The organism is Albimonas pacifica (assembly GCF_900113695.1).
GTDB classification, from domain to species: domain Bacteria; phylum Pseudomonadota; class Alphaproteobacteria; order Rhodobacterales; family Rhodobacteraceae; genus Albimonas; species Albimonas pacifica.
The window spans coordinates 562,895-604,377 of sequence record NZ_FOQH01000003.1 but is presented as its reverse complement, the minus strand read 5'-3'; the positions used below and the strand labels follow the sequence as shown (position 1 = coordinate 604,377).

31 protein-coding genes and 1 tRNA gene are annotated in these 41,483 nt (G+C 71.3%); 6 read left to right on the top strand and 26 right to left on the bottom strand.

Going from position 1 to position 41,483, the window contains the following annotated elements; genetic code table 11:
- From tuf to thrS, 19 genes are all read right to left on the bottom strand, one after another.
- On the bottom strand, nucleotides 1-1,160 hold a 1,160-nt coding region (gene tuf / locus BM064_RS08340), incomplete at its 3' end, for an elongation factor Tu (protein ID WP_092859272.1).
- Between the two features lie 74 nt (nucleotides 1,161-1,234).
- Nucleotides 1,235-3,376 carry an elongation factor G gene (gene fusA / locus BM064_RS08335; RefSeq protein WP_092859271.1) on the bottom strand — a complete coding sequence of 714 codons (2,142 nt, stop codon included), beginning with the start codon at nucleotides 3,374-3,376 and terminating at the stop codon, nucleotides 1,235-1,237.
- Nucleotides 3,377-3,454: 78 nt separating this feature from the next.
- Nucleotides 3,455-3,925 carry a 30S ribosomal protein S7 gene (gene rpsG / locus BM064_RS08330; RefSeq protein WP_092859270.1) on the bottom strand — a complete coding sequence of 157 codons (471 nt, stop codon included), beginning with the start codon at nucleotides 3,923-3,925 and terminating at the stop codon, nucleotides 3,455-3,457.
- 11 nt (nucleotides 3,926-3,936) lie between these two features.
- Nucleotides 3,937-4,308 carry a 30S ribosomal protein S12 gene (gene rpsL, locus BM064_RS08325; RefSeq protein WP_092859269.1) on the bottom strand — a complete coding sequence of 124 codons (372 nt, stop codon included), beginning with the start codon at nucleotides 4,306-4,308 and terminating at the stop codon, nucleotides 3,937-3,939.
- Nucleotides 4,309-4,667: 359 nt separating this feature from the next.
- Nucleotides 4,668-5,045 (bottom strand): hypothetical protein, encoded by a 378-nt coding sequence (locus BM064_RS08320; protein ID WP_092859268.1) that lies wholly within the window; start codon nucleotides 5,043-5,045, stop codon nucleotides 4,668-4,670.
- A gap of 252 nt (nucleotides 5,046-5,297) precedes the next feature.
- Nucleotides 5,298-9,566, bottom strand: coding sequence for a DNA-directed RNA polymerase subunit beta' (rpoC, locus tag BM064_RS08315; RefSeq protein WP_092859267.1), 4,269 nt, complete (start codon nucleotides 9,564-9,566; stop codon nucleotides 5,298-5,300).
- An 89-nt stretch (nucleotides 9,567-9,655) separates the two neighbouring features.
- Entirely contained in the window at nucleotides 9,656-13,756 is a 4,101-nt protein-coding gene (gene rpoB / locus BM064_RS08310) for a DNA-directed RNA polymerase subunit beta (protein WP_092859266.1), read from the bottom strand.
- A 368-nt stretch (nucleotides 13,757-14,124) separates the two neighbouring features.
- Nucleotides 14,125-14,502 (bottom strand): 50S ribosomal protein L7/L12, encoded by a 378-nt coding sequence (rplL, locus tag BM064_RS08305; protein WP_092859265.1) that lies wholly within the window; start codon nucleotides 14,500-14,502, stop codon nucleotides 14,125-14,127.
- Nucleotides 14,503-14,586: 84 nt separating this feature from the next.
- Nucleotides 14,587-15,102: a 50S ribosomal protein L10 gene (rplJ, locus tag BM064_RS08300; RefSeq protein ID WP_092859264.1), complete on the bottom strand. Its 516-nt coding sequence runs from the start codon at nucleotides 15,100-15,102 to the stop codon at nucleotides 14,587-14,589.
- Nucleotides 15,103-15,412: 310 nt separating this feature from the next.
- On the bottom strand, nucleotides 15,413-16,111 hold the full coding sequence (gene rplA, locus BM064_RS08295) for a 50S ribosomal protein L1 (protein WP_092859263.1): 699 nt from the start codon (nucleotides 16,109-16,111) through the stop codon (nucleotides 15,413-15,415).
- Nucleotides 16,112-16,115: 4 nt separating this feature from the next.
- Entirely contained in the window at nucleotides 16,116-16,544 is a 429-nt protein-coding gene (gene rplK, locus BM064_RS08290) for a 50S ribosomal protein L11 (RefSeq protein WP_092859262.1), read from the bottom strand.
- Nucleotides 16,545-16,645: 101 nt separating this feature from the next.
- The gene (gene nusG, locus BM064_RS08285; RefSeq protein ID WP_092859261.1) at nucleotides 16,646-17,179 is read right to left on the bottom strand and encodes a transcription termination/antitermination protein NusG; all 534 of its coding nucleotides are present in this window, start codon (nucleotides 17,177-17,179) and stop codon (nucleotides 16,646-16,648) included.
- 263 nt (nucleotides 17,180-17,442) lie between these two features.
- Complete coding sequence (gene secE / locus BM064_RS08280) at nucleotides 17,443-17,649, bottom strand: preprotein translocase subunit SecE (RefSeq protein WP_177236183.1); 207 nt, start codon at nucleotides 17,647-17,649, stop codon at nucleotides 17,443-17,445.
- A gap of 91 nt (nucleotides 17,650-17,740) precedes the next feature.
- Nucleotides 17,741-17,816, bottom strand: a tRNA-Trp gene (locus tag BM064_RS08275).
- A 138-nt stretch (nucleotides 17,817-17,954) separates the two neighbouring features.
- Nucleotides 17,955-18,668: a hypothetical protein gene (locus tag BM064_RS08270; RefSeq protein ID WP_092859259.1), complete on the bottom strand. Its 714-nt coding sequence runs from the start codon at nucleotides 18,666-18,668 to the stop codon at nucleotides 17,955-17,957.
- Nucleotides 18,669-19,045: 377 nt separating this feature from the next.
- Nucleotides 19,046-19,975, bottom strand: coding sequence for an ornithine carbamoyltransferase (gene argF, locus BM064_RS08265; RefSeq protein ID WP_092859258.1), 930 nt, complete (start codon nucleotides 19,973-19,975; stop codon nucleotides 19,046-19,048).
- Entirely contained in the window at nucleotides 19,972-21,165 is a 1,194-nt protein-coding gene (locus BM064_RS08260; RefSeq protein ID WP_092859257.1) for an aspartate aminotransferase family protein, read from the bottom strand. Before BM064_RS08260 ends, argF begins: the two co-directional genes overlap by 4 nt.
- Nucleotides 21,166-21,766: 601 nt before the next feature.
- Entirely contained in the window at nucleotides 21,767-22,141 is a 375-nt protein-coding gene (locus BM064_RS08250; protein WP_092859255.1) for a hypothetical protein, read from the bottom strand.
- Between the two features lie 508 nt (nucleotides 22,142-22,649).
- Entirely contained in the window at nucleotides 22,650-24,656 is a 2,007-nt protein-coding gene (thrS, locus tag BM064_RS08245; protein WP_092859254.1) for a threonine--tRNA ligase, read from the bottom strand.
- Nucleotides 24,657-24,941: 285 nt separating this feature from the next.
- Between thrS and BM064_RS08240 the strand changes: the two genes are divergently transcribed.
- Nucleotides 24,942-25,457: a GNAT family N-acetyltransferase gene (locus BM064_RS08240; RefSeq protein WP_092859253.1), complete on the top strand. Its 516-nt coding sequence runs from the start codon at nucleotides 24,942-24,944 to the stop codon at nucleotides 25,455-25,457.
- 84 nt (nucleotides 25,458-25,541) lie between these two features.
- Here BM064_RS08240 and BM064_RS08235 read toward each other — a convergent pair whose 3' ends face one another.
- A complete protein-coding gene (locus tag BM064_RS08235; RefSeq protein WP_092859252.1) occupies nucleotides 25,542-26,171 on the bottom strand; it encodes a CatB-related O-acetyltransferase in 630 nt (209 codons plus the stop codon).
- Between the two features lie 127 nt (nucleotides 26,172-26,298).
- Nucleotides 26,299-27,540 (bottom strand): glycosyltransferase family 4 protein, encoded by a 1,242-nt coding sequence (locus tag BM064_RS08230; protein ID WP_092859251.1) that lies wholly within the window; start codon nucleotides 27,538-27,540, stop codon nucleotides 26,299-26,301.
- On the opposite strand from BM064_RS08230, the gene BM064_RS08225 reads away from it, so the two are divergent.
- The 5 genes from BM064_RS08225 to BM064_RS08200 all read left to right on the top strand — a co-directional run bounded on the left by BM064_RS08225 (nucleotide 27,539) and on the right by BM064_RS08200 (nucleotide 34,929).
- Nucleotides 27,539-28,324 (top strand): alpha/beta hydrolase, encoded by a 786-nt coding sequence (locus BM064_RS08225; protein WP_092859250.1) that lies wholly within the window; start codon nucleotides 27,539-27,541, stop codon nucleotides 28,322-28,324. The genes BM064_RS08230 and BM064_RS08225 overlap by 2 nt on opposite strands.
- 498 nt (nucleotides 28,325-28,822) lie before the next feature.
- Nucleotides 28,823-30,544: an ABC transporter ATP-binding protein gene (locus tag BM064_RS08220; protein ID WP_177236186.1), complete on the top strand. Its 1,722-nt coding sequence runs from the start codon at nucleotides 28,823-28,825 to the stop codon at nucleotides 30,542-30,544.
- Nucleotides 30,541-32,478: an ABC transporter substrate-binding protein gene (locus tag BM064_RS08215; RefSeq protein ID WP_092859319.1), complete on the top strand. Its 1,938-nt coding sequence runs from the start codon at nucleotides 30,541-30,543 to the stop codon at nucleotides 32,476-32,478. The genes BM064_RS08220 and BM064_RS08215 overlap by 4 nt, the downstream gene beginning before the upstream one ends.
- 229 nt (nucleotides 32,479-32,707) lie before the next feature.
- Complete coding sequence (locus BM064_RS08205) at nucleotides 32,708-33,730, top strand: ABC transporter permease (RefSeq protein ID WP_092859247.1); 1,023 nt, start codon at nucleotides 32,708-32,710, stop codon at nucleotides 33,728-33,730.
- Between the two features lie 41 nt (nucleotides 33,731-33,771).
- Nucleotides 33,772-34,929 (top strand): ABC transporter permease, encoded by a 1,158-nt coding sequence (locus tag BM064_RS08200; protein ID WP_092859318.1) that lies wholly within the window; start codon nucleotides 33,772-33,774, stop codon nucleotides 34,927-34,929.
- Between the two features lie 10 nt (nucleotides 34,930-34,939).
- Here BM064_RS08200 and BM064_RS08195 read toward each other — a convergent pair whose 3' ends face one another.
- The 5 genes from BM064_RS08195 to BM064_RS08175 form a co-directional block, all read right to left on the bottom strand.
- On the bottom strand, nucleotides 34,940-36,067 hold the full coding sequence (locus BM064_RS08195) for a glycosyltransferase family protein (protein WP_092859246.1): 1,128 nt from the start codon (nucleotides 36,065-36,067) through the stop codon (nucleotides 34,940-34,942).
- Nucleotides 36,064-36,648 carry a histidine phosphatase family protein gene (locus BM064_RS08190; RefSeq protein ID WP_092859245.1) on the bottom strand — a complete coding sequence of 195 codons (585 nt, stop codon included), beginning with the start codon at nucleotides 36,646-36,648 and terminating at the stop codon, nucleotides 36,064-36,066. Before BM064_RS08190 ends, BM064_RS08195 begins: the two co-directional genes overlap by 4 nt.
- 236 nt (nucleotides 36,649-36,884) lie before the next feature.
- Nucleotides 36,885-37,994 carry a glycosyltransferase gene (locus BM064_RS08185; protein ID WP_092859244.1) on the bottom strand — a complete coding sequence of 370 codons (1,110 nt, stop codon included), beginning with the start codon at nucleotides 37,992-37,994 and terminating at the stop codon, nucleotides 36,885-36,887.
- A complete protein-coding gene (locus tag BM064_RS08180) occupies nucleotides 37,991-39,277 on the bottom strand; it encodes a glycosyltransferase (protein ID WP_092859243.1) in 1,287 nt (428 codons plus the stop codon). Before BM064_RS08180 ends, BM064_RS08185 begins: the two co-directional genes overlap by 4 nt.
- Before the next feature lie 527 nt (nucleotides 39,278-39,804).
- Nucleotides 39,805-41,085, bottom strand: coding sequence for a glycosyltransferase family protein (locus tag BM064_RS08175; RefSeq protein WP_245779092.1), 1,281 nt, complete (start codon nucleotides 41,083-41,085; stop codon nucleotides 39,805-39,807).
- Nucleotides 41,086-41,483: the final 398 nt, after the last annotated feature.

Here is a 41,483-nt window from a genome sequence, read left to right as displayed (position 1 = left end):
GAGACGACGCCCGCGCCCACGGTGCGGCCGCCTTCACGGATGGCGAAGCGGAGCTTCTCTTCCATCGCGATCGGGGCGATCAGCTGCACGGTGAACTTCAGGTTGTCGCCCGGCATCACCATCTCGGTGCCCTCGGGCAGCGCCACGGTCCCGGTCACGTCGGTGGTCCGGAAGTAGAACTGCGGGCGGTAGTTGGTGAAGAACGGGGTGTGACGGCCGCCCTCTTCCTTGGTGAGGATGTAGGCCTCGGCCTCGAAGTCCGTGTGCGGGGTGACCGAACCGGGCTTGCACAGCACCTGGCCGCGCTCGACGTCGTCGCGACCCACGCCGCGCAGCAGCGCGCCGATGTTGTCGCCCGCCTCTCCGCGGTCCAGCAGCTTGCGGAACATCTCGACGCCGGTGACGGTGGTCTTCTTCGTCGGACGGATGCCGACGATCTCGATCTCCTCGCCCACGGTCACGATGCCGCGCTCGACGCGGCCGGTCACCACGGTGCCGCGGCCCGAGATCGAGAACACGTCCTCGATCGGCATCAGGAACGGCTGGTCGATGGGACGCTCGGGCGTGGGGATGAACTCGTCCACCGCCGCCATCAGCTCGCGGATCTTGGTCTCGCCGATGGCCTCGTCGCGGCCTTCCATCGCGGCCAGCGCCGAGCCCGCCACGATCGGAATGTCGTCGCCGGGGAAGTCGTAGGAGGTGAGGAGCTCACGGACTTCCATCTCGACGAGCTCCAGCAGCTCCTCGTCGTCGACCTGGTCGACCTTGTTGAGGAACACCACCAGCGCGGGCACGCCGACCTGGCGCGCGAGCAGGATGTGCTCGCGGGTCTGGGGCATGGGGCCGTCGGCGGCGTTGACCACCAGGATCGCGCCGTCCATCTGGGCGGCGCCGGTGATCATGTTCTTCACGTAGTCGGCGTGGCCGGGGCAGTCGACGTGGGCGTAGTGGCGCGCCTCGGTCTCGTACTCGACGTGGGCGGTCGAGATGGTGATGCCGCGGGCCTTCTCTTCGGGGGCGCCGTCGATCTGGTCGTAGGCGCGGAACTCGCCGAAGTACTTGGTGATCGCAGCCGTCAGCGTCGTCTTGCCATGGTCGACGTGACCGATGGTGCCGATGTTGACGTGCGGCTTGTTGCGCTCGAACTTGGCCTTGGCCATGGAACTTCTCCGTAATCGTCAGGCCAGCGCGGACGCCCCGTTGGGCGCCCGGCGGCGATTTAGCGTGTCGCGGATCAGGCGTACTTCGCCTGGATCTCCTGGCTGATGTTCGACGGCACCGGCTCGTAGTGGTCGAACTGCATGGTGAACTGCGCGCGGCCCGAGGACATGGAGCGCAGGTTGTTGATGTAGCCGAACATGTTGGCCAGCGGCACGAAGGCGTGGATCGCCACCGCGTTGCCGCGGCTGTCCTGCCCGGTCACCTGGCCCCGACGCGAGGTCAGGTCGCCGATGATGCCGCCGGTGTACTCTTCCGGCGTCACGACCTCGACCTTCATCACCGGCTCGAGCAGCTTCGCGCCGGCCTTGCGCAGGCCCTCGCGCATCGCGGCGCGGGCCGCGATCTCGAACGCCAGCACCGAGGAGTCGACGTCGTGGAAGGCGCCGTCGATCAGCTCGACCTTGAAGTCGATCACGGGGAACCCGGCCAGCGGACCGGAGTCCATCACCGACTTGATGCCCTTCTCGACGCCCGGCACGTACTCCTTGGGGATCGAGCCGCCGACGATCTTGGACTCGAACGAGTAGCCCTCGCCCGGCTCGGTCGGTTTGATCACCATCTTCACGCGCGCGAACTGGCCCGAACCGCCGGACTGCTTCTTGTGCGTGTAGTCGATCTCGGCGTCGTGCGAGATCGTCTCGCGGTAGGCCACCTGCGGGGCGCCGATGTTCGCCTCGACCTTGAACTCCCGCTTCAGGCGGTCGACCAGGATGTCGAGGTGAAGCTCGCCCATGCCCTTCATGATGGTCTGGCCGGACTCGATGTCCGTCGAGACCTGGAAGGAGGGATCCTCGGCCGCGAGACGCTGCAGACCCTGAGACATCTTCTCCTGGTCGGCCTTGGTCTTGGGCTCGATGGCCAGCTCGATCACCGGATCGGGGAAGGTCATCGTCTCCATGACCACCGGCTTGGAGGGGTCGCAGAGCGTGTCGCCGGTGGTGGTCTCCTTGAGACCGGCCAGCGCGATGATGTCGCCCGAACCCGCCCAGTCGATCTCCTCGCGGTTGTTCGAGTGCATCATCATCATGCGGCCGATGCGCTCTTTCCGACCCTTGGTCGAGTTGAGCACGGAGTCGCCCTTGGAGATGATGCCCGAGTAGACGCGGGTGAAGGTCAGCGAGCCCACGAACGGATCGTTCATGATCTTGAAGGCGAGGCCGCAGAACGGGGCGGAGTCGTCCGCCTTGCGCTCGATGTTGCGGGTCTCGGTCTCGTCGTCCGGCGCGAAGCCCATGTAGGGCGGCACGTCGAGCGGGCCCGGCAGGAAGTCGATCACGGCGTTCAGCATCGGCTGCACGCCCTTGTTCTTGAAGGCCGAGCCGCACAGGACGGGCACGAAGGCCATCTCGAGCGTACCCTTGCGGATCAGGCGACGCAGGGTCGGCTGATCGGGCTCCTCGCCCTCCAGGTACTTCTCCATGACCTCGTCGTCCATGTCGACGGCGAGCTCGATCATCTCGGCGCGCATTTCCTCGGCCTTGTCCTTCAGCTCGTCACGGATCTCCGTGACGACCCAGGACGCGCCGAGGTCCTCGCCCTTCCACACCCACTCCTTCATGGTGATCAGGTCGATGTGACCCTCGAGCTCGGTCTCCGAGCCGATCGGGCACTGGATCGGCAGCGGCTGGGCGCCGGTGCGGTCCTTGATCATGTGGACGCAGTTGAAGAAGTCGGCGCCGATCTTGTCCATCTTGTTGACGAACACGATCCGCGGGACCTTGTAGCGGTCGGCCTGGCGCCAGACGGTTTCGGTCTGGGGCTCGACGCCGGCGTTGGCGTCCAGCACGCACACCGCGCCGTCGAGCACGGCCAGCGAGCGCTCCACCTCGATGGTGAAGTCGACGTGGCCGGGCGTGTCGATGATGTTGAACCGGAAGCGGGCCTCGTCCGGCGTGTCGCCGTAGATGCCGGTCGGGTTCTTGCCGTCCTCGGTCCGGAACCAGAAGGTGGTCGTCGCGGCGGACGTGATGGTGATGCCGCGCTCCTGCTCCTGCTCCATCCAGTCCATCGTCGCGGCGCCGTCGTGGACTTCGCCGATCTTGTGGGACTTGCCGGTGTAGTAGAGGATGCGCTCGGTCGTCGTCGTCTTGCCGGCGTCGATGTGCGCCATGATCCCGAAGTTACGGTAGCGCTCGAGCGAATATTCGCGGGCCATCGGTCTCGTCCTTGGGTCCGAGGAGGTGCGTAGGTGGGCGAGCGCCCCCGACCGGTGTCGGAGGCGCTCAGCAGTCTGTTACCAGCGGTAGTGGCTGAACGCCTTGTTGGCGTCGGCCATCTTGTGGGTGTCTTCCCGCTTCTTCACCGCGGTGCCGCGGCCCTGGCAGGCGTCCATCAGCTCGGCGGCCAGGCGCTCTTCCATCGTGTTCTCATTGCGCTTGCGCGACGAGTCGATGAGCCAGCGGATCGCCAGCGCCTCGCGGCGCTCGGGGCGAACCTCGACGGGGACCTGGTAGGTCGCGCCGCCGACGCGGCGGGAGCGGACCTCGACCGAGGGCTTCACGTTGTCCAGCGCCTCGTGGAAGGCCTCGACCGGCTCGCGGCGGAGGCGGGTCTCAACCCGCTCCAGCGCGCCGTAGACGATGCCCTCCGCGACGGACTTCTTGCCGTCGTACATGAGGTTGTTCATGAACTTCGTGAGGATCTTGTCGCCATACTTGGCGTCGGGCAGGATCTCACGCTTCTCCGCGCGGTGACGTCGCGACATCTCTTATTTCCTCACTTAGGCCGCTTGGCGCCGTATTTGGAGCGGCGCTGCTTGCGGTCCTTCACGCCCTGCGTGTCGAGCACGCCGCGCAGGATGTGGTAGCGCACGCCGGGAAGGTCCTTCACACGACCGCCGCGGATCAGCACCACAGAGTGCTCCTGGAGGTTGTGCCCCTCGCCGGGGATGTAGGAGATCACCTCGAACCCGTTGGTCAGACGAACCTTGGCGACCTTGCGGAGCGCGGAGTTCGGCTTCTTCGGGGTGGTGGTGTAGACGCGCGTGCAGACGCCCCGCTTCTGCGGGCAGGCCTGCAGGTGCATCGCCTTCTGGCGTTTGACTTTCGGCTGCCGGGGGTTCCGGATCAGCTGCTGAATGGTCGGCATCAGGCCCAGACCCTTTCGCTGCTTCCCTCGTACGCGCCGCGGCCCCCATGGCTCGACGACGCAAAATCTCATTTCTCGCGTGCCGCGGGAGACCCGCGAAAGCGCGAAACGCCGCGACGCCCCGTGTCCGGGCCGCCTGCGGCTTCGTGCAGAGGATCGGGGTCCCCGAAAGGGCCCGGATCATGACCGCCAGTGGTCGGCTTCCCTCCGGATCGCGGCGACTCGCCGTGCCGGAAGTGCGCGGAACCTACGCAGGGTCCCCGACGGTGTCAACAGGGGCCGGCGATCCCCTTTCCGGGGCGGCGCCGGCGCGGTCCGCAGGCCGGGACCCCTGCCCTGCGGAACGCCGCCCGACCCGCTCAGTCCTCGTCGGACTCGTCGGATGTTCCATACAGTTCGCGCACCGCCTCCGCCAGCGCCTCGTCGACCTGGCCCAGGGCCTCGGAGAGCCGGTGCACGAGCTCGGGCCGCCCGCGGCCGAAGTGGGCCACCCGGGCCAGCGCGTGGAGCGCCGCGACAGCCGCCGCGGCCTCCCTCTCGACCACGCCGCCCGCGTCCGGGGCTGCGGCGGCGCCGCCGCCGGTCAGGGGGCCGCCCACGGCGGACGGGTCGGCCTTGTGCTGCGGTCCGGGCGTGGCCGGCCCGGCTCGCATGGCCTGCATCGCTTCGGCCCGCTCCTCGGAGCGTGGGGCGAAGCCGTCGCCGCCGCGGGCGGCGTCGTCAGAGGTGTTGGTCATGTGGCGCTCGCGCTCTCGAGAGGTCACGAAGGGGGTGATCGCCGCGAAATAACGTTTTCCGAGAGACCGACCTTGATCCATCTCAAGTCGAAACGGGTATTTGATCGCATATCAAAACGATTTTCCATGCGATAAGTGAACCGTATTTCTTGAACGCGACCGAAACGCCGCCGCGCACGAAAAAGCCCGCCCCGGAACGCCGGGGCGGGCTTTCATCTATACGGCGGCCTCAGCGGAGGCGCCGGGCGAGACTCACGCCAGATCGTCCGAATCGTCCGGTCCGGCGTCGATGATGTCCATCGAGGCGCCGCCGGCGCCCGTCTCGACCGCCATCTCGGCGCCCATCTCGACCGCGGCGGCGGCGGCTTCCGCCTCCTTGGCCGCGATGATCTTGGCGTCGCGATCGGCGGCGACCTTCTTCACCCGCGCGGTGGCCCCGCCGGTGCCGGCCGGGATCAGGCGGCCGACGATGACGTTCTCCTTCAGGCCGACCAGCTTGTCGCGCTTGCCCTGCACCGCGGCCTCGGTCAGCACCCGGGTCGTCTCCTGGAAGGAGGCGGCCGAGATGAAGGACCGGGTCGAGAGCGAGGCCTTGGTGATGCCCAGCAGGACCGGCTCGCCGGTGGCCGGCTTGCGGCCCGCGGCCTCGGCCTTGGCGTTGACCTCGTCGAACTCGACGCGGTCCACCTGCTCGCCCGCGAGGAACGTCGTCTCGCCGCCGTCGAGGATCTCGATCTTCTGCAGCATCTGGCGAACGATCACCTCGATGTGCTTGTCGTTGATCTTCACGCCCTGCAGTCGGTAGACGTCCTGCACCTCGTTGACCAGGTAGTCGGCCAGCGCCTCGATGCCCATGATCCGAAGGATGTCATGGGGCGCGGGGTGACCGTCCAGCAGGTACTCGCCCTTCTGGATGAAGTCGCCTTCCTGGACGCCGATGTGCTTGCCCTTGGGCACGAGGTACTCGACGGGGTCGAGGCTCTCGTCCGCCGGCTCGATGGTGATCCGCCGCTTGTTCTTGTAGTCGCGGCCGAACTTAACCGTGCCGTCGATCTCGGCGATGATCGCGTGATCCTTCGGACGCCGGGCCTCGAACAGCTCCGCCACCCGCGGCAGACCGCCGGTGATGTCCTTGGTCTTCGCGCCCTCGCGCGGGATGCGCGCCAGCACGTCGCCCACCCGGATGTCCTGGCCGTCCTCGATCGAGAGGATCGCGTCCACCGACATCGGGTAGTGCGCCGGGTTGCCGTTCTCCAGCCGCACCGGCTCGCCGGTGTCGGGGTTCAGCACCAGGATCTCGGGCTTCAGCTCGTTCCCCTTGGGGGCCGAGCGCCAGTCGATCACGATGCGCTGGGAGATGCCGGTCGCATCGTCCGTCACCTCGCGCACCGAGATGCCGAGGTTGAGGTCGACGAACCGCGCGCGGCCCGCCTTCTCGGCGATGATCGGCAGGGTGTAGGGATCCCACTCGGCCAGCTTCTGGCCGCGCGCGATCTGATCCCCTTCCGCCACCAGCAGACGGGCGCCGTAGGGCAGCTTGAAGGTCGCCCGCTCGATCGGCGCCGCGCCGCGCTTGTCCATGACCGCGAGGGTCATGTTGCGGCCCAGCACGACGATGTTGCCGTCCTGGTCGGTGATCAGGTTGCGGTTGCGGAACTCCAGCTCGCCCTCGTGGGACGACTCCATGAAGGAGTTGTCGGCCACGTTCGCCGCGCCGCCGATGTGGAAGGTCCGCATCGTCAGCTGGGTGCCGGGCTCGCCGATCGACTGGGCGGCGATGATGCCCACCGCCTCGCCTTCGTTCACCTGCGTGCCGCGGGCCAGGTCGCGGCCGTAGCACTGCACGCAGACGCCGTCCTGCAGCTCGCAGGTCAGGGGCGAGCGGATGTGCACCGTCTGCACGCCGGCCGCCTCGATGGCGTCGGCATGGTGCTCCTCGATCATCGTGCCCGCGGGGTGCACGACCTCGCCCGAGATCGGCTCGATCACGTCCTCCACCGGCACGCGGCCCAGGATGCGCTCGGCGAGGCTGGCGATGGTCTCGCCGCCGTCGACGACCGCCGAGGCCTGGATGCCCTTGTCGGTGCCGCAGTCGAACTCGCGCACGATGCAGTCCTGCGCCACGTCGACGAGACGACGGGTCAGGTAGCCCGAGTTCGCGGTCTTCAGCGCGGTGTCGGCCAGGCCCTTGCGGGCGCCGTGGGTCGAGTTGAAGTACTCGAGCACGGTCAGGCCTTCCTTGAAGTTCGAGGTGATCGGCGTCTCGATGATCTCGCCCGAGGGCTTGGCCATCAGGCCGCGCATGGCCGCCAGCTGACGCATCTGGGTCGGCGAGCCGCGGGCGCCCGAGTGGGACATCATGTAGATCGAGTTGGGCTCGAGCTCCATGCCGGCGTCGTCCTTACGAACCGCCTGGATCTCGGCCATCATCTCGGCCGCCACGCGGTCGGTGCACTTGGCCCAGGTGTCGACCACCTTGTTGTACTTCTCGCCCTGGGTGATCAGGCCGTCGAGGTACTGCTGCTCGAACTCCTTCACCAGCTCGCGCGTCTCGTTGACGATCGGCCACTTGGTGTCGGGGATCACCATGTCGTCCTTGCCGAACGAGATGCCGGCCTTGAACGCCTCGGTGAAGCCCAGGCCCATGATCCGGTCGCAGAAGATCACCGACTCCTTCTGACCGCAGTGGCGGTAGACGGTGTCGATGACCTCGCCGACCTCCTTCTTGCGCAGAAGGCGGTTCACGAGATCGAACGGGGTCTTGGCGTTCATCGGCAGGAGCTGGCCCAGCCGCAGGCGGCCCGGGGTCGTCTCGAACCGCTTCACCTCGGGCTCGCCCGTCTCCGGGTTGATCTGGCGCACGCGGGCCTGGATCTTGGTGTGCATCTGCACGATCCCGGCGGCGAGCGCATGCTCCACCTCGTCGATCGAGCCGAAGACCATGCCCTCGCCGGGCAGGCCGTCGCGCGCGATCGAGATGTAGTAGAGGCCGAGGATCATGTCCTGCGAGGGGACGATGATCGGCTTGCCGTTGGCGGGCGACAGAACGTTGTTCGTCGACATCATCAGCACGCGCGCCTCAAGCTGGGCTTCCAGCGAGAGGGGAACGTGCACGGCCATCTGGTCGCCGTCGAAGTCCGCGTTGAAGGCCGAGCAGACCAGCGGGTGAAGCTGGATCGCCTTGCCCTCGATCAACACCGGCTCGAAGGCCTGGATGCCGAGACGGTGCAGGGTCGGGGCGCGGTTCAGCAGAACCGGGTGCTCGCGGATCACCTCGTCGAGGATGTCCCAGACCTCGGGACGCTCCTTCTCGACCAGCTTCTTGGCCTGCTTGACGGTCGAGCTGAGGCCCTTGGCGTCGAGGCGCGCGTAGATGAAGGGCTTGAACAGCTCCAGCGCCATCTTCTTGGGAAGACCGCACTGGTGGAGCTTAAGCTCAGGCCCGGTCACGATCACCGACCGGCCGGAGAAGTCGACGCGCTTGCCGAGCAGGTTCTGACGGAACCGGCCCTGCTTGCCCTTGAGCATGTCGGCGAGCGACTTCAGCGGGCGCTTGTTGGCGCCGGTGATCACGCGGCCGCGGCGGCCGTTGTCGAACAGCGCGTCGACGGCCTCCTGCAGCATCCGCTTCTCGTTGCGGATGATGATGTCCGGCGCGCGCAGCTCGATCAGCCGCTTCAGACGGTTGTTGCGGTTGATGACCCGGCGGTAGAGGTCGTTGAGGTCCGAGGTCGCGAAGCGGCCGCCGTCCAGCGGCACCAGCGGGCGCAGCTCGGGCGGGATCACCGGGACGACCGTCATGATCATCCACTCGGGGCGGTTGCCGGACTCGATGAAGTTCTCGACCAGCTTCAGCCGCTTGATGATCTTCTTGGGCTTCAGCTCGCCGGTGGCCTCGGCGAGGTCCACGCGCAGCTGCTCGGCCTCGCGCTCGAGGTCGATCTCGGCCAGCATCTCGCGGATGGCCTCGGCGCCGATGCCGGCGCGGAAGGCGTCCTCGCCGTACTGGTCCTGCGCGTCGAGGTAATCCTCCTCCGACATCAGCTGGCCGTGCTTCAGGTCCGTCAGGCCCGGCTCGATGACGACGTAGTTCTCGAAGTAGAGGATCCGCTCGAGGTCGCGCAGCGTCATGTCCAGCATCAGGCCGATGCGGGACGGCAGCGACTTGAGGAACCAGATGTGGGCGACGGGCGAGGCGAGCTCGATGTGGCCCATCCGCTCGCGGCGCACCTTCTGGAGCGTCACTTCCACGCCGCACTTCTCGCAGGTGATCCCGCGATACTTCATGCGCTTGTACTTGCCGCACAGGCACTCGTAGTCCTTGATCGGACCGAAGATGCGCGCGCAGAACAGACCGTCCCGCTCCGGCTTGAACGTGCGGTAGTTGATGGTCTCAGGCTTCTTGATCTCGCCGAAGGACCAGCTGAGGATCCGCTCGGGCGAGGCCAGGGTGATCTTGATCTCGTCGAAGGTGCGGGGGGCCTGCACCGGCGCGAAGACGTTGGAGACTTCCTGGTTCATAAGTCAGCTCCCATAGAGCTTGAATTCAAGTAGCGGCCCGGTCGGCGCGGCAGGGGTCGCCCCCGCCGCGCCGGTCATCCGGATCGCGCTTACTCGGAGCCTTCGCTGTCGAGCAGCTCCATGTTCAGGCCAAGCGAGCGGATCTCCTTGACCAGAACGTTGAAGCTCTCGGGCACGCCGGCCTCGAAGTCGTCCTCGCCCTTGACGATCGACTCGTAGACCTTGGTGCGCCCGGCCACGTCGTCCGACTTGACCGTCAGCATCTCCTGCAGCGTGTAGGCCGCGCCGTAGGCCTCCAGCGCCCAGACCTCCATCTCGCCGAACCGCTGGCCGCCGAACTGGGCCTTGCCGCCCAGGGGCTGCTGCGTGACGAGGCTGTACGGGCCCGTGGAGCGCGCGTGGATCTTGTCGTCCACCAGGTGGTGCAGCTTCAGCAGGTACTTCACGCCCACGGTCACCGGACGCGCGAACGCCTCGCCGGTGCGGCCGTCGTAGAGGGTCGACTGACCCGAGACGTGGAAGCCCGCCCGCTCCAGCGCGTCGTTGACGTCCGGCTCCTTGGCGCCGTCGAAGACCGGGGTGCCGATGGGAACGCCGCGACGGACGTTCTCGGCGGCCTCCAGGATCTCGTCCTGCGTCATGTGCGACGTCTCGGCGTCGTAGACCTCGTCCGAGTAGGCGTGACGCATCCGCGCCTCGACCTCGGCGAACTCGCCCGAGCGCTTGTAGTTGTCCAGCGCCTCGCCGATCTGGGCGCCGAGGCCGCGCGCGGCCCAGCCCATATGCGTCTCGAGGATCTGGCCCACGTTCATGCGCGAGGGCACGCCCAGCGGGTTGAGCACGAAGTCGACCGGCGTGCCGTCCTCGAGGAAGGGCATGTCCTCCTCAGGCACGACGCGGGAGATGACGCCCTTGTTGCCGTGACGGCCGGCCATCTTGTCGCCCGGCTGCAGCTTGCGCTTCACCGCGACGAACACCTTGACCATCTTCATCACGCCCGGCGGCAGGTCGTCGCCCCGGCGCACCTTCTCGACCTTGTCGTCGAAGCGGCGCTCGAGGTTCTTCTTCTGCGCGTCGAACTGCTTGTTGAGGGCTTCCATCTCGGAGGCGTAGGCCTCCTCGGCGAGCGCCAGCTGCCACCACTGGCCACGCGACAGCGTGCCCAGCAGCTCCTCGGTGATCTCCGAGCCGGCCTTGACGCCCTTGGGGCCCTTCACCGCGGTCTTGCCGAGGATCAGGTCCTTGAGGCGCGCGTAGATGTTGCGCTCCAGGATCGCCGTCTCGTCCTCGCGGTCGCGGGCCAGACGCTCGATCTCTTCACGCTCGATCTGCAGGGCGCGCTCGTCCTTCTCGACGCCGTGCCGGTTGAACACGCGCACCTCGACGACGGTGCCGTGGTCGCCCGGCGGCAGGCGCAGCGAGGTGTCGCGCACGTCCGAGGCCTTCTCGCCGAAGATGGCGCGGAGGAGCTTCTCCTCCGGCGTCATCGGGCTTTCGCCCTTCGGCGTGATCTTGCCGACGAGAATGTCCGCCGGCCCGACCTCGGCCCCGATGTAGACGATGCCCGCCTCGTCGAGGTTGCGCAGGGCCTCCTCGCCGACGTTGGGGATGTCGCGCGTGATCTCTTCCGGCCCGAGCTTGGTGTCCCGCGCCATCACCTCGAATTCCTCGATGTGGATCGAGGTGAACACGTCGTCCTTCACGATGCGCTCGGAGATGAGGATCGAGTCCTCGTAGTTGTAGCCGTTCCACGGCATGAACGCGACGAGCACGTTCTTGCCGAGCGCCAGCTCGCCCAGGTCCGTCGAGGGGCCGTCGGCCACCACGTCGCCGGCCGCAACCCGGTCGCCCACCTTCACCAGCGGACGCTGGTTGATGCAGGTGTTCTGGTTGGAGCGCTGGAACTTGCGCAGACGGTAGATGTCCACGCCCGGATCGCCCGGGTCCATGTCGTCGGTCACGCGCACGACGATGCGGACCGCATCGACCTGGTCGATGATGCCGCCGCGCCGCGCGGTGATCGCCGCGCCGGAGTCGCGCGCCACGATCTCCTCGATGCCGGTGCCGACGTAAGGCGCCTCGGCCTTGACCAGCGGCACCGCCTGGCGCTGCATGTTCGAGCCCATCAGCGCGCGGTTCGCGTCGTCGTTCTCGAGGAACGGGATCAGCGAGGCCGCGACCGAGACCAGCTGCTTGGGCGAGACGTCGATCAGGTCGATGTTCTCGCGCTGCGACAGCATGAACTCGCCGCCCTTGCGGGTGGAGACCAGGTCGTTCACGAACTTGCCGTCCTCGGTCAGGTTCGCGTTCGCCTGGGCGACGGTGTAGCGCATCTCTTCGGTGGCGGAGAGGTAGACGACCTCGTCGGTCACCTGCTCGTCCACCACCTTGCGGTAGGGCGTCTCGATGAAGCCGTAGCGGTTCACGCGGGCGAAGGAGGCCAGCGAGTTGATCAGGCCGATGTTCGGCCCTTCCGGCGTCTCGATCGGGCACATGCGGCCGTAGTGCGTCGGGTGCACGTCGCGCACCTCGAAGCCGGCGCGCTCACGGGTCAGACCGCCCGGCCCGAGGGCCGAGAGACGCCGCTTGTGGGTCACTTCCGACAGCGGGTTGGTCTGGTCCATGAACTGCGACAGCTGCGAGGAGCCGAAGAACTCCCGCACCGCGGCGGCCGCGGGCTTGGCGTTGATCAGGTCCTGCGGCATCACCGTGTCGATGTCGACCGAGGACATGCGCTCCTTGATCGCGCGCTCCATGCGGAGCAGGCCGACGCGGTACTGGTTCTCCATCAGCTCGCCGACGGAACGCACACGACGGTTGCCGAGGTGGTCGATGTCGTCCACCTCGCCACGGCCGTCGCGCAGCTCCACCAGGGCCTTGATCACCGCGATGATGTCCGTGTTGCGCAGGGTGCGCATGTTCGGATCGGCGTCGAGGTCGAGGCGCATGTTCATCTTCACGCGGCCGACCGCGGAGAGGTCGTAGCGCTCGCTATCGAAGAACAGGCCGTTGAACATGGTCTCCGCCGCGTCGACGGTCGGCGGCTCGCCGGGCCGCATCACGCGGTAGATGTCGAGCAGCGCCTGCTCGCGGTTCATGTTCTTGTCGGCGGCCATGGTGTTGCGCATCCACGGGCCGATGGACAGGTCGATGTCGAGCGTCGGGATCTCGTCGAAGCCCGCGTCGAGCAGCGCCTGGACGTTGTCCTCGGTCAGCTCCTCGCCCGCCTCGACGTAGATCGCGCCGGTCTTCTCGTTGATCATGTCCCCGGCGGCGTAGCGGCCGTAGAGCGTCTCGAACGGCGCCAGCGTCTCGGCGACGTCGCCGCGCTCGAGCAGCTGGTTGATGCGGCGCGGGGTGATCTTCTTGTTGGCCTCGAACAGCACCTCGCCCGAGGCGGCGTCGACGATGTCGAAATCCGGCTTGGTCGCCTTCAGACGCTCGCCGCGGAACGGCACCGCCCAGCCGTCCTTCACGCGACGGTAGGGAACCGTCCCGTAGAACTCCGCCATGATCTGGTCCTGGGACAGGCCCAGCGCATAGAGCAGCGTCGTCACCGGCAGCTTCCGGCGACGGTCGATGCGCGCGAAGACGATGTCCTTGGCGTCGAACTCGAAGTCCAGCCACGACCCGCGGTAGGGGATCACGCGCGACGCGAACAGCAGCTTGCCCGAGGAGTGGGTCTTGCCCTTGTCATGGTCGAAGAACACGCCCGGGGAGCGGTGCATCTGGGAAACGATGACGCGCTCGGTGCCGTTGACCACGAAGGTGCCGTGCTTCGTCATCAGGGGCATGTCGCCCATGTAGACGTCCTGCTCCTTGATGTCCTTGACGGACTTCGCCTCGGTGTCCGGGTCCACCTCGAACACGATCAGGCGCAGGGTGACCTTCAGCGGCGCGGCATAGGTCATGTCGCGCTGCTGGCACTCTTCGACGTCGTACTTCGGCGCCTCGAGCTCGTATTTCACGAACTCCAGCACCGCGGTCTCATTGAAATCCTTGACGGGGAACACGGACTGGAAGACGCCCTGCAGGCCCTCCCCGTCCATGGGGACGGCGCCGTCGCCCGAATCCAGGAACAGGTCGTAGGAAGATTTCTGAACCTCGATCAGGTTCGGCATCTTCGCGACTTCACGGATCTTGCCGTAGCTCCTGCGGATGCGTTTGCGAACGGAATGCGTCTGAGTCATGCTCAACCTCGGCCTTCGGCGTCGTCGGTCCGGCGGGGCGGTCCGGCCGCGACGCGTCCGCAATGGGCGCGGTTCCATATTCGTGCAGACGTCCCACGGCCTGCGTCCCGGAACCCGCGCGCCCTCCGGGGCGCCCGTGGAAGGGTCCCTGCCCTTCCCGCGGGCGCCCCGGAGGACGCTCGGTCGGTCGTCGATCCCTCTCGTCTTTTCGCGGGCGAGCCCCATCATATGGGGTGCGAAACGGCGTTCGGGACCCCCGTCCCCGGAACCGGGGCCCTGCCCCGACATTCGGAAACGGACGAGCCGGCCCCGCGCGCCGCGGGGCCAGCCCTTGTTTCAGTAAGGCGCAGCCGCGGCTGCGCGCAAGCTCACTTCAGCTCGACCTTGGCGCCGGCTTCCTCGAGCTTCTTCTTGATCTCCTCGGCCTCGGCCTTCGGAGCCTGCTCCTTCACGGCCTTGCCGCCGGCCTCGACCAGCTCCTTGGCCTCCTTGAGGCCCAGGCCGGTGATGGCGCGGACTTCCTTGATCACGTTGATCTTCTTCTCGCCGGCGTCGACGAGGATCACGTCGAACTCGGTCTTCTCTTCCTCGGCCGCGGCGGCCTCGCCCACCGGGCCGGCCATCATGACGGCGCCGCCGGCGGCCGGCTCGATGCCGTACTCGTCCTTGAGGATGTTCTTGAGCTCGTTGGCCTCGAGCAGGGTCAGGTTCACGAGCTGCTCGGCGAGAGACTTCAGGTCAGCCATTTCTCAGTTCCGTTTCCGTAAGTTTTGCGTTCAGGCGATCGTCGCGAACCACCGCGTCCGATCTCTCGATGGCGAAGGCCTCGATCACGCGTCCTCTTTTTCCGCGATGGTCTTGAGGATGCCCGCGATGTTGCTCGCGGGGGCCGTGATCGCACCGGCGATGTTCGATCCGGGCGCCATGAGCGCGCCGACGATGGAGGCGATGACCTCCTCGCGCGACGGCATCTTGGCGAGGGCTTTGACGCCCTCCGCATCGAACACTTCCGCGCCCATGGCTCCGCCAATGATAACGAGCTTCTCGTTCTTCTTGGCGTAAGCTTCGATCACCTTGGCCGGGGCCACGGGATCTTCTGCATAGGCGAGGACGGTCTGGCCGACGAGGTGCTTCGCGAGCCCCTCGCATGCCTTGCCTTCCAGGGCGATCTTGGCGAGCGTGTTCTTGGCGACACGGACCTGTCCGCCCGCATTCTTCATCTGAATGCGGAGGTCCGACATCTGCGCCACCGTGAGACCGGCGTAGTGACACACCACGACCGACCCGGACTCGGCGAAGGCCTTGTCGAGTTCAGCGACGACGGCCTCTTTCTGCGCTCTGTCCACAGGTGCACTCCAAGTTTGGGAGGCTTGCGCCTCCCGGCTCCATTGCCGCCGTTCCCGGGCGACTGCCCTTTCACGACGACGTTCAGGTCCCGTCCGGGTCCCGAGCCATGACCGCCGAGGCGGAACTGGAACTCGATCCCCGTCTATGGCGGGAGATTAAGAAGACCCCCCATCGGGAGGACCCTCACCCGCCGTCTCGGACGAGATGGGCGTCCGGTCTCCCGGGCGCCCGGCTGCCGCCTTCAGGGCGCAAGACCCTGGGGCGAACATCGGGTCGCGACGCGCGGCCAGGGCCCCGCGCCGCGGAAACTCACTCGGCGGAGGCCGAAGCCACGTCCACCGACACGCCCGGCCCCATGGTCGAGGAGAGCGAGATCTTCTTGAGGTAGGTGCCCTTGGCGCCGGTCGGCTTGGAGCGCGACACGGCGGCCACGAAGGCCCGCACGTTCTGCACCAGCGCGGCCTCGTCGAAGGAGACCTTGCCGACGCCGCCGTGGATGATCCCGGCCTTCTCGACGCGGAACTGCACCTCGCCGCCCTTGGCGTTCTTCACCGCCTGGGCCACGTCCATGGTCACGGTGCCGACCTTGGGGTTCGGCATCAGGCCGCGGGGGCCCAGCACCTTGCCCAGACGGCCGACGAGCGGCATCATGTCCGGGGTCGCGATGCAGCGGTCGAAGTCGATCGTGCCGCCCTGGATCGTCTCCAGCAGGTCCTCGGCGCCGACGATGTCCGCGCCGGCGGCCTGCGCCTCGTCGGCCTTCGGGCCGCGGGCGAAGACGGCGACGCGCACGGTCTTGCCGGTGCCGTTGGGCAGGGTCACCACGCCGCGGACCATCTGGTCCGCGTGACGGGGGTCGACGCCCAGGTTCATCGCGATCTCGACGGACTCGTCGAACTTCGCCTTGGCGTTGGCCTTGATCAGGGCCACGGCGGCCTCGACGTCGAGGTTCTCTTTGCCCTCGACGGCGGCCCGGTTCGCTTTCGCGCGCTTGCTCAGCTTTGCCATCGGATCAGCCCTTCACCTCGATGCCCATCGACCGGGCGGAGCCGAGGATGATCTGCATCGCCGCCTCGACGTCGTTGGCGTTCAGATCCTTCATCTTCGCTTCCGCGATCTCGCGCACCTGCTTGGCGGTGACCGAGCCGACGGTGTCGCGGCCGGGCTTGTTGGCGCCCGACTTCAGGCCCGCGGCCTTCTTCAGGAAGAAGGACGCCGGGGGCGTCTTGATCTCGAAGGTGAAGCTCTTGTCCTGGTAGTAGGTGATGACGGTCGGGCACGGGGCGCCGACTTCCATCCCCTGCGTCGCTGCATTGAATTCCTTGCAGAACGCCATGATGTTGATGCCGCGCTGACCCAGCGCGGGGCCGATCGGCGGCGACGGGTTCGCCTTGCCTGCCGGCACCTGCAGCTTCAGGCTGCCGATGATCTTCTTGGCCATGTGGCCTCTCCTTCATCCCGCCCCCGGAACGCGATCCGGGCGCTTGCGGTTAGCGGTGCGGTCCGGACGACGCGTCGCCCTCGCCTCCCGCGCCTAGCCGCTCAGGCCTCTTTCTGGACCTGGGCGTATTCCAGCTCGACCGGGGTGGACCGGCCGAAGATCGACACCGCCACCTTCAGGCGGGCGTTGGCCTCGTCGACCTCCTCCACCATGCCGGTGAAGCTCTCGAACGGGCCGTCGGTGACCTTGACCTGCTCGCCGATCTCGAAGGTGATGGCGGGGCGCGGACGCTCCACCCCTTCGGCGACCTGGCTGATCAGCCGCTCGACCTCGGAGTCGCGAAGCGGCGTCGGACGCCCCATCGGACCCAGGAAGCCGGTCACCCGGTTGGTGCCCATGACGAGGTGATAGGCCTCGTCGGACATCTGCATCTTCACCAGAACGTAGCCGGGCATGAAGCGCCGCTCGGTCTGGACCTTCTTGCCGCGACGCAGCTCGACGACCTCTTCGGTCGGAACCAGCACGTCCTCGATCTCGTCCTCGAGTCCGTTCTGTCGCGCGCCCTCCTTGATCGCCTCGGCGACCTTCTTCTCGAAGTTGGAGAGCACGTGGACCGTGTACCAGCGCTTCGCCATGCCGCCTGCCGAACCTCGCCCTTCGCGCCCTTCATGGGCGCCGTCTTCTCTCAAAGCATCAGGCGCGCGGCCTCGGGGGACGTTCCCCGAATCGCTGCGCGCCCTACTTCCTGATGGGAGCGCCTCCCCTACAGACGAAGCCGCCCGATGGCAAGCCCTGCGTCAGCCGGGGCGCGGGCGCCGCGCAGGCGTCCCGTCCCGAAACGGCGACGCCCGCCGGGGGCGGGCGGTCGCAGCGGCCCCGGGGGCCGGTCGCGCGCGGATCAGAGGTTGGTGGCGCCGATGTGCAGGATCTGGTCGATCCCGAAGCCGATCGCCATGTCGACCAGGAAGAAGAACACCGCCGCCACCGAGGCCATCACGAACACCATGATGGTGGTGACGATGGTCTCGCGCCGCGTGGGCCAGACCACCTTGGCGGCCTCGGAACGCACCTGCTGGATGAACTGCAGGGGATTCGGGCGGGCCATCGGGAGGTCTCCTCGTTCCGGTCGTCCGCGGCGTCGCGGGCCCGTCGGCAGGTCCATGTCCTGGCGCGCGACGCGCCTGCGGGACGTATGCTGGCAGGGGCGGAGGGACTCGAACCCCCGGCCCTCGGTTTTGGAGACCGATGCTCTACCAACTGAGCTACACCCCTCCAGCGGCGCGGGATGTAACCCCCGCCGGATGGGAGGTCAAGCGGCGGCGTGCGGGTTCCGCGCATGCGTCGCGGCCCGCGGTCGCGCCGGACGCAGCGGAAGGCGCGCCCGGCCCGCGGGCCGGACGCGCCGGGGGCTCAGGCCCGACCGCGGCGCCGGCGCAGCGCCAGGCCCGAGACCCCCAGCCCCCCGGCCAGGAGCGGCAGGGCCGCGGGAACCGGCACCGGCGAGGCCGAGGCCGCCGTCATCTTCGAATCGCCCAGCGTCTGGGTGCCGCCCGCCTCGTGCACGATCCGGTAGACCGTGGTCAGCGAGAACGGGCTCGCCCCCGCCGCCTCGTCCTCGCCGTCCCGGCTGTAGGCCGAGAAGTCCCCGCCGGACGCGAAGGCGAAGCTCTCGTCGATCTGCACGGCCTGGCCGAAGGGCGTGTTGGAGGGGTCGTAGTAGAACGCCGCCTCGACCCGGTCCTGCGCCGTGCCGCTGAGCGCGGTGTCGAAGACGGTCCGGCCCCCGTCCAGCGTCAGGTCGGTCTCGGTGACCCGAAGATAGAGGTCCGCGGCGGCCCCGCCGCTGTCGACCTCGAAGTCCAGGGTCAGGTTGGGGCAGTCGATGGCGTTCCGGCAGCTGGTGGCCATGGCCGAGAGCGTCCGCCACCCGGCGAGCGGGCTGGTGGAGGCGGAGGTGTATTCCAGCCGGCCGGCCGTTCGGTCGTCGTCCATGCCGCCGCCGTCGGCGACGGTGAAGGCGGTGGTTCCGTCGTCGAACTCGATGGACAGCGCCGAGGCAGGCGCCGCCGTCAGGGCGAGCGCGGCCGCGAGGGGCAGCAGCCGCCCCTGGGTCGTGATCTTCATGCTTGGCTTTCTTTGAGACGATACGCTCATTCGATCGGAGAGACGCATACGCCCGGCGCCTCCCCCTGCGAGGTCCGCGCCGCCCGCGTCGAGGCGCGGCGCCCGGAGCGGACCGTCGGGGACGGTGGCGCCGCCACGCCCCGGGTCCACCGCACGCGCGCCGAAACCGCCTCCGGCGGGGCGGTTTCCCGAGCGCCGGCGAACTCCCTTTCCGAATGAAACGATTGCGGCCGTCCGCATCGCAATGCGGCCGGGCCCGCCGCTTTTCGCGCGCCCGGTCCCCCGGCGGGCGAATCGTCCGCGCCCGCGGCCCGGAACACGAAAAGGGCGGCGCCTCGCGGCGCCGCCCTTTCGCTTTCCCTGCGGGGTCCGCGCCCTCAGGCGCCCAGGCACCAGCGCAGGATCGCCTTCTGGGCGTGCAGGCGGTTCTCGGCCTCGTCGAAGATCACCGAGTGCGGGCCGTCCATGACCTCGGAGGTCGCCTCCTCCTCCCGGTGCGCGGGCAGGCAGTGCATGAACAGCGCGTCGGGCTTGGCCTTCGCCATCAGCGCCCCGTTGACCTGGTAGGGGCGGAGCTGGTTGTGGCGGCGGTCGCGGGCCGAGGCGTCGTCGTGCATCGACAGCCACGTGTCCGTGACCACCAGGTCCGCGCCCTCGGCCGCCTTCAGCGCGTCGCGCTCGATGACGATCCGCGCGCCCTCGCCGCGGGCCCAGTCGACCACCTTCGGATCGGGGTCCAGCGTCTCGGGCCCGGTGAAGGTCAGGTCGAAGCCGAAGCGCCCGGCGGCGTGCAGGAACGAGGCGCAGACGTTGTTGCCGTCGCCCGACCACACCACCTTGCGCCCGGCGATCGAGCCGCGATGCTCCTCATAGGTCATCACGTCGGCCATGATCTGGCAGGGGTGCGAGCGGTTGGTCAGCCCGTTGATCACGGGGACCGTCGCATGCTCGGCCAGTTCGAGGAGCGTGCGCTCCTCGAAGGTGCGGATCATGATCGCGTCGACGTAGCGGCTGAGCACGCGGGCGGTGTCGGCCACCGTCTCCCCCTGCCCGAGCTGCATCTCCGAGCCGGTCAGCATCATCGTCTCGCCGCCCATCTGGCGGATGCCGACGTCGAAGCTGACGCGGGTCCGCGTCGAGGGCTTCTCGAACACCAGCGCCACCATCCTGCCGGCCAGCGCCAGGTCGTCGTCCGGCGTGCCCTTGGGGCGGCCGGAGCGGGCGTCCTTCACCGCGCGCGCATCCTCGAGGATCGCGCGCAGCGTCTTGGCGGGGACCTTGTCGAGGTCGAGGAAGTGCCGGGTCATCCAGTCGCCTCCTTCAGCTTGCCCTCCACCGCGGTCGCCGCGGCGTCGAGGCGCGCGACGGCCTCGGCCATCTCCTCGTCGGTGATGTTCAGCGGCGGCAGCAGGCGCACGACGTTGTCGGCCGCCGGCACCACCAGCAGATGCGCGCCATAGCCCGCAGCCACCACGTCCGTGTTCGGCGCCTTGCACTTCAGGCCCAGCATCAGCCCCTCGCCCCGCACGCCCTCGTAGACGTCGGGATGGGCGGCGATCAGGCCCTCGAGCTTCTGGCGGAAGGCGCCGGCCTTGCGCGAGACCTCTTCGAGGAAGCCGTCCTCGAGCACCGCCTCCATCACCGCCACGCCCACGGCGCAGCCCAGCGGGTTGCCGCCGTAGGTGGAGCCGTGGGTGCCCACCACCATGCCGTCGGCCGCGGCCTCGGTCGCCAGGCACGCGCCCAGCGGGAAGCCGCCGCCGATGCCCTTGGCGATGGTCATCACGTCCGGGGCCACCCCCGCCCACTCATGGGCGAAGAGCTTGCCGGTCCGCGCCACGCCGCACTGGATCTCGTCGAAGACCAGCAGCAGGTCATGCTCGTCGCAGAGCTTGCGCAGCAGTTTCAGGAAGGCCGCGTCGACCATCCGGATGCCGCCCTCGCCCTGGATCGGCTCGATCAGGATCGCCGCCGTCTCGGGGCCGATGGCGGCGCGCAGCGCGGCCTCGTCGCCCACGGGGACCTTGTCGAACCCTTCGAGGATCGGGCCGAAGCCCTTGGTCATCTTCTCCCCGCCCGAGGCCGCGATGCCCGCGGCCGAGCGGCCGTGGAAGGCGCCCTCGAAGGTGACGATCCGCACCTTCTCCGGCTTCCCGTTATGCGAGAAATGCTTGCGCACCATCTTCACCGCGCACTCGATCGCCTCGGTGCCCGAGTTGGTGAAGAACACGGTGTCGGCGAAGGTGTTCTCGGTCAGGAGCTGCGCGAGCTTCTCCTGGTTGGGAATGCGGTAGAGGTTCGAGGTGTGCCAAAGACGTCGCGCCTGCGACTCCAGCGCAGCGACGAGACGCGGGTTGGCATGGCCCAGAACGTTGACCGCGATCCCGGCGCCGAGATCCAGATAACGTTCCCCCTTGTCGTCGATCAGCCAGGGGCCGGACCCTTCCACGAAGGAAAGGGGGGCCCGCGCATAGGTCGGCAGGACCGGCGTGATCACCTCGAGAGCTCCTCAGGTTCGATGCGGCCGCGAAATGGAAATCGCCCCGCATGGGCGGCCGGGCCGGGCGGGGCGAAGCGGCTTCCTGCGGCGTGAACGGAGAAAAGTCAATGAAAAGGGCGGCGGAGGGCGCAGCCGCCCCCGCCCTTGCCGACCGTGGGAAACGCCGGGAGCCGGCGCGCCCCCCCCGCCGCCCCCGGGCCTGCGCCCGTCTGCCCCGCCCGCCTGCCTCAAGCGCCGCCTCACGCCAGCGTGGCGAAGGCCGCGAGCGCGGCGACCCCCGCCGAGGCGAGCCCCAGCGCCAGGCCAAGGGCGAACCTGGCCGCCCGCCACGCCATCCGCCCCGCCGCGGCGCCTGCGCCGGCGGCGGCCGCGACCCCGGCTGCGGGCGCCGCGACGGCCCCGGGCGCGCCCCTCGGCGCGGGCTCGCGCGGGGGCCGCGCCTCGTCCGTCGCGACGTCCGCGCCGCGCGGGACGGCGCCGCGGGGCTGTGCGGAGAGGGGGTCGGCGTGAAGCGGGGGATCGGTGCGGGACATGCGTCGCTCCGGTTCGGTTGCGGGAAGGGGATGCGGATCGTCGGCCCGGGCCGGGGCCCGGCGGCTCAGGCCAGCGCCACCGAGGCCACCACGGCCACGGCCGCCGCCGCGACGGCGGCGAACAGCCAGCGCGCCCCCGGCGTGCGGCCGGTCTCCGGCGGCGCGGCGCCCTCGTCGTCGAGCTCCGCGACCGTGCGGGGCGCGAGCCCGGCCTCCTCGGCGTCGCGGGCCAGGGGATCGAGCGGCGCCCGCGGCCCGAGCCCGAGGTCGCGGCGCATCTCGCCCGGATCGGGCGACCGGTCGGGCGCGGCCCCGCCGCCGAGATCGGCGGCGCGCTCGGCCTCCTGCGCGCGGCGCAAGGCGGCGGTCTCCTGCGGGCCGGGCTCCGGCTCGGGGGCGGCGCCCGGCACGGGTTCGCGGACGGCGGTCTGGTCGGTCATCGGACCTCTCCTTTCGGCGCGGCGCCGCCGGCGTCGGGATCCGTCCGCGCCCGCGGACGGTCCCCCCGCGGCGCTCCGTTCCAGATCGGTCCGCCTGGCCCCCCGCGCAACGGCCGGTCACGGAAACCCTCGCCGCCCCGCGGGAGCGCCTGTTCTCCGGAGCCGTCCATCGCGGGCGCCGATCAGAGCGACTCGCCCCCGGCCGTCAAGGATCGCGCAGCGACCCCGCGAAGCGGGGCTCGTCCTTGACGGCCGGGGGCGAGTCGCTCAGGCAGCCCGAGCGATGGACGGCTCCGGAGGACAGGCGCGGGGCTTGTTCTCTGGTGAGTCAGGAGCCCGCCGGAGGCTTCCCCGCCCCCCATCCCTCGCCCCCTCCCCACCTGGCGCCCCCCCGCCAAGCCCGCCCGCAGGGCGCCCAGGCGCCCGAGAGCCCCCCGCCGCAGAACGCAGAAGGCCCCGGAGCGGTCGTCCCGGGGCCTTCCAATGGATCCAACCGCCCCCTGGAGGCTCAGCGCAGGTCCGGCGGCGTCGCCTCCTCGGCGATCATCGCCGCGGCCTCCTCGAGGTCCATGACCGACTGCCCCTTCTCGCCCAGGCGGCGGATCGAGACGGTGCGCTCCTCGACCTCCTTGCGCCCGACCGCGAGGATCAGGGGCACGTGGGCGAGGCTGTGCTCGCGGACCTTGTAGTTGATCTTCTCGTTGCGCACGTCCGCCTCGGCGCGCAGGCCCACGGCGCGCAGCGCGGCCGCGGCCTCGAGCGCATAGTCGTCCGCGTCCGAGGTGATGGTCGCGATCACCACCTGCTTCGGGGCCAGCCACAGCGGGAAGCGGCCGGCGTGGTTCTCGATCAGGATGCCGAGGAACCGCTCGAAGCTGCCCAGGATGGCGCGGTGCATCATCACCGGGCGCACCTTCTCGCCGGCGTCGTTCACGTATTCCGCGTCCAGCCGCTGGGGCAGGTTGAAGTCGGCCTGGAAGGTGCCGCACTGCCATTCCCGCCCGATCGCGTCGGTCAGCTTGAAGTCCAGCTTGGGCCCGTAGAAGGCGCCCTCGCCCGGGTCCACCTCGTAGGGCAGGCCCAGCGCCTGGATCGCCTTCTCCAGCGCGGCTTCGGCCTTGTCCCAGACCTCGTCCGAGCCGACTCGCGTCTCCGGCCGGGTCGAGAGCTTGATCTCGAACGCGTCGAAGCCGAGGTCGCGGTAGACCGAGCTCAGCAGCTGGATGAAATCCGCGCACTCGCTCTCGATCTGGTCCTCGGTGCAGAAGATGTGGGCGTCGTCCTGGGTGAAGCCGCGCACCCGCATCAGCCCGTGCATCGAGCCCGAGCTCTCGTAGCGGTGGCACGAGCCGAACTCGGCGAGCCTGAGCGGCAGGTCGCGATAGCTCTTCTGGCCCTGGTTGTAGACCTGGACGTGGCAGGGGCAGTTCATCGGCTTGAGCGCATTCACGCGCTTCTCGTTGGCGTGGGAGCCGGCCTCCGAGCTCTCGTCGATCTCGGTGATGAACATGTTCTCGTGGTAGTTCTCCCAGTGGCCCGAGGCCTCCCAGAGCTTCCGGTCCACGACCTGCGGCGTCTTGATCTCCTTGTAGTTCGCCTTCGTCAGCCGACGGCGCATGTAGTCTTCCAGCGCGCGGTAGACCGTCCACCCGTCGGGGTGCCAGAACACCATGCCCGGCGCCTCGTCCTGGAGGTGGAACAGGTCCATCTCCCGGCCGATCTTGCGGTGGTCGCGGCGCTTGGCCTCCTCCAGCTGGTGGAGATAGGCCTCGAGGTCCTGGCGCGAGCGGAAGGCCACGCCGTAGATGCGCTGGAGCATCTTGTTGCGGTGGTCGCCGCGCCAGTAGGCGCCGGCCACCGACATCAGCTTGAACGCATCCGGCGGCACCTGGCCGGTGTGAACCAGGTGCGGGCCGCGGCAGAGGTCCTGCCAGTCGCCATGCCAGTACATGCGGATCGGCTGACCCTCGGGGATCATGCCGACCAGCTCGACCTTGTAGGGCTCGCCGCCCGCCTCGTAATGGGCGATGGCGCGCTCGCGCTCCCAGACCTCGGTGCGGACCGGGTCGCGTTTGGCGATGATCTCGCGCATCTTCTTTTCGATGGCCTCGAGATCCTCCGTCGAGAACGCCTCCTCGCGGTCGAAGTCGTAGTACCAGCCGTTCTCGATCACCGGGCCGATGGTGACCTTCACGTCCGGCCACAGCTCCTGCACGGCGCGCGCCATGATATGCGCGCAGTCGTGGCGCACCAGCTCCAGCGCCTCGGCCTCGTCCTTCATCGTCACCAGCGCCACCTGCGCGCCGTCTTCCAGCGGCGCGGAGAGGTCCGTGAGCTTGCCGTCCACCTTCGCCGCGATGGCGGCCTTGACGAGCGACCTGGAGATGTCGGCGGCGAGATCGGCGGAGCTGGACCCCGCCGGCATAGTCCGCGTGGCGCCGTCCGGCAGGGTCACGGTGACCTGCCGGGCCTCGACCGAGGGGGACTCGGGACGGGCGGCGTGCGCGTCGGACATGGGGTCTCTCCAAAGGGCATCGGCGTCGCGGGACCGTCCCGCGCCGCGTGGCGCGCACCATATGGGGGGCGGGCGGGCTGTCAAGGAAGGGCTGCGGGGGTCGTGTCGCACCGCGCCGGGCCGGGTCCGGGAGGCCGCGGGCGGCGCGCGGCGCTCCCGCCCTCCGGAAACCGGCCCGCGATGCGGAAGCCGGCCGGGGGTCCCGGTTGATCCCGCGGCGCCCGGCGTGCCACCCGCGCCCCTGCCCGAGCCGACCCCGATCCCCCCGGACCCAGCGGAGGCCCCATGACCGACCAGCCCCAGACGCGGCGCCCCGAGCCGGCCGAGACCGGCCCCGACCTGAGCCTGCGCCGCAGCCTGCCCCCCGACCCTGCGCCGCTCGCCCGCCTTCTCGCCGACCCCGAGGACCTGGCGCTCGCCAACCCCAACGCAGCCCAGCCCTTCGACCCGGTCGAGTGGCAGGAGAAGTGGCTGGGCGATCCCGACGACGCGGCCTTCTACGTGACCGACGGCGCGGGCCGCGAGGTCGGCTTCTTCGCGCTGCGCGTGGGCGTGGGGCCGGAGGTGCGCCACCTGGCCTATCTCTGCCTCGACCCCGCCCACCGCGGCGGCGCCGGGCGGCGGATGACCGAGCTGGTGACCGAGGCCGCCCGCGACCTCGACGCCCTGACCGTCACCCTGAAGGTGGAGCTCGACAACGCCCCCGCCCTCAACGCCTATCGCGCCGCGGGCTACGAGGAGCTGTCGCGCCGCCGCGGCATGGCGACCCTTCGGCTCGACCTCGAGGACCTCGCCGCCTGACGCAGGCGGTCGCGCCGGGAGCGCGCGCTCCGGGCTCGACCCGGGGCCTCTCCCGCCGCCCGGGGCCGGCGCCGGCCCGGCCGCTCAGCCGCCGCGCGCCGTCCAGCGCGCGTGCAGCCCGGCGACGTCGCCCGAACACAGCAGGTCCAGCGCGCCGCGGATGTCGTCGATGGGCCAGTCCCACCAGCGCATCTCCAGCAGCATCGCGATCTCGGCCTCGCCGAAGCGTCGGCGGATCTCCCTGGCGGGATTGCCGGCGACCACCGCGTAGGGGGCCACGTCGCGGGTCACCAGCGCCCGCGCGCCGATCACCGCGCCGGAGCCGACCGTGACGCCGGGCAGGATCATCGCCTCGGCCCCGATCCAGACGTCGTCCCCGATCACCGTGTCCCCGGCGGGCGCATAGCCGTTGGGCGCGTGCCCCAGCACCGGGTCGTCGTCCCAGTGGAACGGGAAGGTCGAGACCCAGTCCATCCGGTGGCCCTGGTTGCCGCCCATCACGAACGCCGCCCCGGTCCCGATCGAGCAGAACGCGCCGATCACCAGCCGGTCCCCCTCGCCAGGCACGGGCGAGATGTAGCGCGCGCAGTCGTCGAACCCGTGCCCGTGATACCAGCCCGAATAGTAGCTGCAGCGCCCCACCGAGATGTTGGGATTGCGCACCATCTCCGACAGGGAGCGGCCCTTGAAGGGGCTCTCGAATGCATTGGTCATCGGCGTGGCCTCCCTGCCCGCGGCCCGCGCTCCGCCGCGCCCGGCGCAGCGGGGTGGGCGGGCGGGCGCTGCGCCGGGCGCGGCGGAGCGCCGGCCCCCCGCGCGGCCTTGGTCCTTCGGCGCACGCTCAGCCCCGCCCCGTCACCCGGTCGTAGACCGCGAGCGTCGCGCGCTGCATCCCCTCGGTCGAGAAGCGCTGCATCACCCGCGCCCGCCCGGCGAGCCCCATGTGCTCGCGCGCGCTCTCGTCGAGCTCCAGCGCCCGCTGCACCGCCTCGGCCAGCGCGGCGGCGTCGCCGGGGGGATAGCGCCAGCCGGTGCGCCCGTCCTCGACCGTCTCCCGGGCGCCGCCGTGGTCGGTGGCGATCACCGGGCGGCCCATGGCCTGCGCCTCCACCGCCACCCGCCCGAAGGCCTCCGGCTCCAGCGAGGCGGAGACCACCGCCGAGGCGAGCTTCAGCCCCGCCGCCATGTCGTCGCAATGCCCCGCCAGCGCGCAGCAGCCCTCCACCCCCCGCTCCCGGATCCGGGCGGCGAGCTCGCGCCCGTAGGCCGAGTCCGGCTCGCCCCCCACCATCAGGAACAGAAAGTCCTCGCCCCCCCGGATCTCGCGCAGGCGGGCGGCGGCGTCGATGAAATGCGCCTGCCCCTTCCAGCGGGTGAGGCGGCCGGGCAGCATCACGACGGGCCGCGGATCCTCGACCAGGCCCCAGCGCTCGGCGAGCTCGGCCGTGCGCGCGCCCGAGATCTCGGCCGGGTCGAAGGCCGCGATGTCGGCGCCCCGCGGGATGGTCACCACCTCCGCCTCCGGCAGGCGCGCGCGAATCATCGCCGCGATGAACTCCGACACCGCGATCACGGGGCGGCCTCTCCCCATGATCCGATTGTAGAGCCACTTGCCCGGGAAGTTCTCCTTGTAGACCCCGTGCCAGGTGGTGACGAAGGGCACGCCCGTCGCCTTCGCCGCATACCATCCCGCCCAGGCCGGCGCGCGGGAGCGGGCGTGCACCACCTCCACCCCCTCGGCGCGGATCAGCTCGGCCAGCGCCCTGGCGTTGGCCCGGATCGCCCAGGGACTCTTGCGCCCGATGTCCATGCGGATCAGCCGGCCGCCGGCGCGGGCGAGCGCGTTCTCCATCCGCCCGCCCTTCGAGGCGACCAGCGCCACGCCGCCCGCCTTCACGATCGCCTGGGCGATCTCCACCGTGCCGCGCTCCACCCCGCCGCCGTCCAGCGCCGGCGTGAGCTGCAGGACGACCGGTCCCCGCCGCGCGCCCGCCGCGGGGTCGACATCGCCCCCGGGGGCGGTAGTCTGCGCGCCCGACAGAGCGCCCGTGCGCGTCTCGGAAGCGGAGCCCGTTCCATCCATGACCAACCCGTCTCCCCTCCCGGATTTCCTCGCGCTCGAGGACGGCCGCAGGATCGCATACCACAGGACCCGCGCGAGCGACGAGTCGGCCGGCGCCGGGCGCCCCGGCGTCGTGTTCCTGGGCGGCTTCAAATCCGACATGACCGGGACCAAGGCGACCTTCCTCGAGGACGCCTGCCGGGCCCGGGGGCTCGCCTTCCTGCGCTTCGACTACACCGGCCATGGCCAGAGCTCCGGCGCCTTCGAGGACGGCTGCATCGGCGACTGGGCGCGCGACGCGCTCGACGCGCTCGACGCCCTGACCGGGGGGCCGCAGATCCTGATCGGCTCCTCGATGGGCGGCTGGATCGCCCTGCTCGCCGCCCGCGCGCGGCCCGAGCGGCTGGCGGGCCTGGTGACCGTCGCCGCCGCCCCCGACTTCACCGAAGAAGGCATGTGGGCCGCCTTCAGCGACGAGCAGAAGGCCGAGATGGCCCGCACCGGCCGGGTGGAGCTGCCCTCCGACTACTCGGACGAGCCCTACGTGATCACCCAGAAGCTGATCGAGGACGGCCGCTCGCAGCGCGTGCTGCGCACGCCGCTCTCGCTGCCCTTCCCGGTGCGGCTCCTGCAGGGTACGGCGGACGCGGACGTGCCGCTGGACTGGGCGCTGAGGCTGCTCGACCACGCCGAGGGGCCCGACATCCGCCTGACGCTGGTCAAGGGCGCCGACCACCGCTTCTCGGCCCCCGCCGAGCTCGCCCTGCTCGCGAGCGCCCTCGACGAGGTGCTGGCCCTGGCCTGACGCCTGAAGCCTGACGCCGGACGCGGGCCCCGGCCCGGCCGGCGCGCAGCCCGGCCCGCAAGGCGCCCCTGCGGCAGGCTCGGCCCGGGGCGCGGCCTCGCCGGGACGCGCCTCGGGGGACGGCGGGCGGGGCGACCCGCGAAGCGGGAGCGCCCGTCCGCCCCCCCGAAATCCGCCCGCCGGTCCGCCGGGGCGTGGACGCGCGGCGCTTGCGCCCCATCGTCTGGAGGACGCACCGGAATTCGCGCCCCGCAAGCGACGCGACGTTCATCAAACCTGTTGCCCCGCCGCGCCGGGGCGGCCATGCTCCGCGGGCGCAACGGACTGGGCAGAGAGGGAGGAAACGTGGGGACCGAACCGCCCGAGACGCCAGACGGCCGGCCCGCCGGGGCCGCCGACGCCTCCGCGCGCGCCGCCGGACCCGCGTCCCCTGCAGCCCGTCCGCCCCTGCTCGAGGTCTCCGGCCTCTCCGTCGCCTTCGGGCGCGGCCGGCTGGGCATGCAGGTCGTCTCCGACGTCGCCTTCTCGGTCCGCCGCGGCGAGACGCTGGCCATCGTGGGCGAGAGCGGCTCGGGCAAGACCGTGTCGGGCAAGGCGCTGCTGCGCATCCTGCCCAAGGGCGCCTGGGTCACCGGCGGAACCGCCCGCTTCCACCTGCCCGACCGCGAGCCGGTGGACCTGCTGTCCCTGCCCGGCTCCGAGCTGCGCGCCATCCGCGGCGGCCGCATCTCGATGATCTTCCAGGAGCCGATGAGCTCCCTGTCGCCGCTGCACACCGTCGGCGCCCAGACCGTCGAGGTGGTGCGCCTGCACACCCCGCTGCGCGGCCAGGCCGCCAAGGACCGCTGCCTCGAGATCTTCGACCAGGTCGGCTTCCCCGACCCGAACCGCGCCTGGTCGGCCTATCCGTTCGAGCTCTCGGGCGGCCTGCGCCAGCGCGCCATGATCGCCATGGCCATGGTCTGCAAGCCCGACCTGATGATCGCCGACGAGCCGACGACCGCGCTCGACGTCACCACCCAGGCCCAGGTCCTCGACCTGATCAAGCAGCTCCAGCAGGAGATGGGCCTGTCGGTGATCCTCGTCACCCACGACCTCGGCGTCGTCGCCAACATGGCCGACCGGGTGACGGTGATGCGCAAGGGCCGCGTGGTCGAGGCGGGCCCCGTCAAGGACATCCTCGAGCGTCCCGGCCACGGCTACACCAGGGCCCTGATCGCCGCCGCCCCCGAGCTGCCCGAGGGCAAGCCGGTGCGCCGCGGCGGCGTCCGGGACCCGATCTTCTGGGCCCGCAACCTCTCCAAGACCTATCCCGGCCGCCGCAAGGGTTTCGGGGCGCCGCCCCCGGACGTGAAGGCCGTCCAGGACGTCGAACTGGCGGTCGGCCGCGGCGAAACGCTGGCCATCGTCGGAGAATCCGGCTCCGGCAAGTCCACCATCGCCAAGCTGATGCTGCGCGCGGAGGAGCCCGATCCCGGCGCCGAGGTCGGCTTCAAGGGCGCCGACGGCAAGACCGTGGACGTGACCCAGCTCTCGGGCGAGGCGCTGAAGACCTTCCGCTCCAAGGTGCAGATCGTCTTCCAGGACCCCTACGCCTCGCTCTCCCCGCGCATGGCCGTCATGGACATCCTGACCGAGCCCCTGCGCGTCCACCACCGCGGCGCCGACCGCGAGCGGCGCGAGCGCGCGGCCGAGCTGATGCGCCAGGTGGGCCTTAGCCCCGAGCATCTCTCCCGCTTCCCCCACGCCTTCTCCGGCGGCCAGCGGCAGCGCATTTCCATCGCCCGCGCCCTGGCCCTGCAGCCCGAGCTGCTGGTCTGCGACGAGCCGACCTCGGCGCTCGACGTCTCGGTGCAGGCGCAGGTTCTGGCCCTGCTCAAGGACCTGCGCGACGAGCTGGGGCTGAGCTATCTCTTCATCAGCCACGACCTGACGGTGGTGGCCGATCTCGCGGACCGGGTGGCGGTGATGCGCCGCGGCCGGATCGTCGAGCAGGGGCCCGCGACCCTCCTCTTCCAGGACCCGCGGCATCCCTACACCAAGGCGCTGATCGCGGCGTCGCCCGAACCCGACCTCTCCCGTCGCCTCGACCTCGCCGCCGTCGCGCGCGGCGCCGGCGCCCCCGACACCTGGCCCGAGCCGTTCGGCTACGGATCGGACGACCAGGCGCCCGGACTGCTGGAAGTCGAGCCCGGACATTTCGTAAGGTGCGCCGCATGACCCGCTTCCCCCGCACGCCTCCCTTCCGGATCACCCGCCGCGAGGGCCTGTTCGGCGCCGCCGCCTCGATCTTCGCGGTCACGGCCGGGCGGGCGCTGGCCCAGGCGCCGCGCGAGTCCGCCTCCCTGAAGGCCCAGGTCGAGGCCGGCGAGCTGCCCCCCGTCGCCGAGCGCCTGCCGCAGGAGCCGCTGGTCGTCGACCTCGAGGCCAAGGGCCGCGCCTTCGGCCAGGCGGGCGGCCGCCTGCGCACGATCTTCACCCGCGCCCGCGACGTGCGCTACATGGTGGTCTACGGCTACGCCCGGCTGGTGGGCTTCGACCAGACCTACGAGCTCCAGCCCGACATCCTGCGCGACGTGGTGGTCGAGGAGGGGCGGATCTTCACCCTCCACCTGCGCAAGGGTCACAAGTGGTCCGACGGCGCGCCCTTCACCACCGAGGATTTCCGCTACTGGTGGGAGGACGTCGCCAACAACGAGCAGCTCGTCCCCGCCGGCCCGCCCGCCCTGCTGCTGGTCGACGGCGAGGCGCCGACCGTCACGGTCGTCTCCGAGACCGAGATCCGCTTCGAGTGGTCCTCGCCCAACCCCCGCTTCCTGCCGGCGCTGGCGCAGGCCCGCCCGCCCTTCATCTACCGGCCCTCGCACTTCATGAAGAAGTTTCACGAGGCCTATGTGGACAAGGACGAACTGGCGGCCGAGCTCCGCCGCACCCGCTCGCGCAACTGGGCCCAGCTGCACAACAAGCTGGACAACATGTACGACTTCGACAACCCGGAGCTGCCGACCCTGCAGCCCTGGGTGAACACGACCGAGCCCAACGGCCAGCGCTACGTGCTCGCGCGCAATCCCTACTACCACCGGGTCGACAGCCGGGGCGTGCAGCTTCCCTACATCGACGAGGTGGAGGCGGAGATCGCCGCCGCGGGCCTCGTCGCCTCCAAGGTGACGCTGGGCGAGAGCGACCTGCAGATCCGCACGCTCACCTTCTCCGACGCGCCGGTGCTGAAGAAGGGCGAGAAAACCGGGAACTACACCACCTACCTGTGGACCAACGGCGCCGCCTCCGAGATGGCCCTCTACCCCAACCTCAACTACGAGGACCCGGTCTTTCAGGAGCTGTTCCGCACCGCCGACTTCCGCCGGGCGCTGTCGTTGGCCATCGACCGGCGCGCGATCAACAAGAGCCTCTACTACGGCCTGGCCAAGGAGCGCGCGGTGGCGCCGCTCGAGCAGAGCCCGTTCTTCACCGAGGCGCGCGCCAAGGCCTGGGCCGAGCACGACGTCGAGCGCGCCAACGCGATGCTCGACGCGCTGGGGCTCGACCGCAAGGACGGCGACGGCACGCGCCTGCTGCCCGACGGCCGGAGGCTGGAGCTGGTGGTCGAGACGGCGGGCGAGCGCACCGAGGAATCCGACGCGCTGGAACTCGTGGCCGAGAGCTGGCGGCTGATCGGCGCCAAGCTGATCTTCCGCCCGCTGGACCGCGACATCCTGCGCAACTCCGCCTACCAGGGCGCCTCGATGATGCCGGTGTGGTACGGCTGGAACAACGGCATCCCCACCGCCTCCTCCCCGCCCGACGAGCTGGCGCCGGTGGACCAGGCCAACTTCTCCTGGCCGATGTGGGGCCAGCACTGGCAGACCAAGGGCACGGCCGGCGAGCCGCCGCAGATCGAGCCCGCCCAGCGCCTGCTCGAGCTCTACAAGGAATGGCAGGCCTCGCCGGACGAGGACAACCAGGCCGCGGCCTGGAACGCGATGCTCGACATCCACGCCGACCAGATCTTCGCCATCGGCCTGGTCTCGGCGGCGCCGCAGCCGATCATCGTCTCGAACCGGCTGCGCAACGTGCCCCAGAAGGCGATCTACGCCTGGGACCCGGGCGCCCACCTGGGCGTGCATCGCGTCGACGAGTTCTTCTTCGTCGAATGATGTCCCGCGCCTCCGGCCTCCCCTGCCCGGCCCCCTCGCGCCGGGATCCGCGCGCCGCCGCCGCGCCCCTGTCGTCGCGCGCCGCCGCCGCGCCCGGGTCGCTGCCCGCCGCCGCGCCGCCCGCGGCCTTCGCGCCCCAGGCGGCGTCCGGGCGCCACGGGGACGGCGGGCGGGGCGACGCGCGAAGCGCGAGCGACCCGCACGGCGTCCCCGGCACGGAGGCCCGCTGATGGGCCGCTACGTTCTGAAACGCTGCTGGACGATGCTCTGGACGCTGCTGCTGGTCTCGATCCTGATCTTCTGGATCGTCAACCTGCCGCCCGGCGACGTGCTGACCAACCAGATCCAGCAGCTGCGCGCCTCGGGCGAGGGCGCGGCGGTGGCCAAGGCCGAGTTCCTGATGCGCGAATACGCGCTCGACCGCCCGATGTGGGAGCAGTACCTGATCTGGATGGGCTTCTGGCCCGGCCCCAACGGCTTCGCGGGCCTGATCCAGGGCAACCTCGGCTGGAGCTTCGAGCTCGACAAGCCCGTCTCCGACATCGTCGGCGAGGCGCTGTGGATGACCATCGCGCTGAACTTCTTCACCATCCTCTTCGTCTACATGGTCGCCCTGCCGCTGGGCGCGATCGCGGCGGTGCGCGCCAACACCTGGGTCGATTACGCGGCCACCTTCGTGGGCTACATCGGGCTCGCCACGCCCAACTTCCTGCTGGCGCTGATCCTCTACCACAAGGGCGCCCAGTGGTTCGGGATCCCCGTCGGCGGCCTGATGGGCAAGGAATACGTCGACCAGCCGATGAGCCTCGCCAAGCTCGGCGACATCATGCTGCACATGATCGTGCCGATCATCGTCATCGGCACCTCGGGCATGGCCGCCATGGTGCGCCGCCTGCGCGCCAACCTGCTCGACGAGCTCGGCAAGCCCTACGTGACCACGGCGCGGGCCAAGGGCGTGGGCAAGGTCGCCACCGTCACCCGCTATCCGCTGCGCATGGCGCTGAACCCGTTCGTGGCCGACATCGGCAACCTGCTGCCCAGCCTCGTCTCCGGCTCGGTCCTCGTCAGCCTCGTGATGGGCCTGCAGACCATCGGGCCGATCCTGCTCTCGGCGCTGCGCAGCCAGGACTATTTCCTGTCGGGCTTCATCCTGCTGTTCGTCTCGGTGCTGACGCTGCTGGGCATGCTGGTCTCCGACCTGCTGCTGGCCGTGCTCGACCCCCGCATCCGCTTTTCGGGGAGGCGCCGGTGAGCCGCCAGGGATACGACCACGACGCCGGCGACCCCCATGCGCTGGGCCGCTCGGGCGGGGACCTCGACAGCCACTGGGTCTCGGACGAGCCCTGGGACGCCGAGGCCGACCTGCAGGCGCTCGAGCGCAAGGACCTCGACGCCTCCACCACCACGCTGATCTTCCGGCGCTTCTTCCGCCACCGGCTGGCGGTGATCTCGGGCGTCTACCTGCTGGCGATCTACCTGGCGCTGCCCTTCGTGGGGTTCCTCGCGCCCTACGCGCCCGCCACGCGCAACGCCGACGCGATCTACGCCCCCCCGCAGGAGATCCACTGGTTCGCCGACGGCCACCTGGCGGTCACCTACCCGATGGTCTCGACCATCAACATGGAGACCTTCCAGCCCGACTTCGTGAGCGACTACGACGACCCGCGCCCGGTGCGCTGGTTCACCTCCTGCGGCGATCCCTGGACCTTCCTGGGCCTGGCCGAGAGCACGTTCCGCCTGATCTGCCCGCCGGAGGGCGCGGACCTGTTCCTGCTCGGCTCCGACCGGCTGGGCCGCGACATCCACAGCCGCATCATGCACGGCGCGCAATTGTCCCTGACCGTGGGCCTGATCGGGGTCGCCATCAGCTTCGGCATCGGCATGGTTCTGGGCGGCTTCGCGGGCTATTTCGGCGGCTGGTTCGACGCGGTGGTGCAGCGCTCGATCGAGATCATCCGCTCGATGCCGGAGCTTCCGATCTGGCTGGCGCTGTCGGCCGCGATCCCCGCCAACTGGGGTCCGGTGGCGGTGTTCTTCATGATCTCGGTGATCCTCGGGCTGCTGGACTGGCCCGGCCTCGCCCGCGCCGTCCGCTCCAAGTTCCTGAGCCTGCGCGAAGAGGACTACGTGCGCGCCGCGGAGCTGATGGGCGCCTCGACCACCCGCATCGTCGGCTCCCACATGATGCCGAACTTCATGAGCCACCTGGTGGCCTCCGCCACGCTCTCGATCCCCACCATGATCCTGGGCGAAACGGCGCTGTCCCTGCTGGGCCTCGGCCTGCGCCCGCCGGCGGTGAGCTGGGGGCTGATGCTCAACGACGCGCTCGACCTGACGGCGGTCGAGATCTACCCGTGGCTGCTGGCCCCGATGATCCCGGTGATCATGGTGGTGCTGGCCTTCAACTTCCTCGGCGACGGGCTGCGCGACGCGCTCGACCCCTACTCCTGAGGCGCGGGGCTCAGGCCCCCGCCAGCTCCAGCACGATCCGCGCCGCCTCGGCCCCGCCGTCGGCGCGGATCGCCGCCGTGCGGCGCGGCCGGGCGGCCAGCGCCGCCACGCGGGCCGCGAGAACCTCGGGCGTCAGGTCGCCGATGCGGGCGGTGTCGATCTCGGGGAACCTTGCGAAGGCCTCGGCCCGGATCAACTGCTCGCGCTCCCCGCCCTCCTCCATCGGAACCAGCAGGGTCGGCGTGCCCGACAGGGCCGTCTCGACCGCGGTGTTGTAGCCGCACAGCGTCACCGCCGCCGCGGCGCGAGAGAGGCGGGCGCGGAAATCCGGCGCCGCGGCCTCGACCGCGGCGGGGCCCAGCGCCTGCAGGGCCGGGATCGCCCCGGCCGCATCGGCGCCGCCTACCCGCAGCCGCCAGCGCAGATCGGAGAACCCCGAGGCCCTGGCCGCCACCTCCAGCAGCCGCCGCCCTATCGCGCCGCCGCCGGTCGCCACCAGCACCTCGCCCTCGCCGGGGCCGGCCGAGGGCGCAGGCGCCGGCGTCACCGCATAGCCCGCATAGCGCAGGCGGCTCGAGAGCTCGGTCGGGTCGCTGCCGTCGCCGGGCCAGCTCGCCTGCAGGGGGATCACGTCGGGGTCGCCATGCACCAGCAGGGCGTCGTAGGGGGCCAGGCGCGCCAGCCCCTGCTCGACCCGCTTGCGCTTGCCGGGCGGCTCCATCACGTCGCGGACCGAGCCTATCAGGCGGGCGCCCGGCGGCAGCGCGGCGATGGCGGCGCGGAACTCCGCCTCCAGGTTGCGGCGGCCGAGGGGATAGAGCTCGGTGACCAGCGCCGCCGGCGCCTCCTCGCGCAGGATCGCGACCAGCCGCGCCCGGCGCGCGTCGCGATACGAGTCCGAGGCCGGGGCGCCGTCGCCGTCCAGCAGGGTGCGGTAGTCGAGCCCGTCGGAGCCGAGCGGCGGCAGCTGGGCGAAACGCACGCCGCCCGTCTCCACATGCGCCAGCGGCCGGCCGCCCGAGATCACCAGCGGGTCCGCCCCCTGCGCGGCCAGCGCGCGGGCCAGCGTCAGCGTGCGCACCAGGTGGCCCGAGCCCATCAGGTGCGTGACCAGCAGGGCGATGCGTGGCCCGCTCATCGCAGGACCAGCTTTTCGGGGGCGCCGACGGCGACGGGGCGGCCGGCTTCCAGCGTCACCGGGTGGAGTGCGAAGCGCTTGATGCGGAACGTCTCCGGCCCCTCGTAGCGCCAGCCGGCGGCCATCGCGAGGGCGGCGCGCATCAGGCCGCGGTGGGTGACCAGCAGGGTGGGCTCCGCGATCTCGGCGAAGAGGGGGGCGAGGCGGGCGAACATCTCCGCCGGCCCCTCGCCGCCGGGGGCGCGGAAGGCCATGGTCCAGCCCTCGACGGGCCCGTAGGCGCAGTCGGGGTCGGCGATGAGGTCGGCGCCCTGCCGGCCCTCCCACTCGCCCATGTCCATCTCCAGCAGACGGTCGTCGATGCGGATTGGGGCGGGGTCGAGCGCGGCCAGCGTCTCGGCGGTCTCCCGCGCGCGGGAGAGGGGCGAGCACAGGATGGGGCGGCCGCGCCAGGCTTCCGGCAGGCGGCGCAGCGCCAGCTCCGCCCGCCCCTCGGCCGAAAGCGGCACGTCGGTGCGCCCCTGCAGGCGGCCGAGCGCGTTCCAGTCGGTCGGGAAATGGCGGAGGAGGGCGATCTGCAAGGCGGGTCCTTCCCGGTCGTCTCTGACGCCCCGCCGGGCGTCGCCGGCGGGCGCCCAAGGCTTACAAGCCCCCCCGCCCCGCGTCGACCGGGCCCGCGCCCGCCTCGCGCCCCCGTCGCCCCGGGCGGGCCCCGGACCCGATCCGGGGCCTCCGCGGAACGCCTGCCCCGAGGCGCCGCCCGCCCGCCCTGCGCGGCCCCCGGTCAGGCCCGGGGCCGGCCGCTCGCCCGGGCGCGTCAGCGTCGCAGCAGCGGGGTCAGCAGCTCGCGCAGCCGGGCGGAGGCCGCCTCCAGCCCGTGCCGCGCCTCGGCATGGGCGCGCGCCGCCCCGCGCAGGGCCGCGAGGCGGCCCCGGTCGGCGTCGAGCGTCGCGAGCACCGCCGCGTAGGCCGCCGCGTCGCCGGGCGGCGGCAGGGGCAGGCCGTGGGGCGGGGCGGGCAGCACGTGGCGCGGGCCGGGGCGATCCTCGGCCAGCGCCGGCAGGCCCGCGGCCTGGGCCTCGAGGTAGACCATCCCGAAGCCCTCGTTCACGCCGGGCCAGACCAGCAGGTCGGCGGCCTCCATCGCCGCGCGCAGGCGCAGCGGGTCCGGCTCCACGCCCCGGAAGCGGACACGGGCGCCGAGCGGGGCGAGGAGGGTCTCGACCGCCCCCCGCTCCGCCCCGTCGCCGATCACCTCGAGGCGCAGGTCCGGCGCCTCCGGCCTCGCCAGCGCCGCGGCGAGCGCGGCGTAGGAGGCGAGCTTGTCGCCCGGCCGCATCATCGCCACCGCCAGCAGCCGCAGGGGCCCCGCGGCTGGCCCGCGCGGCGCGGGCGGGGGGCCGAGGTCGAGGAAGGGCGCCAGCTCCGCCAGCCGCGCCCCCTCCAGCGCCTGCAGGGAGGGGAGGTCGCGCGCGGTCGACCACAGCAGCAGGTCCGCGGCGGCGAGCGAGCGCTCCGCCGCCACGGCGAAGCCCGCCCAGGGGCCTTCGCGGCGCTTCCTCGCGTGGATCGGCTCGGAGATCACGTAGGGCAGGCGCAGCGCCGCGCAGACTGCGGGACCGACGAGGTCGGGCGCCTTCCAGTAGGAGTGGTAGGTGAACCACAGCGCCGGGGGATCGGGGCGCAGGGCCTCGACCAGGCGGGCGGCCTCGGCCTGCGCCTGCGCGGCCAGCGCGGCCTGCGCGGCGGCGTCCCCCGCCATCTCCAGCGTGCGCAGGGAGGAGGCGACGAAGGGCGCGAAGCCCGCCCCCTCCAGCGCCTGCAGGGTCAGGCGGGCGATGCGGCGGTCGCCCGAGGGGTTGGGATGCTCCGGCGGCTTCATCGGCGCATGGAAGGCGATGCGCGGGCGAAGCGCCTCCCCGGTCATTCCGCCGCCGCGCTCCGGGCGGGCGCGGGCGCGACGCCCATCGACCGCAGGCGGGACTCGAGCGCGTCGATCCCCGCCTCCATCCCGAAGGCGTGGCGCAGGCGGGCGAGCGCGGCCTCGGCCATCGCGGCGCGGCCCTGGGGGTCGGCGGCGAGCGCCGTCAGCGCCTCGGCCAGCGCCTGCGGGTCGCCGGGGGGGACCAGGCGGCCCTCGCGCCCGTCGCGCACGAACTCGGGGATCGCCGAGACGGCGGTGGACAGGATCGGCAGGCGCTGGGAGGCGGCCTCCATCAGCACGTTGGGCAGCCCGTCGCGGTCGCCGTCGTCGGCGATCTTGGAGGGCAGCACGAAGACGTCGGCGGCGCGCATCGCCGCCACCACCTCGGTCTGGTCCTTCTTGCCCAGCCAGCGGATGCGGGGGGCGATCCCCAGCGCCTCGGCCCGGGCGGCGAGCGCGGTCTTCAGCTCGCCCCCGCCGATGTGGTCGAAGCGCCAGTCGAGCTCGGCGGGCAGGCGGGCGAGCGCGTCGAGCAGGTCGTCGTAGCCCTTCTTGGCGACCAGCCGGCCCACCGACAGCAGCCTCAGAGGCCCCGCGCCCGGCGCCCGCTCCGGCGGATCGGGAAAGCGCGAGAGGTCGAGGCCGTGGTAGACCAGCTCCACCGTCTCCTCCGCGGGCGCCAGCCGGCGCAGCTCGGCGGCGCCCGAGGCGGTGCAGGTGACCGCGAACTCGGCCTCGGCCAGCTTCTCGCGCTTCTCCCAGTCGGGGATGGTCCAGATGTCCTTGGCGTGGGCCGAGACCGCCCAGGGCAGCCCGCGCATCGTCGCGGCGTAGCGGGCGACCGAGCCGGGGGTGTGCAGGAAATGCACGTAGATCCCCTGCGTCGCCGCCGGAAGCTCGGTCGCCAGCACCAGCGCCTGCCCCCAGCGCCGGCCGCGGTTCGAGGTCCGGTCCCGCCGCCAGTCCCGCAGCCAGGCCGCCCGCGCGGCGCGGTAGCCCGGCAGCCGCCGCGCGGCGCGCCAGGCGCGCAGCAGGCGCAGCGGCTCCTGGTAGAGGTATTCGGGCAGGTAGCGCGGGCGGGCGCGGATGCGGTCGTGCAGCGGGTGGGTGCGGTCGTCGTAGGGGTGGCGGAGCGACCAGATCTCGAAGCCGAAGCCGCGCGCCTCCAACGCCAGCAACTCCTGGGCGACGAAGGTCTCGGACAGGCGCGGATAGCCCTTCACGACCACCGCGAGGGCGGGGGCGCAGGCGGGGTCGGGCGGGGCGGCGGCGCGATCCTGGGTCATCGCCGCAGGTCTAGCCGCCCCGCGCGGCGAAGGACAGGCCCCGCCGTCCCGGCGCCGGCCGCGCCCCCGGAGACGCAGGCCCCGGGCGCTCCGCCCGTCGCCGCGCCGCGGGCGGGACGCTCCAGCCGGGCGGACCCGGGACGCGGCGCCTCCCCCCGTCCCGCCGCAAAGCGGGCGGGCGACGGGGGCGCCGCCCGCGGGCGGATCCAGCCGAGGGATCGGGAAGCGGTCGAACCGGGCGCCGCCCTCGCCGCGCGCCGCGGGCGCCGCCCTCGCCTGCGCGCCGCGGGCGCGACCCTCGCCTGCGCGCCGCGGGCGCGACCGGGCGGACGGACGCGACCGTGACGCGGCGCTTCCGCGGCTGCCGCCGCGCAGCGGGCGGCCGCAGGGCGCGATGCCCCGGGTGGGCGTCGCCGGCCGACGGATGCGGCCATGGGGTCGGGAGACGGTCGGACCGGGCGCCCCGTCCGACCCGCGCCGCGGGCGGACCGGCGCCGCCGGACGGGCGCGCGACGCGGCGCCTGCGCTCAGCCGATCGCGCGGCGGGCCGGGCTGCGCGAGGCGCCGAAGGCCAGCGCCGCACGGGCGGAGACCGCCTCGAGCCCGTCCAGCAGCCCCGGGATCGGCGCCGCCGAGGGCGGCGGCTGGTCGGCGAGGCCCCGGATCGCCGCCGCCATCGCCGCGGGCCCGCGGCCGTCGCGCTCGGGCAGCAGCATCCGCGCGAGGCCCAGCCGCTCGGCCGCCTCGGCGCGGATGTACTGCTCCAGCCGCGGGCGGGTGCGCGGCGCGATCACCGCCGGCTTGTCGAGGCTCAGGATCTCGCAGAACGTGTTGTAGCCGCCCATGGCGATGATGCCGGCGCTCTCGGCCAGAAGGCGCTCGATGCGGCTGTCGAAGCTCAGGACCGTGACCCGGCCGCGCAGGGCCAGCGCCCGGCGGTCGAACTCGGCGCGCTTCTCGGCGTGAAGGAAGGGGCCGTAGACGATCACCGCCTGGGGGCCCAGCGTCGGGTCCGCCTCGTAGGCCGACAGCGTCCAGTCCACCAGCCCCTCGCCGTCGCCGCCGCCGCCGGTGGTGACCAGCACGTAGGGCTTCTCCGGCGGCGCCGCGCCCACGTCCGAGGGCCAGTCCGGCGCGTCGCGGCGCAGGTAGCCGGTGTAGACCACCCGGTCGAGGATCTCGCGGTCCAGCCCCAGCCCCTCCAGCGGGCGGCAGACCTGGGGCAGGCCGTAGACCCAGATCTCGTCGAAGAAGCGCCGGATCGCGTCGGCATGGCCCTTGCGCTTCCATTCCTCCGCGAGCGGCCCGGGCTCGTCGAGCACGTCGCGCACGCCCAGCACGATGCGCGCGCCGCGCTTGCGGGCGGCGGCGAGCGCGCCGGCCATCTCGTTGCGGAAGCCCCAGGCCTCCTTGTCCACGATCAGCAGGCCGGGGGCGAAGGCGGATTCGGTCGCCTCGATGATCGCGGCGCGCAGGGCGACGGTGTCGTCGATGGTCATGCCGAGGTTGTGGGAGGCGTAGTCCCCGTCCGCCAGCTTCACCACGCCCGGCAGGCGCACGTGGTCGACGCGGTCGGGGAAGTCGAAGCGCCCGGCGATCGGCGAGCCGGTGAGGATCAGCGCGCTCAGCCGCTCGTCCCGCCGGGTCAGGGCCGAGGCCAGCGTGCGCGCGCGCCGCAGGTGCCCCAGGCCGAAGGTGTCGTGGCTGTAGAACAGCGCGCGGCGAACCGCGCCCTCGCCGGCGGCGCGCTCGGGCCAGGCCGCGGTCGCGGCCGCGGGGAACAAACCGTCGTGGGCTGGCGCCGTCATGGGCGAGTGCGCTCCCCGTCTTCCCGGCTCAGGCGCGTCCGCTGCGGCGGTCCCGCAGGGGGGCCGGGCGGTCGTCGCGGGCGCCGGGCCCGTCCCTTTCGAGCCGCGCCCCCGCCCGCCCGTGGCCGGCAAGGTCGCGCAACGGCATGCGGCTTCGGCCCCCTTGAGCGCGGTTCCGCATCTTTCCGTCGGCCCCACGCTACACCACATGAACCGCCCGGCGAAAGCGGGGATGGCCGCCGCGCGCCTGCGTCGCGTGGGCACGGAGCCCGGAATGCGCGACGACGCGCGCCCCCGGGACCGACCGGGCCGCGCCGCGGCGCGGCGGCGATCCCCGTTTTTCCGCCGACGGAGCGCCCGCCCCGGCGCGTGCAGCCTGCACGCCCAGGGCGACCTTG

Excerpts from the sequence above, each read along its gene's own strand:
- fusA (WP_092859271.1), bottom strand. The coding sequence starts at position 3,376 with ATGGCCCGCGAATATTCGCTCGAGCGCTACCGTAACTTCGGGATCATG.
- nusG (WP_092859261.1), bottom strand. The coding sequence starts at position 17,179 with ATGGCGAAGCGCTGGTACACGGTCCACGTGCTCTCCAACTTCGAGAAG.
- BM064_RS08180 (WP_092859243.1), bottom strand. The coding sequence starts at position 39,277 with ATGACCCAGGATCGCGCCGCCGCCCCGCCCGACCCCGCCTGCGCCCCC.
- rpsL (WP_092859269.1), bottom strand. The coding sequence starts at position 4,308 with ATGCCGACCATTCAGCAGCTGATCCGGAACCCCCGGCAGCCGAAAGTC.
- BM064_RS08230 (WP_092859251.1), bottom strand. The coding sequence starts at position 27,540 with ATGGATGGAACGGGCTCCGCTTCCGAGACGCGCACGGGCGCTCTGTCG.
- BM064_RS08240 (WP_092859253.1), top strand. The coding sequence starts at position 24,942 with ATGACCGACCAGCCCCAGACGCGGCGCCCCGAGCCGGCCGAGACCGGC.
- rpsG (WP_092859270.1), bottom strand. The coding sequence starts at position 3,925 with ATGTCGCGACGTCACCGCGCGGAGAAGCGTGAGATCCTGCCCGACGCC.
- BM064_RS08205 (WP_092859247.1), top strand. The coding sequence starts at position 32,708 with ATGGGCCGCTACGTTCTGAAACGCTGCTGGACGATGCTCTGGACGCTG.
- BM064_RS08270 (WP_092859259.1), bottom strand. The coding sequence starts at position 18,668 with ATGAAGATCACGACCCAGGGGCGGCTGCTGCCCCTCGCGGCCGCGCTC.
- BM064_RS08195 (WP_092859246.1), bottom strand. The coding sequence starts at position 36,067 with ATGAGCGGGCCACGCATCGCCCTGCTGGTCACGCACCTGATGGGCTCG.
- rpoB (WP_092859266.1), bottom strand. The coding sequence starts at position 13,756 with ATGACTCAGACGCATTCCGTTCGCAAACGCATCCGCAGGAGCTACGGC.
- secE (WP_177236183.1), bottom strand. The coding sequence starts at position 17,649 with ATGGCCCGCCCGAATCCCCTGCAGTTCATCCAGCAGGTGCGTTCCGAG.
- BM064_RS08220 (WP_177236186.1), top strand. The coding sequence starts at position 28,823 with ATGCAGGTCGTCTCCGACGTCGCCTTCTCGGTCCGCCGCGGCGAGACG.
- rplL (WP_092859265.1), bottom strand. The coding sequence starts at position 14,502 with ATGGCTGACCTGAAGTCTCTCGCCGAGCAGCTCGTGAACCTGACCCTG.
- BM064_RS08215 (WP_092859319.1), top strand. The coding sequence starts at position 30,541 with ATGACCCGCTTCCCCCGCACGCCTCCCTTCCGGATCACCCGCCGCGAG.
- rpoC (WP_092859267.1), bottom strand. The coding sequence starts at position 9,566 with ATGAACCAGGAAGTCTCCAACGTCTTCGCGCCGGTGCAGGCCCCCCGC.
- BM064_RS08175 (WP_245779092.1), bottom strand. The coding sequence starts at position 41,085 with ATGACGGCGCCAGCCCACGACGGTTTGTTCCCCGCGGCCGCGACCGCG.
- BM064_RS08250 (WP_092859255.1), bottom strand. The coding sequence starts at position 22,141 with ATGACCGACCAGACCGCCGTCCGCGAACCCGTGCCGGGCGCCGCCCCC.
- rplK (WP_092859262.1), bottom strand. The coding sequence starts at position 16,544 with ATGGCCAAGAAGATCATCGGCAGCCTGAAGCTGCAGGTGCCGGCAGGC.
- argF (WP_092859258.1), bottom strand. The coding sequence starts at position 19,975 with ATGACCCGGCACTTCCTCGACCTCGACAAGGTCCCCGCCAAGACGCTG.
- BM064_RS08235 (WP_092859252.1), bottom strand. The coding sequence starts at position 26,171 with ATGACCAATGCATTCGAGAGCCCCTTCAAGGGCCGCTCCCTGTCGGAG.
- BM064_RS08320 (WP_092859268.1), bottom strand. The coding sequence starts at position 5,045 with ATGACCAACACCTCTGACGACGCCGCCCGCGGCGGCGACGGCTTCGCC.
- BM064_RS08225 (WP_092859250.1), top strand. The coding sequence starts at position 27,539 with ATGACCAACCCGTCTCCCCTCCCGGATTTCCTCGCGCTCGAGGACGGC.
- thrS (WP_092859254.1), bottom strand. The coding sequence starts at position 24,656 with ATGTCCGACGCGCACGCCGCCCGTCCCGAGTCCCCCTCGGTCGAGGCC.
- BM064_RS08185 (WP_092859244.1), bottom strand. The coding sequence starts at position 37,994 with ATGACCGGGGAGGCGCTTCGCCCGCGCATCGCCTTCCATGCGCCGATG.
- rplA (WP_092859263.1), bottom strand. The coding sequence starts at position 16,111 with ATGGCAAAGCTGAGCAAGCGCGCGAAAGCGAACCGGGCCGCCGTCGAG.